Below are 57,671 nucleotides of genomic sequence, written 5' to 3'. Positions count from 1 at the left end.
CGTGTAGAACGTGGTGACGCCGCTGTTGGCCACCATCGAGGGCAGGATCTGCGGTTCGTTGAACATCTGGAACGTGCCGATGATCGAGAAGATGATCGTGACGACCAGGGATCCGCGAAGTGCCGGCAGCTTGATCGCGCGGACGATCTGGAGTTCGTTCGCCCCGTCGATCGCGGCAGCCTCGTACAGTTCGCGGGGGACGGCCTTGAGCGCGGCGTAGAAGATGAGCATGTTGAAGCCGGTGAACGCCCATGTCACCATCAGCCCGATGGAGATGAGCGTGGTGTCAGGGGCGAAGGGATCGAGGTCCGTGCCCAGGGCGTCGTTGAGGCTGCCAAACAGGCCGTACTTGACGCCCAGCAGGAATCCCCACATGAGGGTCGCCACGATCGCCGGCACCGCGTAGGGGAGGAAGATCGTCATCCGCATGAACCTGGTGCCGTGCACCCGCATGGAGTCCAGCGCCAGCGCCAGCGCCATGGCGAAGATCAGCATGATCGGCACCTGGACGAGCGTGAACCGGAAGACGCGCCCCACCCCGTCCCAGAACTGGGGATCGTGGAACAGCTTGCCGTAGTTGGCGAATCCGACGAACGTGTTGCCCCCGATGAGCTTGTCCTGGAAGAGGCTGAGGTAGACGGCGTACAGGATGGGCACGATGAACACCAGGGCGAACAGCGCCCCGAAAGGCGCTATGAACGCCAGCCCGATCTGTGACTTCCGGCGCTTGCGGCTCGGCGCCGAGGGGTGTGCGGCATCCGGCGACGCCATGGCCGAAGCGGTGACGTCGACCCGACGTGCCAGGCCCATGTCCGTGTTCCTTCCGATTCGTTGCGGTGGCCGAGGGCTCACTAGTCCACTTCGAAGCCCTGCTCGTTGCCGTACTGGATGCAGCGCTGCTTCCACTGCTCGAGGATCTCGGCGAGCGAGCCCTTGCCCGTGGTGTAGAACGGCGAGGCCAGGTCGCCGTAGATGGAGCGTGCCCACTCGAAGAACGGCGGGTACTGCCAGCCGCTCCCGACGATCTCCGAGGCCTGGGCCAGCACGGCGCCGACCTTCTGCCGGCCGAAGTACTGGTTGGCCTTGCTCCGGAACGCCTCGCTGTCCAGGACCGACGTGTTCGGCACGAAGGCGCCCGCCTCGACGCGGGACGACAGACCACCGCCGTGCGTGAAGTACTCGAGGAACTTGAAAGCCGCGTCCTGGTGCTCGGCCGCGGCGGGGATGCCGAAGGAGCTTCCGCCGTTCGCCGCCCCGACCTTGTCTCCCTGCTTCCACTGCGGCATCAAGGCGACTCTGAAGTCTCCGGCGGCCTTGGGCGCGCGCTCCGGCAGCGTAGAGGTCAGCCAGCCGCCCATGGTCTGGGTGGCGAGGGTTCCGTCGTTGAGCGTCCGGTTCCAGTCGTCGGACCACCCCGTGATCTTGGTGTTGATCAGACCCTCGTCGAGCATCTTCTGCCAGAAGGCGACGGCCCTGGTCGTGCCCTCGTCGGTGAAGTCGATGTGCACCTTGTTGCCGTTCACCTTGAACGGACGGCCACCGGCCTGCCAGATGAGGGAGAGCAGGAAGAAGATGTCTCCCGTGTCCTGGGCGATGTAGTGGTCGCCGCCGAGCGCCCGGACCTTCTTGGCGGCTTCGTAGTACTCGTCCCACGTGGCCGGGGCCTTGTCGATGCCGGCCTTCTTGAGGGTGGCCGTGTTGTAGAACAGCGCCGAAGGACCGTAGTCGGACGGTAGTGCGTAGACCTTGCCGTTGACCGTCACGTCGCTCCACGCGCCCGGGACGTAGTCCTTCCTGAAGTTCTCGGCGCCGTACTTGCCGAGATCGGCGAGCTTGCCGGGAATGGCGAAGTAGGGGACCGCGAAGTACTCGAACATCACGACGTCAGGCACGCCGGAGCCGGCCTGGATGGCGTTGTCGAGCGCCTTGTACTCGTCCTGGGACGAGCCCGCGTTGACGACCTCGACCTTGATGTTCGGGTTGGCGGCCTGGAAGCCGGGAACGGCCCCCGCGACGGTGCCGTCCCAGCTCCAGACCGTGAGCTTCACCTGTTGGTCACCGCCGCCGCCGGTCGCGCTTCCGCCGCCGGAGCCCCCGGAGCAAGCAGCCAGCGCGAACATCGGCGCGAGTACCGCGGAAAGGAGTCTTGCCTTCTGGGAGAGCCGCATCGAGCCTCTCCTCTCGTTCTGAAGATAGTTCCGAAAACTTTTCGCAACTTATTCGGTGCTGCCAGGACAGTAGGTGGTGTGTCAGTACCGTGTCAACGAGCAAAAGGCGAGAACGCCCAGGAGGGAAAGAGCCCGTGGTAGATTCGAAATAGTTTCGAAGCCCGAAAGGAGCCCTGATGCCACGGCGAGGTCGTTCCGAGCGAGCCACCCTGGCGGACGTCGCCCGACTGGCCGGCGTCTCGCCGGCGACCGCCTCGAAGGTCCTCAACGGGCGCAGCGATGTCGGGGCGAGCACGCGTGAGCATGTCCTCGGAGTCATGGCCGAGCTCGGCTACATGCCGACGGCGGTGCGACATGAGCGGACCCGGGACCGGACCATCGTCACTGTGCTCGACATCGTGGAGTCCCGTTATGCCGGGACGGTGCTCCAGGGGATCCTCGTGGCCGCGACCTCCGCGCAGGCAGAGCTTCTCCTTCGCCTGCCGCCCGACGAGTCGATCAGCACGAGCCGTACGGCGGCCCGGGCCTGGATGGAGGAGCAGAAGGCATCCGGTGTCGTCGGTGTCGTCGCGCTCGCCGTCGCCGTGCCCGGCTCGGTTCTCCTCGCCGCAGAGGAGTTCGAGGTGCCCATCGTGACGATCGATCCGATCGATACGACCGAATCACGTCTCGTCAGCATCGGGTCCACCAACTGGGCGGGGGGTCGCTCGGCGACTGAGCACGTCATCAAGCTCGGCCACCGCAGGATTGCCTGGATCGGCGGCCCGCTGGGCTCCGCGCCCTCGCTGGAACGCTTCCACGGCTACCAGGCCGCGCTCGACTCGGCCGGCGTCACGCCGGACCGGACGCTGATCCGCCACGAGGCGTTCTCCGTCGAGGCGGGACTCCGGCACGGCCACGACCTCCTCGCGCTCGACGAGCGGCCGACCGCGATCGTCGCGGGCAACGACGAGATCGCCGTCGGGGTGCTCGCCGCGGCCAAACAGCTCCACATCACCGTGCCGGGCGAGCTGTCGGTCACCGGGTTCGACGACACGCCGCAGACCCAGTGGACCACGCCCCGGCTCACGTCCGTCCGGCAGCCTCTCGTCGGCATGGGCCGGATGGCCGTCGAGACCGTCCTCGGCATGGCGGACGGCGTCCAGCCGGCCTCCCGGCACCTCCAGCTCGCGACCAGCCTCAGCGTCCGCGACTCGACGGGCCCCGCCCCTGGGTCCTGATCCGCCCAGGAATGAAACGGAAAATATGAAACTTTCATGGCCTACCCTCCCCGTGCGGCGGTAACGGCGAAAGTTTCGGTGCGCATCGTAGGTGGCTGAGTCCCTGTAGCGCCCAAGTTCGCAGCGAGATGGGTCTGAAACTTTCCAGACCTGTCTTGACATGTTTCGAAAGCATTTCCACACTGAGTCACCAAGCGACGCCTTTGATGGCGTGTCCCCACGTGTTCCCGTTTCCGTATCTCAGGCATGGAGGCTCAGGCATGGGCGCAAACGCCATTCCCTCGCCTGGAACCAGGCGGCCCTTGAGCGGCTTACGCTGGTCCCTGATCGTCGGCGCTGTCGGTGTGCTCGCCGTGATCGCGGCGCTGATGGCGCCGCTTCGCGCCGATGCGGCGGCGAGCACGCTCGGCGCGGCGGCCGCGCAGAGCGGGCGCTACTTCGGCGCCGCCATCGCCGCGGGCAGGCTCGGTGACTCGCAGTACACCACGATCGCGAACCGTGAGTTCAACATGGTGACGGCCGAGAACGAGATGAAGATCGACGCCACCGAGCCGAACCGGGGCCAGTTCACCTTCGCCAACGGCGACCGCGTCTACAACTGGGCCGTGCAGAACGGCAAGCGGGTGCGCGGCCACACGCTGGCCTGGCACTCCCAGCAGCCCGGCTGGATGCAGTCGCTGTCGGGCAGCAGTCTGCGTCAGGCGATGATCGACCACATCAACGGCGTGATGGCCCACTACAAGGGCAAGATCTACGCCTGGGACGTGGTCAACGAGGCGTTCGCCGACGGCAACTCCGGCGGCCGGCGTGACTCCAACCTGCAGCGGACCGGCAACGACTGGATCGAAGTGGCGTTCCGTACCGCGCGCGCCGCCGACCCGGCGGCCAAGCTGTGCTACAACGACTACAACATCGACAACTGGACGTGGGCCAAGACGCAGGGCGTCTACAACATGGTCCGCGACTTCAAGCAGCGCGGCGTGCCGATCGACTGTGTGGGCCTGCAGTCGCACTTCAACAGCGGCAGCCCGTACAACAGCAACTACCGCACCACCATCTCCAGCTTCGCCGCCCTGGGGGTGGATGTGCAGATCACCGAGCTGGACATCCAGGGCGCCTCCGCGCAAACGTACGCCGCCGTGACCAACGACTGCCTGGCCGTGGCCCGTTGCGCCGGCATCACGGTGTGGGGGGTGCGCGACCAGGACTCCTGGCTCGGCGCCAACGCCAGCCCGCTGCTGTTCAACGGCGGCAACAAGAAGCCCGCCTACGACGCGGTCCTCAACGCCCTCAACGCCGCGACACCGGGCCCCACGCCCACGGTGACCCCGACGGTGCCCGGCGACAATGGTCAGATCAAGGGTGTGGCCTCCGGCCGTTGCCTGGACGTGCCCAACTCCGGCACCACCGATGGCACTCAGGTGCAGTTGTGGGACTGCAACGGCCAGTCCAACCAGCAGTGGAGCTCGACCTCCGCGGGTGAGATCAAGGTATACGGCAACAAGTGCCTGGACGCCGCCGGCACCGGGAACGGCGCGAAGGTGCAGATCTACAGCTGCTGGGGTGGCGACAACCAGAAGTGGCGCGTCAACTCCGACGGGAGCATCGCCGGCGTGCAATCGGGACGGTGCCTGGACGCCGCCGGTGCGGGCTCCGGTAACGGCACCCAGATCCAGCTGTACGACTGCTGGGGCGGCAACAACCAGAAATGGACGTGGAACGGACGTTCCTGAGCCGCGTCGGTAGGCCCATGGCTTCGCCGCAACCGGTGGCCGGTTGCGGCGAAGCGCATGCGAAGGTCCGCGAGCGTCGTCGGGTTCACACACCCGTGATGGTCCATTGGTTGTTGGTGCTGTTGTTCGGCGTCCACATGGCCACGGTGGAGCCGGCCGTGCTGTTGCCCATGCCGTCGAGGGCGGTGCCGGTGCCGCGGTTGATGATCTGCTGGCGGCCGTTGCCCGTGCTGTTGAGGCGCCACTGCTGGTTGTTGCCGCCGTCCCACGCCGCCTGCCTGGCGTTGGCTCCGTTGGCGTTGTTGCCCCAGCTGTCGACGACCATGCCGTTGGTGCGGTTGACGATGCGGTACCACCCGCCGCCCAGGTCCACGAGCTGCCACTGCAGGTTGGTGCTGCCGTCCCAGTTCCACTGCTTGAGGTTCGCCCCGGAGGCGACATTGCCGCCACTGTCCAGCGCCAGGCCGGTGGTCGCGTTCGTGATCCGCACGTAGGTCGCCGGCGGGGGGCCGCCGGACCCGGTCATGCGGTACGTACGGCCGGCTTGGCCGGTCAGTCTGACGACGTCGGACTCGGGTTTGGTGACACTGACGGTGTCGCCGTTCGTGGTGTCGACCACCTGGTAGGTTCCGGCGAAGATGCGGCTGCGCACGTTGACCGTCCCGTCACGGTCGAACCTGATGAGGATCTCGGTGGCCCCGCCGGAGCTCCACGTCGCGTCCACCGTGTAGCCGCCGCGCCCTCGAAGACCCTGCACCTTTCCGCTGGGCCAGGCCGCCGGGAGCGCCGGCAGCACGTGCAGTTCGCCGTTGTGGCTGTGCAGCAGCATCTCGGCGATGCCGGACGTGGCGCCGAAGTTGCCGTCGATCTGGAACGGCGGGTGCAGGTCGAACATGTTGGGCGCGAGCCGGGCCGTCGTCACGAGGGCACGGATCAGGTCGTGCGCCCGCGTGCCTTCCTCCATCCGCGCCCAGTAGTTGATCTTCCATGCCAGCGACCAGCCCGTACCGTCGTCACCGCGCAGTTCGAGGGTCCGCCGCGCGGCGGTGTACAGCGCGGGTGTGCCGCGCTTGGTGATCTGGTTGCTGGGATGCAGGCCGTAGAGGTGGGAGATGTGCCGGTGGCGCTGCTCGGTCTCGACCCAGTCGTAGAGCCACTCCTGGATGTTGCCGCGTGAGCCGGTCCGCATCGGCGGGAGCCGGTCCCGGGCGGCCAGGACCTGCGCCCGGAAGCTCGCGTCCGTGCCCAGGAGCTCGCTCGCCTTGGCGCAGCCGTTGAACAGGTCCCGCAGGATCTGGTTGTCCATCGTGGGTCCGGCGCAGACGCTGACGCCCGCGTGGTGGGTCAGTTCCGGAGAGTTCGACGGGTTGGTGACCAGATATTTGAGGTTCGGTTCTTCCACGAGGGTCTCCAGGAAGAACTGTGCGGCCCCCTTCATGGCCGGGTAGTACTGCCGGAGGAAGTCGAGGTCGCCGGTGAAGAGGTAGTGGTCCCAGATCATGGTGGCCAGCCATGCGCCGCCGGTCTGCCACATGCCCCAGGTCGCGCCGTCGACGACCGAGCTGCCCCGCCACCCGTCGGTGTTGTGGTGGGTCACCCAGCCCCCGGCGTTGTACTGCACCCGGGCCGTGCGGGCGCCGCTGACGGTGAGGTCGTTGATCATCTTGAACACCGGCTCGTAGCACTCCGACAGGTTGGTCGTGTCGGTCGGCCAGTAGTTCATGGGCAGGTTGGCGTTGAGGGTGTACTTCGAGTCCCAGGACGGGGTCAGCGAGTCGTTCCAGATGCCCTGCAGGTTGGCGGGCTGGGTGCCCGGACGCGAGGAGGAGATCAGCAGGTAACGGCCGTACTGGAACAGCAACGCCGAGAACTGCGGATCGTTGCTGTTGGCGTGCTGCGCGATCCGTACGTCCGTCGGCTGGTCGGCCGCCGCGGTACGGCCGAGGTCGAGCGTAGTGCGCCCGAACAGCCGCTGGTAGTCGGCGACGTGCCGGCCACGCAGGTCGTCGTACGTTCTGCCGGCGGCGGCGTCGAGATGGCGCCGCGCGATGCCCTGGTAGTCGCCGCTGACGTCGCGGAAGTTGAGGTAGCTGGAGCCGATGGAGATCAGCACCGTCACGCTGTCGGCGGACCTCACCTGCAGCGTGCCTCCGGAACTGCTGACACTGCCGCCCTCGGCGACGGCCCGGGCCAGTGCCAGGAACCTGACTTTGCCGGCCAGGCCCCTCTGGTCGCCGGAGATGCCGTCGAGCGCCACCGTCGTGCCGTCCGGGCTGGAGCGCGTCGTACGCTGCGGACTGGCGAACGTCGCGGAGAACGTGATCGAGCCGGGCTTGTCGGCGGACAGGCGGAGGACGATCACCTGGTCCGGCGCGCTCGCGAGCACCTCGCGCCGGTACCGTACGCCGTTCTGCAGGTACGTCACCGTCGTGGTGGCCGTGGTCAGGTCCAGATAGCGGTTGTACTCCGAAACCCCGGCGGCGCTGCCGAAGGTCAGTCGCAGATCGCCCACGGGCTGGTAGGCCAGCTGAGCCGAAGGGTTGCCCAGCATGTTCTGGTCGACCAGGGTCTGGGCCTGGCTCCACTGGTTCTGGAAGACCAGCTGCCGGATCTGCCCCAGCGCCGCCGCGCCCTTCGGGTTGCACTGGTCGTACGGCCCGCCGGCCCAGATGGTGTCCTCGTTGAGCTGCAGCCGCTCGGTGTCGACGTTGCCGAACACCATGGCGCCCAGGCGGCCGTTGCCGATCGGCAGCGCCCGCAGCCACTCCGTGCCGGCGCTTTCGTCGTACCACAGGGCCAGATCGTTCGCGGCGCGCACCTCCGCGGGCGCCACCGACGCGGCCCGGGCCGCGGCCGTCCATTGCAAGGGCAACAGCGCGGCTCCAGCCGCGCCGAATCTCAGCACTTGTCTTCGCGATAAATCAGCCATCTCGGTTCTCCAAGCCCAGGGGGTGGGCCTCCGTCGGGTACGAGCACGAGCCGTGCACCGTGGACGTGCCTGCGTGCTCGTGGCCATCGCCGGGGCGATGACTCGTCCCGGCGATGGCGCGTGGTCAGCTGTCACGGGCTGTCAGGCGCGGGCCCACTTCTGGTTGGTGGCGCCGGTGCAGCTCCAAATCTGCACCTTGGTGCCGTTGGCGGTGCCGTACCCGGACACGTCCAGGCACTTGTTCGCGCCGATCGCGGTGACGGTGCCGTCGGCGTTGAGGCGCCATTTCTGGTTGTTCTGGCCGTTGCAGTCCCAGATGATCACGGCGGTGCCGTCGGCGGTCCCGGCGCCACTCACGTCCAGGCACTTGCCGCCGTAGACCCGCAGCTCACCCGCGGCGGTGGAGGCCCACTGCTGGTTGGCCTGGCCGTTGCAGTCCCAGATCTGCGCCTGCGCGCCGTTGGCCTGCGAGGCGCCGCTGACGTCCAGGCACCGGCCCGACCCCGCACCCTTGAGCGCGCCTGTCGCCGGCGGATCAACCGTGGGGGTCGGTGTCGGATTCGGGTCGCTGCCTCCGAACTGCGCGAAGAAGTTCCACACCACTGGCCTGGTCCAGGACTTCTCGCCGGGCTCGAAGTCACCGGGCTTCCCGTCCACGGGACCGGGGGTGTGGCCGGCGTCGAACGCCGCCCATGCGACCGGATACCCCGCCCGGCATCCCGAGTAGGTGGTGACGATGTGGGTCAGGCTGCCCTGCGCCGGCTCCGGCGGGTTCTGGGGGGTGCAGCCGTTGTTCCTGACGAACCTGTCGCGCAGCGACCGGCCCGCGGAGATGTTGAGCACCGGATCCCTGAGGCCGTGCAGCCCGATGTACGCGATGGGCGCGTTGCCGCCGCTGCACCCGCTGAGCTGGCCGCCGGAGTAGACCGCCACGGCTCGGAAGACCGTCGCCCGGGCGCACGCGAGCGCGTAGCTCATGCCGCCGCCGTAGCTGAAGCCCATGGCGAAGCGCTGGGAGGTGTCCACACAGAGGTCCGCCTCGATCCGCCGGATCATGTCGTCGACGAAGGTGACGTCCTCACCGCCCGAGTTGGCCCAGCCGTTGTTGAAGCCCTGAGGCGCGACGAAGATGGCGGTGTTGTTCGACAATGCCCTGAGCCCGTAGTAGGACCAGGGGTATCCGCTGGTTCCGCCGCCGTCGACATCGTTGGCGGTGCCGCCATTCCAGTGGAATCCGAAAATCAACCTGTAGGGGGTGTTGTTGTTGTAGTTGTCCGGAATTCTCAGGATAAAGTTACGGTTTTTCCCGCTGGTCGATATCGACTGCGGACCGCTTCTCAGCGTCGGGGTTCTGCCGCATCCCGCGGTGCCCGCGAGGGCGCTCTGTTGCGCGAGGCGCGGGGGCGCGCTCTCGCCCAGGGCCGTGTGCACCGTGGCCAGGACGACGAGCAGTACAGCGGACGCGATAGCGGTGAAGAGGTATCTAAGCCTCGACATCACGCGATTTCCTTTGCCGTTCTCGGGGGGTGAAACACGCAAAAGGGAAGCCACTTTCCACCGCCTTTTCCGGGGTTGCAGGCATGGGTGGCCGGCCGGTCGAGTTCTTGAAGTGTTAGCGCTCACTCAACGCCGCCGTAATGGGATCTCCCTTCTTCCTGGTGGCTGGAGGCGATGGTGCAGCGGAGCAAATATGACCGTGACAAGACCTGTCAAGGCTCGGTCTTCTCGACGTCGAGAGCCTGCGCCTGAGACGACCCCATCGCTCCGGCGTCTGACCAGGAGAAGCGGCCGTGGCCACCGCTGGCGGGTCGCGATGAAACTTTCACAGCCCTCGATCGAATCGGTTCCGAGGACGCGAACGGGCGCTAACGCCGCAGCCGTACGGGGTCGGCCGTTCCGCTGCGGCGGACGATCCAGGCCTCGGTGATGTGATTGAACATCGCCTCGGCGGCGCCCCCGGGATCGTGGGCGGCGATGTGTTCGTAGATGCGGCGGTGGCCGAGGTTCGACGCCACGCACAGCGCCCGCTCGGTCCGGCCCAGGTATCGGGCGGTGCTGACGACCTGGCTTTCCAGCGCCCGTACGACGCCACGGGCGATGCGGTTGCCCGACGCCTGCATGATCGTGTCGTGGAAGGCGCGGTCGCTGTCGGCGTACGTGACCGGGTCGTCCACGAGCTCGTCCATCCGATCCACCAGTGCCCGCAGCTGCTCCACGGTGTCCGGCCCGGCCAGGCGGGCGGCGACGTTGGCCATGTCGGACTCCAGCACGCGCCGGGTGACGACGAGGTCGTCGAGAATCGCCAGGCCCTCTTCTGCGGCGATGGTCGCGGCGAGAACGAGCTCGTCGAGCATGTCCCACATCGACGGCGGGGTCACCATGGTGCCGGCGCCCTGGCGGACCTGTACCAGCCCCTTTTCCTGCAGGATCTTCACCGCTTCCCGCACGACCGTGCGGCTCACGGAGAAGGCTTCGCAGAGCGCGGGTTCGGGGGGCAGCGATGTCCCCGGCGGGTGCACGCCGCGAACGATGCGCTCCACCAGCTCGGCTGTCACCGCTCTGGCGAGACTGGCAGGACGTCGTACCCAGGCCGGTGGCGCCGGGACGCTGCCAGGCGTTTCCTGCGATGCCGTCATACACCCCTCCGGTGGCCTGGCACGTGGCGGCGCCACCGCGTCAGTATACGTGAGCCCTATTGACGTTATACGTCATACGAATTATGTTTGCGCCTGGTCCAGCGGTCCTCTCGGAAAGCGGGCAGCAATGAAGCAGCGAGTGTTGTGGTCGGCCTTGATGGTCGCGGCACTGGTCCTGGCCGGTTGCGGGAGCGCGGCCCGGACCCCGTCACCCTCCGGAGACTCGACGCAGAAGCAGCAGAAGCTCGTGGTCTGGGACTGGAAGTCCGGTGAACCGGCCGCCGCCGCCTACATCGACAAGGCCAGGGCCGACTTCGCCAAGCGGCATCCGGGGGTCACCGTCGAGTTCGTCGCCCAGCCGTTCGACCAGTACTACACCCTGCTCGGCACGGCGATCCAGTCCAGCAAGGGGCCCGACGTCATGCTCTTCAACGGGGGAGGGCAGATCCGCGACCGGGTCGACGCGCTCCTTCCGCTGGACCAGTACGTGACCGAGGACAAGAGCCGGCTGGCGGGCTGGGACGCCTTCAGTAAGGACGGCAAGATCTACGCCGCGCCGGTGACCCTGCAGGGGCACCCGATCTACTACAACAAGACGCTCTACGAGAAGGCCGGCCTCGACCCGGCCAACCCGCCCAAGACATGGAACGAGTTCGTCAGCGGCTGCGCCGCCGTCAAGAAGGCGACCGGGGCCACCTGCTTCGCGCTCGGCAACAAGGAGGGCGCCGGAATCCAGTTCTTCCTGTCGGGCCTCGGGTCCGGCGTCCTGACGCCTCAGGAGTACGACGGCTGGATCGCCGGGAAGCGCGACTGGACCTCTCCTCACGTGAGGCGGATCTTCGAGCTGTGGAAGGAGGCCGGCGACAAAGGGCTGAACAACGACGGCGCCAACTCCACCGCGATGTTCACCGACATCTTCAGGGTCTTCGAGACCGGGAAGGCCGCGCACATCATCGGGCTGATGTCGGACATCGGGCACTGGAAGGATTTCGGCGAGTTCCTGCCGCCCGACAAGATCGGCGTCATGCGGGCCCCCGTCGTCACCGGTGGAGCCACCCCCAGCCTCCCGTACGACGGCGGCATCGGCTACGCGGTCGCCAAGTGGACGAAGGCCCCCGCGCTGGCCGCCGATCTGGTGCGATCCCTGACCTCGACCGAGGCCTTGACGGCGTTCTACTCGAAGGCCGGCGCGATCGCGTCCGACACGACGATTGACTTCTCGCAGGCCGGCCCGGCCGTCGCCACGATCGCGTCCGAGATCAAGACCGGCAGGCCCGCCCTGCACGTGGCGCTGTCCTCCAAGACCCTGGACCTGATGGGAAGACTGTCCCAGCAGCTCCTGAGCGGTTCGACCACCGTGGACAAGGCTGTGGAGCAGCTGGCTGCCTCCGACCGGGCGGGCTGACCGCGTGCCTCTCGGAAGTCCGTCGCCGTTGGTCCGCCCGGCCGGCTCCGGGCGGGCCGGCGCAGCGGCCGTCACGCACCGGGGACGCCGCCGGGACGCCCGTAGGGGGCGCGCGGAGCGCCTCGCGCCCTATGTCCTGGTGGCCCCGGCCGTACTGATCATCGTGGTCCTGCGGCTGTGGCCGCTGGTCCTGGGGGTCAACTTCTCCTTCACGGGTGATGGCGAGCTCAACGGAAGCCCTGTCGGCCTGAGCAACTACCTGGAGCTGGCCGGCGACCCGCTGTTCCACACCTCGCTGCGCAACGTCGGGCTGCTGGTGCTGCTGCTTCCCGTGGCGGTGGCGATTCCGGGCCTGCTCGCGACCTTCATCTATCTGCGCGTGCCGGGTCACCGGGTCTACCGCAGCGTCTATTTCTTCCCGGCCGTGCTCTCGCCGGTCATCGTCGGTGCGATCTTCAACCTGATGCTCGGGTACGACGGCCCGTTGAACGCCGTCCTCGGGACGGTCGGCGTCGGCCCGGTTGACTGGCTCGGCGATCCGGGCATCGCCATGTTCACGGTCGTCGGCGTGCACATCTGGGCGACGTTCGGGATGGCCCTGGTGGTGTTCCTCGCCGGATTCAGCACCCTGGACGCCTCGCTGCTGGACGCCGCCCGGGTGGACGGCGCGTCGCTCCGCCAGATCATCTGGCACGTGATCATCCCGAGCCTGACCCGCACCATTCAGTTCGTCTTCGTGACCACGATGATCGGGATGCTGACGTCCATGTTCGGCCTGCTCTTCGTCATGACCGGCGGAGGCCCGGAGGGGGCGACCTATCTGCCGGAGTTCTACATCTGGCACCAGCAGGGACAGATGAACCAGCCGGCGCTCGCCTCGGCCGCCTCGACGGTCCTCTTCGTCGTCATGCTCGTGGTGGGGCTCCTGCAGATCACACTGCTGCGCCGCGCGGGGAGGCAGGACTGATGCCCGGCAGGCGTCTGGCCAGGTGGGTGGCCGCTATCCCCATGGCCGTCCTCGCGCTGGCGACGATCTATCCTCTCGTGTTCACCGCCAACGTCGCGATGAAGACCCGCCGCGACTACGTCCTCGACCGGTTCTCCCCGGCGGGCTCCCTGCGCTGGGACAACCTCGCCGAGGCGTGGGCCGGCGCCGGAATGGCGCGATACTTCGTCAACTCGTTCATCGTCGTGGCATTCGCCGTGGCCCTGCTGCTGCTGTTGGGGTCGATGGCGGGCTTCGCGCTGAGTCAGCTGCGGTTTCGCGGATCTTCGGTGATCTTCCTGGGCTGTCTCGCGGGGCTCTTCATCCCGTTCCAGGTGATCATGGTCCCGCTCACCAGGGTCATGGCCGACAGCGGGCTCATCGACACCTACCCGGGACTGATCCTGGCCTACGTCGCGCAGTTCCTCCCGTTCACCGTCTTCCTGATGACGAGCCATTACAGGACCATTCCGGCGGAGATCGTCGACGCGGCCAGGATCGACGGGAACACGGTGTACGGGGTGTACCGGCGGATCATGCTCCCGCTGGGCGTTCCCGCGCTGCTGTCGGTCGGTATTCTCGACGCCCTGTTCTGCTGGAACGACGTGCTCATCCCCCTGCTCATGATGCCGTCGCCCGAGCATCGCACCCTCATGATCGGCGTCAACGCGCTGCGCGGACAGTATTCCGACGACATCCCCACCTTCGCCTCGGGAGTCCTGATCGCCGCCGTACCCGTACTGATGATCTATCTGTTCCTCCAGCGCCAGATCGCCGACGGCGTCACGGCCGGTTCCACGAAGGGCTGACATGCGGATCACGGGATATCGGACCACGACCACGGTCCAGCAATGGGGCCGTCCCGTCGGTGACGCCAACGGCGTCTTCGCCGACGGAGTCGTCCCGGTGCCGCTCGTCATGGTGGACACCGACGAGGGGATCACCGGCATCGGCCTCGGGCCGCACGTGGAGATCGAGTCCGTCTTCGCCGCGATCGAGGGCGAGGATCCGCGCGGCGTGACGGCGCTCTACGACCGCATGCTGCGGCAGACCTTCAAGGCGGGCCACGCCGGCGCCGTGTTCGGCACGATCGGCGCACTCGACACCGCCCTGTGGGACATCAAGGCACAGTTGGCCGGTGAGCCGCTCTGGCGGCTGCTGGGCGGGCGCGACCGGCGGGTGCCCGCCTATGCCTCAGGCCTCGACATCGGTCTGACCGACGACGAACTCGTCTCGGTCTACCAGGTCTACGCCCAGCACGGTCTGCGCGCGGCCAAGATCAAGGGCGGCCTCGACATCGAACGCGACCGGCACCGCCTGACCCTGGTACGGGACGTCCTGACCGAGGCCGGGCACGGATCGCGGCCGGGCCTGATGCTCGACGTGAACGAGGCCTGGACCCGCAAGCAGGCGGTCCGTCACGTCGGCGAGCTCGAACGCAGCCTCGATCTCACGTGGATCGAAGAGCCGGTCCGGCGGTGGGACGCCGAAGGCCTGGCCGTGGTCGGTCGCGGGATCCGCGCCTCCGTCGCCACGGGCGAGAACCTCACCGGGCTCGAGCAGTTCCGTCCGCTGCTGGCCGCGGGGGCCGTCGACATCGTCCAGACGGCCGTGGTCTGGGGGGTGTCCCACTTCCTCCGGGTCTCCGCGCTGGCGCACGCCCATGACCTGCCGGTCAGCCCGATCGGCGCCACGCCGGTCGCGCTGCTGCACGCCGCGACGTCGGTGCCCAACCACCTGGCCAGCGAGTTGCAGGACCTGCGCCCGCCGCTCGGACTGTCGCTCGACCTGTACGTCGAGGACGGCGCGTTCATCCTCGGCGACTCGCCGGGCCTCGGCATCACGATCGACGAGTACGCGATCAACGCGTTCACCCGCCGGCCGGACGCCAGGGCCGCGCAGGGCCCCAACATCCGGCCGGAACACGCCGGGCGACGGCTGCTGGCGGTCACCGGCGGCTTCCATCAGGCCTAGCGTCATGAGCCCCTCGCCGGCGTCCGGGTTCGCCAGAGGTCCGTGAGACCGGGTCAGCGGTAGCCGGCGGCGATGATGTCGGCCTGGACGGCGTTCTCGGTGGCGTCGGTGGGATAACCGGCGACCATGGCTCCTTCGTAGAAGGTTCCGGCGCTGAGGTTGGCGCCGCCGTCGGGCTTGCAGCAGTCGCCGCCGCTGCCCAGGATGATGGCCCCTTGCTTCTTCATCGGGCTGTAGCCGTTGGGGAGCGGCCCGTCGTACAGGGTGTACAGGCTGCCGGACTGCGCGTTGCTCCCCTTGATGGCGAACCGGCTGGTGCCGTTGTTCTTCAGCGTGGCGGTGACGAACTTGTGGGGGAAGGCCCGCTGGTTGGGGTTCCAGGACTGGCTGCCGCCGGGGTAGAGCCCCCATTCGAGGTCGGCCTGGACCCAGGGGCCGCTTCCCTGGCAGCCGCCGAACCAGCACTGGGTGCTGAAGTTGATGGCGTCCATGGCGCCGGCGGCGTCGGCCTTCCTGGTCGTCTCGCTGTTGCCGTAGTCGAAGCAGCAGCCGCCGTTGACGTGGGTGCCGCTGGTGACCATGTACATGCCCTCGGGTGCGCTGCCGGTGGGCACGCCGGTCAGGTGGCCGTCCCGCCAGTAGCTGTTGCCGGGATTGATGTAGAGCGAGTACGCCTTGCCGCCGCGGACGGTGAGCGACTCGGTGGTGGCGATCGCGGGCCTGCTCTGAGGGGAGCCGGGGACCACGCTGGATCCCTGGTACCACAGGTCGTTGCCCCGCCCGGACTGGTCGTACACGACGGTCATGACGCACGTGGTGCCGGCGCAGAACGAGTCCTGGGCCGCGGCGTCGGCGACACCGCCCGCGGTCAGCACGCCGATGTTCCTGGTCGTGCTGTCGGAGGAGCGCCTGACCTGGTACAGGTTGCCGTTGTACGAGCCGTAGAGCGCCCGGGTCGTGCTGTGCGCGGCCACGCACGGCGTGCCGCCGGAGGCGTAGATGTCGCACGGGCGCGCGCCGGGTGGCGGCGGGGTCGGCGTCGGGGTGGGCTCGGCTCCGGTGGTCCATTTCTGGTTGGTGCCGCCGTGGCACGCCCAGATCTGCACTTTGGTGCCGTTGGCGGTGCCGTACGCGGACACGTCCAGGCACTTGTTCGCGCCGACCGCGGTGATGGTGCCGTCGGCGTTGAGGCGCCACTTCTGGTTGTTCTGCCCGTTGCAGTCCCAGATGATCACGCTGGTGCCGTCGGCGGTGCCGGCGCCGTAAACGTCCAGGCACTTGGTGCCGTGCACCCGCAGCTCACCGGCGCTGGTGGCGGTCCACTGCTGGCTGGCCTGGCCGTTGCAGTCCCAGATCTGCGTCTGCGCGCCGTTCGTCTGCGAGGCGCCGCTGACGTCCAGGCACCGCCCCGACCCCACGCCCACCAGCGGCGTGGTCGCCGCCGAGGCCGGTGCCGACCAGGTCAGGGCGGTGGCCAGGAGCATCGCCAGCGCCGCCACCACAGCCGCGACGACGGCCGCCCGGGAGCCCGGTAAGGGAACGGATGAAGGCTGCATGTCGTACTCCTTGGAGGTAGGGCGAGACGGAGACAGCCGCGCTCGGAGGCCGGATGCGAATCGATTCGCCAACGTGCTGAGCTCAGTGAGGAGGGGGAGGCAGCGGTGTACAGCGAAGCACATACGACGGGCGGACCGCCTGTCAAGGCTCTGTCCTGCCCGGCTGCCTGCCGGAGGCCCTGCCCGGGGGCACTCATCGGCGACGCTCGTGGCCGGGCTCGATGAAACGTTCATCCGCCGCCGGCTCGGCTGGGCGAACCGGTTCGGAGGGCCGGATCAGTGGGAGGAGAAGAGGCGCTGCTGGATCTCTCTCCGGTAGTCGTCGAGGGTGTTGTCGATGTGCGTGGCCGCGGCCTGGGCGGCCGCTTCCGGGTCGCCGGCGCGGATGGCCCGGTAGATGGCGTCGTGCTCCTCGACGGCCTTGGCGGCGTGCCCGCCCACCGAGCCGCTCAGCCCGATGAGGTTGGACTGCGCCTGCAGCCTGCGGGCCTCCCGCACCGCCACCTGGAGGAACATGTTGTGCGAGGCCGTGGCGATGGCGGCGTGAAAGGTGTCGTCGCCCTCGTTGAACAGCTCTTCCTGTCCGGTCTCGAAGCCGTGGCGGCACAGGCCGGCCGCCTCCTCGATGGCCCTCAGCTCCGCGGGGGTGGCGCGGCGGGCGGCCAGCCTGCTGGTCTCCATCTCCTGCGCCCGGCGGAACTCGAACAGCATGTAGACGTGGTCGAGGTCGGTCGGGAGGAAGAAGGAGGCCCAGCGCCCGGTGCCGAACATCCCCTCGTCGTCGGCCACGTACAGGCCGCGACCCTTCTGGGCGCGTACCCGGCCGAGCGCGGAGAGTATCTTCACCGCCTCGCGTACCACCGTGCGGCTGGTGCCCAGCTGCCGGGCCAGCTCGTTCTCGGTCGGCATGCGGTCACCCGGACGCAGGCCGAGCCGGACGATCAATTCCAGTACCTGCTCGGCCGCCACCTCGTAGCCCGGCCGGTATCCGCTCTCGCGCGGGGTGTCGGTCACCGTGCTTCCTCCTCGCCGTCCCTGCAAAGTATGACTGATGAGGGCTCCCTCCCAGGTTTCAGACGCTGGCCTATGAGTACGACACATCTGAACGGTTCATACGAAGACGATCGGCGCGAGCGTACGAAGTTCAGGAATTTCCGCTGGTAAATGGCGCAAAACGGCTAACTATGGCCGGATCTGCCGTGTGCAAATGGTGAAATAAGCGGGCTTAAGGTCTTGACGGGTATCAATACTCACAACGTAATTAGAAGCGAAGACCCTCAGAAGGGCGTCACCTGCCTGAGCAGCAGGGCGTGACCTGGCCACACCCGTACCCCCCAAAGGAACCACTGTGCAGTCATCTTCGCCCGTCACGGCGCTGAGACCGTTCCTGATCGGCATCGTCGCGGCGCTGGCCGCGACGTTCGCCCTCGTCGCCCCCGCCACCCCGGCCGTCGCGGCCACCACGACCCTGTACGCGTCACCCACCGGCACCGGCACCACGTGCACGTCCACCCAGCCGTGCTCGCTGTCCGCGGCGCAGGCGGCGGTACGTTCGCTGAACGGCGCGATGTCCGGTGACATCGCCGTGGAACTGGCCGACGGGGTGTACCGGCTCTCCGCGCCGCTCCGGCTGACCGCCGCCGATTCCGGGAACAACGGCTACACCGTCAAATGGCAGGCCGCGACGGGCGCCCATCCCGTCATCAGCGGAGCGAAGGCGGTCACCGGATGGGCCGTGGCCGATTCCGGGAAGAACATCTGGCGCGCCGACGTCGGCACCGGGATCGACACCCGGCAGCTGTACGTCAACGGCGCCGTCGCCACGCGGGCGCGTACCACCGTGAACCGGTCAGACTTCACCGCCACCACCACCGGTCTGAGGTTCGGCAACAGCGCCCTGAGCTATCTGAACAACCTGGCCAACCAGAACCGGGTCGAGATGGAGAGCGTGGGCTCGTTCACGGACCGCTACGTGACGGTGCAGAGCATCAGCGGGAACGTCATTACGATGCAGCAGCCCGGCTGGAACAACAACACCTTCGGCTACGACACCTTCACGCAGCCACACCGGGCGGGTCCGCTGTACCTGGAGAACGCCTACGAGTTCCTGGACGCGCCGGGGGAGTGGTACGTCAACCCCGGGACCGGCGTCCTGTACTACATCCCGGCTGCCGGGCAGAACATGAGCAATATCAGCGTCGAGCTGCCGATTCTCCAGTCCCTGGTGAACGTCGGAGGCACCTACGAGGCGCCCGCGCACCACATCACCTTCAGCGGGATCACGTTCACCGGCACGACCTGGCTCGGACCCAGCAGCAACCAGGGCTACGCGGACCAGCAGACCGGCGCCTACATCGCCGGTAACTGGAACTGGCCCGCCGACAGGCTGACCTCCTGCCAGGAGGGGTGCCAGCAGTTCGAGGCCGCGCGGCCGAACTGGCAGCAGATGCCGGCAGCCGTGCAGGTGTCCGCGGCCAACAACGTCACCTTCACCGACTCCCGGTTCGTCAACCTCGGCCAGACGGCCGTGGGCATCGGCAACGACGCCAACGCGCACGCCAGCGGGGTCGGCCTGGGCGCCGGCGACATCACGGTCACCCGGTCCGAGATCGCCCAGAGCTCGGCGGGCGGCATCGTGGTCGGCGGCGTGCGCGCCGACGCGCACCACCCCAGTGACCAGCGGATGGTCAACCGGAACATCACCGTCAGCAACAACCGCATCCACGATCTCGGCCTGGACTACCGGGGCATCGTCTCGGTCCTGACCACCTACGTCACCAACACCGACGTGTCCCACAACGAGGTCTACAACCTGCCGTACACCGGCATGTCGATCGGGTACGGCTGGGGCGCCAACGAGCCCGGTGGCAGCAACAACTACGCCAACCGCGGCCTGTACAACTACCAGCCGCGCTACACCACTCCCACCACCGCCTCCGGCAACAAGCTCGTCGGCAACTACGTGCACGACGTCATGCAGCAGATGACCGACGGCGGCTGTATCTACACGCTGTCGTGGAACCCGAACGCGGTGATCAGCGGCAACCACTGCCTGCGGACCAACGGCTGGTTCGGGATCTACTTCGACGAGGGCTCCAAGTACTACACCGTCACCGGCAACGTGCTCTCGAACACCGGCACCTGGGCCACCGCCAACTACTGGGGCGGCGAGAACATGGGCAACTTCACCGTCACCGGCAACTGGTCGACCAACGGCAGCACCAACGTGACCAACGGCGACCGTGGCAACGTGGTGAACAACAATGTCACCGTCTCCAACGGCGCCTGGCCGGCGGGCGCCCAGGCCGTGATGGCGTCCGCCGGCCCCCAGGGCCAGCCTTCGGGAAGCACGAGTGCGCTCAAAGGCGCCGGCTCGAACCGGTGCCTGGACGTCAGCGGCGGCTCGCAGGCCAACGGCGCGCAGACGCAGATCTGGGACTGCAACGGCCGGTCCAACCAGCAGTGGACGTCGACCGCCGCGGGTGAGCTGCGGGTCTACGGCGGCAAGTGCCTGGACGTGAACGGGGCCGGGACCGCCGACGGCACCGCCGTGATCATCTGGGACTGCAACGGCCAGAACAACCAGAAGTGGCGCCTCAACGCCGACGGCACCGTCACCGCGGTCGGCGCGAACAAGTGCCTGGACGTGTCCGGATACGGCACCGCCAACGGCACCAAGGTGCAGATCTGGACCTGCACCGGCGCCACCAACCAGAAGTGGGCCCGCGCCTGACACCGTCCGGCGACGCGCCCTCGGCGTCCCGCTCTCGGGGACGGGAAGCGGGGCCTCCCCTTCGCTCGAATCGGTTCGATAGTAGAGGAACGCTCATGTCCCGACGTCCGTGGCTCACCTTGCTGACCACGATGGCGCTGATCACTCCCGGAGCACTCGCGCTCGACGCCTCCCCGGCGAACGCCCTCGCCATCCCGGCGTCCGACTACCAGCAGGTGTCTCTCGCGTCGGGAGGCGCCGAGCTGGGTGAGGCGATGTCGCTGGCCGTGATGCCGAACCGGTCGGTGGTGCACACGGCACGCGACGGCACGGTGCGCATCACCGATGTCAACGGCAACACGAAGGTGGCCGGCAGGCTCAACGTCTACAGTCACGACGAGGAGGGCCTGCAGGGTGTGGCGGTGGACCCCGACTTCGCGTCCAACCGGTACTTATGGCTCTACTACTCGCCGCGGCTGAGCACGCCGAACGGTGATGCGCCGAGCAACGGCACGCAGGCGCAGTTCGACCAGTGGAAGGGCGAGCTGCACCTGTCCCGGTTCACCCTCAAGCCGGACGACACGCTCGACCTGGCCGGCGAGAAGGTGGTCCTGCGGGTCCAGAACGACCGCGGCCAGTGCTGTCACGTCGGCGGGGACATCGACTTCGACGCCGCCGGAAACCTCTATCTGACCACCGGCGACGACAGCAACCCCTTCGAGTCGAGCGGCTACTCCCCGCTGGACGAGCGGACCGACCGCAACCCGCAGTTCGACGCCCAGCGCTCGGCCGGCAACACCAACGACCTGCGTGGCAAGCTCCTGCGCATCAAACCGCAGCCCGACGGCACCTACACCATTCCCAGCGGCAACCTGTTCCCTCCCGGGACGGCGAGGACCCGGCCGGAGATCTACGCGATGGGCTTCCGCAACCCGTTCCGGATGAGCGTGGACAAGGCGACCGGCGTCGTCTACCTCGGCGACTACGGGCCGGACGCGGGGGTGACCAACTCCAGCAGAGGGCCGAGCGGGCAGGTGGAGTTCGACCGCATCACCGGCCCGGGCAACTACGGATGGCCGTACTGCACGGGCACGAACACCACCAGCGAGACCTACAACGAATGGAACTTCGCCACCAACAGCACCGGCCCGAAGTACAACTGCGCGGGCGGCCCGACCAACAACTCCTTCCGTAACACCGGCCTGACCACGCTGCCCGCGGCGAAGCCGGCGTGGATCAGGTACGCGGGGGACGCCGGAAGCCCGCCGGAGTTCGGCTCCGGGTCGGAGTCGCCGATGGGCGGCCCGGTCTACCGTTACGACCCTGACCTGAACTCGGCCGTCAAGTTCCCCCAGGCGCTCGACGGGCGGTATTTCGCCGGTGAGTACGGCCGGCGCTGGATCAAGGCGATCGAGGTCAAGGCGGACGGCGCCTACGGGGAGATCTCGGCGTTCCCCTGGTCGGGGACGCAGGTGATGGACATGGCCTTCGGTCCTGACGGGGCCCTGTACGTCCTCGACTACGGCGACGGGAACAACAACCAGGCGCTGTACCGCATCGAGTACATCGGCAGCGCCAACCGCAATCCGATCGCCAAGGCGTCCGCCGACAAGACGTCGGGACCGGCTCCGCTGACGGTGAACTTCTCCTCGGCGGGCAGCTCCGACCCGGAGGGCGGCGCGCTGACGTACTCGTGGAACTTCGGCGACGGCACCACCTCCACGGCGGCGAATCCGAGCAAGACCTACAGCACGAACGGCGCCTACACGGCGACGCTCACGGTCCGGGACCCGCAGGGGCTCGCCGGCACGGCGAACGTGATCGTGAACGTCGGCAACACCGCGCCGACGGTCGTCCTCACCACCCCTGCCGACGGGCAGCTGTTCTCCTTCGGTGACACCGTGCCCTTCCAGGTCACCGTCAGCGACCCGGAGGACGGCACGATCGACTGCGCCGGGGTCACCGTCGCCTACTTCCTCGGCCACGACAGCCACCGCCACAAGATCACCTCCAAGACCGGCTGCTCTGGCTCCATCGCGCTGCCGGCCGACGGTGAGCATGACACCGCGGCCAACATCTACGGCGTCTTCGAGGCCTCCTACACCGACAAGGGCGGTCTGACCTCCACCAGCGACCGTACGCTCCAGCCGCGGCACCGGCAGGCCGAGCACTTCGGCGCCCAGCAGGGCATCCAGACGGCCGACCACGCCACGGCGGAAGGCGGCAAAACGGTCGGCTTCACCGACGACGGCGACTGGATCTCCTTCCAGCCGTACAACCTGGGCAACGCGACGAGGATCACCGCCCGGGTGTCCTCGGCGGGCGCGGGCGGCCGGATCGAGGTGCGCGCGGGCTCCGCGACGGGCACACTGCTGGGAACGGTGAACGTGGCGAGCACCGGAAGCTGGGACACCTTCACCGACGTCTCGGCCAACCTCAGCGGCGCCCCAGCCGGCACGACGACGCTCTATCTGGTCTTCCGCGGCCCGACCGGACAGGGTTACCTGTTCGACGTGGACGCCTTCACTTTCGACACCGGCACCCCGCCCTCGGGGAGCATGAGCGCGTTCAAGGGTGTGGGGTCGGGGCGGTGCCTGGACGTCAGCGGCGGCTCGCAGGCCAACGGCGCGCAGGCGCAGATCTGGGACTGCAACGGGCAGTCCAACCAGCAGTGGACGTCGACCGCCGCGGGAGAGCTGCGGGCCTACGGCGGCAAGTGCCTGGATGTGAGCGGGGCCGGGACGGCGGACGGCACCGCCGTGATCATCTGGGACTGCAACGGGCAGAACAACCAGAAGTGGCGCCTCAACGCCGACGGCACCATCACCGCGGTCGGCGCGAACAAGTGCCTGGACGTCACCGGCTCCGGCACCGCCAACGGCACCAAGATGCGCATCTGGACCTGCACCGGAGGAACCAACCAGCGCTGGACCCGCGTCTGAAAGGACACCCATGCTGCGACATCTCACCCCCGCCGCGCTCGGGCGCATCGCGGGGAGCGACCGAAAGACATCCGTGCTGCGGCGCCTCTCAGTGACGGTGGCGGCGATCACCGTCGCCGCGACGGTGATCCCCGCCATCCCCGCCCAGGCCGCCGCCTTCAAGGTGCTGGTGTTCTCCAAGACGGCCGGGTTCCGGCACGACTCGATCCCCAACGGGATCCAGGCCATCCGCGACCTGGGGGCCGCCAACGACTTCGCCGTCGACGCCACCGAGGACTCGAACGCCTTCAGCACGGCCAACCTGGCCCAGTACAAGGCGGTGGTGTTCCTCAGCACCACCGGTGACGTGCTGAACGACAACCAGCAGGCCGCCTTCCAGACGTACGTGGACGGCGGGGGCGGCTACGTCGGGGTGCATTCGGCCGCGGACACCGAGTACAGCTGGCCGTACTACGGGCAGCTGATGGGGGCCTGGTTCAACAACCACCCGGCGATCCAGCAGGCCACCGTACGGAACGAGGACCGGGCGCACGCCGCGACCGGTCACCTGGGGACGACCTGGTCACGCACCGACGAGTGGTACAACTACCGCACCAACCCCCGGCCGAACGTCCGGGTGCTGCAGAGCCTGGACGAGGGCAGCTACAGCGGCGGCGGCATGGGCGATCACCCGATCACCTGGTGCCACCCCCAGTCCTCCGGCCGCGCCTTCTACACCGGCCTGGGGCACACCAAGGAGTCGTACGCCGATCCGAACTTCCGCACGCTGCTGCTCGGCGGAATCCGGTACACGGCCAAGGCCACCAACGCCGACTGCCGCCCGGAGACCGGGTACACGACGTTGTACAACGGCTCGACGACGGGCTGGTCGCAGGCCGGGCCGGGATCGTTCGCCAACAGCGACGCCACGCTGACCTCCCAAGGCGGCATGGGCATGCTGTGGTACAACGCCAAGGAGCTGCGCTCCTACTCCGTCAAGATCGACTGGAAGATGACCGGCGACTCCAACTCCGGCGTCATCGTCGGTTTCCCGGCCACCGGCGACCCGGACGCGGCGCTCAACACCGGATATGAGGTGCAGATCGACGCGACCGACACCCCGGACAAGACCACCGGGGCGATCTACGGGTTCAAGACCGCCGACATCGCCGCCCGCGACGCGGCGCTGAACCCGCCAGGTCAGTGGAACACCTATGAGCTGCTGGTGGAGGGTGAGCGGCTGCAGGTGTTCCTGAACGGCGCCAAAATCAATGATTTCACCAACACCGATCCGGTCCGCTCGCTCCAGCAGGGCTACCTCGGCATCCAGAACCACGGGCCCGGCGACGTGGTGTCATTCCGCAACATCCGCATCAAGGAGACGACCAGCACACCGGGCGGCACGAGCGCGCTGCGGGGTGCGGGGTCCGGGCGGTGCCTGGACGTCAGCGGAGCCTCGCAGGCCAACGGCGCGCAGGCGCAGATCTGGGACTGCAACGGGCAGCCCAACCAGAAGTGGACCTCCACCGATTCCGGTGAGCTGCGGGTCTACGGCGGCAAGTGCCTGGACGTGAGCGGGGCCGGGACGGCGGACGGCACCAGCGTGATCATCTGGGACTGCAACGGACAGGGCAACCAGAAGTGGCGCCTCAACGCCGACGGCACGATCACGGCGGTGGGGGCGAACAAGTGCCTGGACGTCGGCGGCACCGCCAACGGCACCAAGGCGCGCATCTGGACCTGCACCGGAGGAACCAACCAGCGCTGGACCCGCGTCTGAGGCCTACCCGTCCACATCCCGGCGAGGGCGCGCGCTCAGCGGCTTCGCCGGGCCAGGCCGGCCAGGAGCGCCTTGACCTCGGTTGCCTCGTAGGAGTCACGGTCGAAGGGGCCGATGATCAGCGGGCCCTCGTCGGGGAGATCGGGCAGCCGGCCGTGACTGCCCCGCACCGGCGCCGGGTCGAGCGGCACCACCCGCATCGTGTAGCGGAAGCCCAGCTTCTTCCTGGCCAGCGCCGCCGCCGCACGGAGCTTGACGAACGGATCACTCGGGTCCATGAACAGCTCGGCGGGGTCGTAGCCGGGTTTGCGGTGGATGTCCACGAGCCTGGCGAAATCCGGGGCCCGGTCGTCGGAGAGCCAGTAGTAGTAGGTGAACCAGGCGTCCGGCTCCGCAACGGCGACGAGCTCGCCGGCGCGTTCGTGGTCGAGCCCGTACTTCGCCTTCCCCGCCTGGTCGAGCACCTCGTCCACGCCAGGCAACTCGGCGATGACGGCTCGGGCGCGGTCGAGGTCGGCGGGGTCGCGCACGTAAACGTGGGCCACCTGGTGGTCGGCGACGGCGAAGGCCCGGGACGTCCACGGGTCGAGGTACTCCATCCCGGCCTGGGTGTGGACCTCCAGGAGACCCGCGGTGCGCAGCGCCCGGTTGACGTCCACCGGACGGGACACCGGGGTGATGCCGTATTCCGAGAGCACGACCACCTGGGCGTCCTCGGCGAGGAGCGGAGCCAGAGCGGCGTCGACGGCGCGGGCCGCTGCGATGGCCTCGGGGCCGGCCGGGCCGTACCGCTGGAGGTCGTAGTCGAGGTGGGGTACGTAGACCAGCAGCAGATCCGGCCTTTCGCGGGCCAGGATGCGGCGGGCCGCGGCGATGATCCATGCGGAGGAGGCGATCCCCGCGTTGGGGCCCCAGTAGGTGAACAGGGGGAACGGGCCCAGGGCGGCTTCGAGGTCGTCGTGGAGTGAGGGCGGGCGGGTGTAGCAGTCGGGCGACTTGCGGCCGTCGGCGTGGTAGACGGGGCGCGGGGTGACGAGCAGGTCGGTCGGCGCACCCATCGCGTACCACCAGCAGACGTTGGCGGTGCGCAGGCCGGATGCGGCGGTCCACAGCTGGTCGCCCTGGATGAGCGCGTTGTGCTGGCGCCACAGCAGCACCTCGCCGAGGTCCCGGAAGTACCATCCGTTGCCGACGATGCCGTGGTCGCGGGGCATCGAACCGGTCAGCAGGGTGGCCTGCATCGAGCAGGTGACGGCCGGGAGCACGGGCCGCAGCGCGGCCGCCGCGCCCGTCTTCGCGACGTTCGGCATGTGCGCGAGCAGGCGCGGGGTGAGCCCGACGACATTGATCACGATCAGCGGTGCCATCACGTCTCCTTCAGCCCGAGGGCGGTGAGCTGCCCCCGCATCCAGTCGAGCTCGGCGGCGATGCCTTCCGCGACGTCGGCCGGCGCGCGGGGAAGCACGTTCCACGTGTAGGTCTCCACCTCGACGTGCCTGGTCAGCGGCCGTTCTCCGCCGAGGAGCACGTTCAGCAGGTCACGCAGGTAGGGGGCGCTGGTGGCGAGCGGAGGGGGCGGCGCATCGTGCAGCGGGACGTGGAAGTGCACGCGCCAGCTCTCGTCCGCGGGCAGGCCGCCGGCCAGGGCCTCGCCCAGGTCGTCGGTGTATCCGGTGGCGGAGCGCGTCTGGTGAAGGAAGCGGGCCTCGTCGAACGCGGCCAGCGCCCGTTGTGCCCCCGGCGGGGCCACCAGGGCGCACGACGCCTGGAGCTTCACGATGGGCAGCCCGGTGCGGGCGCCCGCCTCGGGCTCCTCGAAACCCACGGCCATGTGGCAGGCGTCCAGGCAGAGGCCGAGGTGGTCGTGATCCAGGTCGCTCAGCAGGGCGGTCGCCTGAGACGTCGTCTCGACGATGCAACCGGGCTCCGGCTCGAAGCCCAGCCGGATCACCCTGCCGGTACGGCCGGTCAGCGCGCGCAGGCCCTGTGCGACCGCGTCGAGATTGGCCATGACAGCCGCCGCTTTCTCTTTCGTCCACCCGGTCCGCCAGGCGAGGGGGAGGGTCGAGATCGTGCCCTCGGTGACGCCGTCCGGAAGCAGTGCGGCGAGGATCTCGGCGAGCCCGAGCGTGTAGCTCAGCCGCTCCGCGTCGGCCCAGTCAGGGGTGTAGACGCGGTACTTCACGATCTCGTCGTGGAAACCGCGGTAGGGGAACCCGTTGAGGGTCACGACCTCCAGCCCGAGCGCGGTCAGCCGCTCGCGCAGCCCGGCGAGCTCCCCGGGCCGGGCGAGGAGGTCCGCTGCGGCGTGATGGGACAGCCACAGCCCGAGCCCGAGCCGTTCGACGCCGAGCAGGCGCCTGACCCGCGCGGCGACGCCGGACAGCTGACCGTGGATGCCGGGGAGATCCTCGGCGGCGTGGACGTTGGTGCAGTAGGACAGGTGCACCGTCGAGCCGTCCGGATGGCGCAGCCGCATGGTCACCCCCGCCTGATCGTGTTGCCGGCGTGGTCGGGGCCGGCTTGCGAGCCGGTCTCGAGATCGAGGCGCCCGCTCTGCCCGTAGAAGGCGACCGGATTACGCCACAGCACCTGGTCCACGTCGTCCTCGCCGAAGCCGGCCGCGAGCATGACATCGGCTACCTCGCGCGTCTTGAGCGGGTCGCTCCGCCCCCAGTCGGCGGCCGAGTTCACCAGCATCCTGTCCGTGCCGTACTCCTCGAGCAGGGCCACCATCCGGTCCGGGTCCATCTTGGTGTCGGGGTAGATCGAGAACCCCATCCAGCAGCCCGAGTCCGCGACCATGCCGATGGTCATCTCGTTGAGGTGGTCGATGAGCACCCGCTCGGGGGGTATCCCGGCGTCCCGTACCACGTGGAGGGTCCGGCGGGTGCCCGCGGCCTTGTCCCGATGCGGAGTGTGCACGAGTACCGGAAGATCATTCTCCTGCGCGAGGGCGAGCTGGGCCTCGAAGGCCCGTTCTTCCTCCACCGTCATCGAGTCGTAGCCGACCTCGCCGACCGCGACGACGGAGTCCTTCAGCAGGTATCGCGGCAACTCGGCCAGCACCCCCGCGCACCGCGGATCGTTCGCCTCCTTCGGGTTGAGCGCGAGCGCGCAGTGGTGGTGGATGCCGTACTGCGCGGCGCGGTACGGCTCCCAGCCGAGCAGCGCGTCGAAGTAGTCCAGGAAGCTGCCCACGTTGGTACGGGGCTGCCCCAGCCAGAAGGCGGGTTCGACGACGGCCCGGACCCCCGCGGCGTGCATGCGCTGGTAGTCGTCGGTGGTCCGGGAGGTCATGTGGATGTGGGGGTCGAAGATGCGCATTCAGATCCTCTCCAGGACGTCGCTCGGGACGGGCCGGCCGGCCGCCCGCAGCTCCGCCGCGTAGTCCGACAGCATCCGGGCCAGTTCGGCGTCGAAGCGGCGGTCCAGCTCGGCGACCGCCGCCAGCGGGATCGACATGAAGACGCACTTGAGCACCCCTTGACGGAAGGAGTGGTCGTCCAGCCACGCCGAGCCGTACGGGCCGAGGGCCGCGGCGACCAGCCGCGCGTCATTGGTGCGCAGCGCGTCCTCCACCAGCCCGACCGCCGTGCCTTCCGAATCGAGCTCATGCAGGACGGTCAGGATCGCCAGCCGCTCGCCGCTGTCGCCGGCCTCGTACAGGCCGCAGATCATCGCGTGGTCGCCGTGCAGCGCGCCGAGCAGCGCGGGCCGGGCGCCGGCGCCGCCCCGCCGTTCGGCCTGCGGGAAGAGCCGGTGGATCGCGTACGGGTCAGCCTCGACCTGCCGGACGGCCTGTGCCAGCCACTCCTGCGCCGGCTCCTTCATGTGCCCTCCTCAAGAAGTCGATCGAGCGGCGGGCGACCTGCGGGGCCGCGTGGCTGTGCCGGGCCAGCTCCACGGCCACCAGACCCGAGTAGCCGTGCAGGGCGGCGAGCACCGGCACGAAGTCGATCTCACCCTCGCCGAATTCCAGGTGCTCGTGGACTCCCCGGCGCATGTCCTCGATCTGCACGTGCACGGTGTACGGCAGCGCCCGGCGGACGCAGGTGCCCAGGTCTTCCGGCTCCACGCAGTGGCAGTGCCCGATGTCGAGGGTGAGACCGAACCGGGCATGGGCGCCGAGCATCGCGCGCAGCCGCTCGAAGCCGTCCAGGCCGGCGACGAGCATCCCGGGTTCGGGTTCGAAGCCCAGCGTGACGCCAACCTCGTCGGCCTCGTCGAGCAGCCGTGCGCACTGGCGGGCCAGCCGCGTGTACGCCTCCGCCTCCGGCATGCCGTCGGGCCGGACGCCGCTCCACAGGTGCACCACGGGAGCGCCCAGATCGGCGGCGACCCGCATCGCGGTGGTCAGGAACTCCACTCTGCGCTCGGCGTCGTCACTGATGAGGGTCGGATGGTGTTTGCGCAGGGGATCGAGGGTGTAACGCCCGCCCGTCTCGACCACGGCCTGGAGGCCGTGGCGTTCGAGGAGCCCGGCGATCCGCGACACCTCCGCGGCCAGGCCGGGGGAGTAGGGGTCGAGATGACCGTGGTCGAGTGTGATCGCCGCACCGGCGTACCCGAGGTCGGCCAGGATCGCAAGCGCCTCGGGAAGCCGGTGGTCGGCGAAGCCGTTGGTGCAGTAGGCCCACTTCACGATGTCGCCAGCCGGGACGAGAGCCACCTTCCCAGGGGCAGCGAACACAGCAGCGCGCCCGCCGTCGCGAACCGCCCGCCACCGGCGACCGCCGCCGCCTGGAGCGGTATCAGGCCGAGGATGCTGAGGCGGACGGCCTGCCGTACGTTCTCGGGGTCGGGACGGGCCCGCAACCCGGCCTGGACCGGGAGGGTGAAGGCGAGATAGCCGGCGATGAGGACGCCCGCTCCGGCCCGGGCGGCGGCTCGGTCGCGCACGCAGGAGGCGGCCGCGAGCCCGGCCGCCGCGATGCTCGCCACGAGCGCGCGCTCGGCGGTCCCGCGTGCCGCCCCCGCGACCTCGGCCCGGCCCAGGACGCTGATCCCGTAGGTGTGCGCGCCTATCGCCAGCGCCGCCGGCACGGCGGCCCTGGCCTGCTCACCCGCGCCGAGAAGCACGTCGAGGACGCGACAGGCCGCCATCGACGCCGGTCCCGCCGCCGTCCGTTTGAGGCCCAGGTCGTAGGCCCACACCGCGCCGGCCAGCAGGCCGGCTACGGCGAGACCGCGACGGCCCCCGGCGAGGGCGGCGGTGGCCAGACCCGCGCCGGTCAGGGCGGCCGCGAGCCCGAGCGCGGTGCCGGGGCGGACCCGGCCTGACGGGATCGGACGCTCAGAACGTTCGACGGCGTCCGCCTCACGGTCGGCCCAGTCGTTGAGTGCCATCCCCGACCAGTACATGAGCACCGACGCCAGGGCCAGGCCGGGCGCCGGACGCCGTCCCGCGGCGGCGGCCCCCGCCATGGTGTCCCCCGGCACCGACAGTGCGGCCGGTGCGCGGACCAGTTCGAGCAGCGCCCTCATGACAGTTCCTCGGCGAAGGCGCGCAGCCGGGCGTACTGGACGGCCAGCGCGTGCTCGTCCGTCCCCAGGGGGCTCTTGAAGAAGTAGGCGAGCTCGGGCAGGACGCCGTACCGCCCCTTCTCGTGCGCACGGGCGACCAGCCGGGCCAGGTCCAGGACGAGCGGAGCGGCCAGCGCCGAATCGCAGCCCTGCCAGGTGAACTGCAGCGTCATCCGCACGCCGAGAAAGCCTTCGAAGCTCACGTGGTCCCAGGCGGTCTTCCACTCTCCGAGATCCGGGACGTAGTCGATGTGCGTCTCACCCTCGACGGGTCCTCCCAGGACCTTCGCGACGACCTGGTCCTTGGAGAGCTGCTTGCTGGACCTGGCGGCCGGATCGGCGAGTGCCGCCCCGTCGCCGCCGCCGAGCAGGTTGAGCCCGGACCAGGTGCGGACCCGCAGTGCCCGGTCGGCGAACATGGGCGCCAGAGCGCTTTTGACCAGGGTCTCGCCGGTCTTGCCGTCGCGTCCCGCGTACGGCACGCGCCGCCGGGCGGCCAGTTCCGCCAGGGCGGGCAGGGCCGGCCCGGTGGAGGGCGTGAACTCCACATAGCCGCACCCGGCGTGGAACGCCGCATAGGCGTACAGCGAACTCGGCGGCAGCACGTCGTCCTCCGCGGCGAGCCGCTCCTCGAGATCGGCCAGCCTCTCGAACTCCGGGCGCGAATCCACCGGGGGCTCGGTCGACGACACGTTGACGACGACCACCCGGGCCAACCCGTGCCGGGCCCGGAAGCCGGCGATGTCGTCGATCAGCCGGGTCTCGGCCCGGCCGCCGTCGCCGGGGACGTGGCCCGGCCGGATCTCGGCGTCGGCGGCGTCCAGATCGGACGCGAGCAGCTCCGGGAGGTCCGGGGATATGACCCCTGCTCTGGCCAGCTGCTCGGCGCGCTTGCGCAAGGAGGTCTCGGTGATGTCATGGCCGCCGAAGGCCAGGTCGGTCAGCGGAACCAGGTGCCCGGGAAAGCCGGGGGACTCGCTCACGCATCCTTGCGGGGTCGCGGCCCCCGCCCTGATGGCCGAGGCGCCCACGATGGCAGTGGTCGCCACGGATCCTCGTGCCCCGATAAGCCACACACCGAGCTTGCCCATGAAAGCTCCATCGTGTCGGGACTACCCCCGCATGCGGAAGGCATCCGGTATGTAAGTCTCCGTGATGGTAAGAGCTATTTTTGCCGATGGTCAACTATAAGTAGGCTAATAGTCGTCTTATCATCCGCCGCTTGTGGCCGTCACCGCCTGGTCCACCGCCTCGGGCTCCTCGAGCACCGTCCCCTCGCGCAGGAGCGTCCGGCGTCTACCGCGATCTCCGCGCAATTATGTCGCGCCGGTGACAACTTTTGCTTGACCATCGATATAAGCCCGCTTAGCATCCCGCAGCATGAGGGACATAAGCCCGAACCTTGCCGACGGCCCCAGGCTCACCCTCATGGCGTGGGAGACGGGGAGGTGGGCGGGATGCTGAGCATGCGCGGCATCGGCAAGAGCTTCCTGGGCGTGCGGGCGCTGTCCGCAGTGGACCTGGACGTGACGGCCGGCGAGGTCCACGCCGTCGTCGGCGAGAACGGCGCAGGCAAATCCACCCTGATGAAGATCATTTGCGGAGTGCATGCGCCGGACGAGGGCACGATCGAGATCGACGGCCGGCCCGTCCGCTTCGGCCACCCGATCGAGGCGCAGCGCTCCGGCATCGCGATCATCTACCAGGAGTTCAACCTGCTGCCCGAGCGCACCGTCGCCGAGAACGTCTTCCTCGGGCGCGAGCCCGTCAGGCGGGGCCTGGTCGACCGGGCCGCCATGGAGCAGGCGACAGCGCGGCTCCTCGACGAGCTCGGCGAGGACCTCTTCGGCCCCCGCGACGCCGTCAAGCGCCTGTCGGTGGCCCAGCAGCAGATCGTCGAGATCGTCAAGGCGTTGTCGGTGAACGCCCGGCTCGTCGTCATGGACGAGCCCAGCGCGGCGCTCGCCGAGCACGAGGTCGAGCTGCTCCACCGGCTGATCGGGCGGCTGCGGGAACGCGGCGTCGCCGTCGTGTACATCTCCCACCGCCTGCGCGAGGTGTTCGACCTCGCCGACCGGGTCACGGTACTCAAGGACGGCTCGCGCGTCACCACGCTCCCGATCGGCGAGGTGTCCTCGGATGAGCTGATCCGCCTGATGGTCGGCAGAGATCTTGGCACGTACTTCCCGCCCCGCTCGACCGGCGCTGGAGAGGTCCGGCTCAGCCTGCGCGGAGCGGGCAACCACAAGCTCCGCGACATCGATCTGGAACTGCGTGCCGGGGAGATCGTCGGCATCGCGGGCCTGCAGGGGTCCGGTCGGTCGGAACTGGCCAAAGCGATCTTCGGCGCGGAGCCGTTCACCGGCGGCGAGATGACCCCGTCCCGCCCGCGCTCGGTCCGGGAAGGCGTGGCCATGGGCATCGGGCTGGTGACCGAGGATCGCAAGGCCGAAGGGCTCGCGCTGCGCCAGTCCGTGCGCGACAACGCCCTGCTCGTCGCCCGCGCAGTGGGTGGTAAAGGCCGCAACGGCGTCCGCGACCTGCTCGAACGGGTCCGGCTCGTGCCTCCACGGCAGGAACAGGAGGTCCGCTACCTGTCCGGAGGCAACCAGCAGAAGGTCGTGCTCGCCAAATGGATGACCATGGCGCCACGGGTGCTGCTGTTCGACGAACCGACCCGGGGCGTCGACGTCGGCGCCAAGGCCGCCATCCACGACCTGATGCGCGAACTCGCGAACGACGGCATGGCCATCATGATGATCTCTTCCGAGCTGCCCGAGCTCATCGGCATGAGCGACCGCGTCGTCGTCCTGCGAGACGGCCGCATCGCGGGCACGCTGCCGGCCGGCCCCTCGGAGGAGGCCGTCATGCGCCTGGCCGCGGGAGAGGTGGCCTGAATGGACACTCTGTCACGCAGTCGCCGTCCCGCCCTCGGCAGCGAGGCACGAGGCGGCCTGGCGGCCCGGTTACGTGAGCCCACGCACGTGGTGTTCCTCGCACTGTTCGGCCTGATCGCAGTCGGCTGGGTCCTCGTCGCACTCGACGGCGGCCAGTTCCTGACCATGGAGAGCGTCGTCGGGATCCAGCAGCGTTCGGCGGCCCTCGGCATCGTGGCGATCGGGCAGACGCTGGCGATCCTGGCCGGCTCGCTCGACCTGTCCGTGGCGTACCTGATCAGCCTGACCTCGCTGATCGCGGCGGAGATCATGGCGGGCCAGGACGGCAACATCCTGCCGGCGGTCGCCGCGGTGCTGGCCGTCAGCGCGCTGGTGGGGCTGATCAATGGGCTGGTCATCACCAGACTCCAGGTCCACGCCTTCATCGCCACGCTCGGCGTCGCCCTCATCATCAAGGGCATCGTCGACCACCTGTACGACGGCCCGGCGGGCAAGGTGCCCGAGTCGTTCCAGCTCCTCGGATACTCCCGCCTCGGGCCGATCCCCATCTCCGCCCTGCTCTGGGCGGGCGTGGCCGTCGTGGCCTGGTTCCTGCTGAGCAGGACCCGGCTGGGCTACCGGATCTACGCGGTCGGCGGGAACGAGGAGGTCGCCCGCCTGTCCGGGATCCGCACCGGTAGGGTCGTCGTGCTCACGCACGTGCTCTGCTCCGCCTGCGCCGGCGTCGCGGGCCTGCTGCTGGCCGGCCGGCTCGGCGCCGGTGCGCCCACGGTCGGCACCGACGGCGGCTACGACCTGGAGTCCATCGCCGCGGTCGTCCTCGGTGGGACCGCGCTGGCCGGCGGCAAGGGCGGCGTCGCCGGAACCGTGGGCGGGGTCCTGCTGCTGGCCGTCCTGGACACCATCTTCAACCAGCTCGAGGTCAACTCCTTCGTCAAGGACGTGGTCCGCGGCGTGGTCATCGTCATCGCGGTGGCCGTCTACGCCCGGCGCATCAAGGGACGGTCGACGTGAAAAGGACACTTCCCATCCTCGCGGTGCTCCTGGTGCTGCTGGCCGCGATCGCGGTCGCCAACCCCTTCTTCCTGGAGCCCGCCGGGTTCCTGGCGTTCCTCAAGCGGGCCGCGCCGCTGGTGATCCTGGCCGCGGGACAGTATTTCGTCATCGTCTCCGGCGAGTTCGACCTGTCGGTCGGCTCGCTCGTGACGGCCGAAGTGGTGATCGCCGCGCGGCTCGTCGACGGCGAGGAAATGGCGACCTGGCCGGTCATCGCCCTGCTGATCGTCATCGGGTTGCTCGTCGGACTGGTCAACGGCGTGGTCACCACCACATTGCGGGTGCCGTCGTTCATCGTGACGCTCGGCATGCTGCTCATCCTGTCCGGAGCGGTCTTCCTGTGGACCGGCGGCGCGCCGCGCGGCGCGTTGTCGGAGGGGTTCCGGGCCTTCGGCCGCGCAAGCCTCGGACCGGTGCCGTGGTCGGTGCTGATCCTCATCGCCGTGGGCTCGGCGGCGATCTGGCTCATGCGCGCGGACTTCGGCAAGACCCTCATCGCCACCGGGGACAACGAACGCGCCGCGGCCCTGTCCGGGGTCCGGGTCCACCGGGCCAAGACCTTCGCCTTCATGCTCTCCGGCCTGGCCGCCGCGGTCGCGGCGATCCTGCTCGGCGGATTCGCCGGCGTCTCGGCCCAGGCGGGCCAGGGACTGGAGTTCTCGGCCATCACCGCGGTCGTCCTCGGCGGCGTGGCGCTCGGCGGCGGCCGCGGTTCCGTGCTCGCCGCCATGGCCGGGGCCTTCACGCTGGAGGCCCTGTTCACGCTGCTCAACCTGTACGGAATCTCGGGAGCGCTGGAGTTCACCGTGCAGGGCCTCATCATCATCGCCGCGGTCGCGGCGGGAGCCATCCGACTTCCCCGGAAGTTCACCCCCCGAAGAGGAGACGCACATGCCGCGTCATAAGGCCGCAGTCGCCGCGTTCGCCGCGCTCGCCCTCGCCGGCTGCACCACCGACAAGCCGGCGTCCACCACCCGGTCCGTGGCGCCCGCCACGAGCGCTCAGGGTTCGGGCACGGGCGCGCAGTCGAAGTTCTTCGTGCAGGCGGACTTCGACGCCCAGCTGGCCATGCGCACCCAGACCCCGGAGGGTCCCTCCGACAAGCCGTGGGAGCAGGCCATCGCCCCGAAGATGACGGACACGGCCAAGTACAAGAAGGACGGGCCGTACCACCTGTGCTTCTCCAACGCGGCGGTCAACAACCCCTGGCGGCAGGTCGGGTGGAAGACGATGCAGGCAGAGGCCGGCCTGCACAAGGAAATCTCCAAGTTCACCGCGCTGGATGCCGAGGGCAAGGACGACAAGCAGATCTCCGACATCGCCGAGCTGCAGGCCAAGGGGTGCGACGCGCTGATCGTCTCGCCGAACACGACGGCCACGCTCACCCCCGCCGTGACGGCCGCCTGCGGGAAGGTGCCCGTCATCGTGTTCGACCGGGGTGTGCAGACGGACTGCCCGGTGACGTTCATCAAGCCGATCGGCGGCTACGCCTTCGGCGCCGACGCCGCCGAGTTCCTGGTCGAGAAGGTGCCGGCGGGCGGGAAGGTGCTGGCGCTGCGCATCCTGCCCGGTGTGGACGTGCTGGAGACCCGCTGGTCGGCGGCCAAGGTGGTGTTCGACAAGAGCAAGGTCCAGGTCGTGGGGGTGGAGTTCACCGACGGCGACGCCGCCAAGACCAAGAGCATCGTCAGTGACTACCTCCAGCGGTACGGCAAGATCGATGGTGTCTGGATGGACGCGGGAGCCACGGCGGTGGCGGCGATCGAGGCGTTCGAGGACGCGGGCCTGCCGGTGCCGCCGATCAACGGTGAGGACCAGCAGGACTTCCTGCAGAAGTGGAAGGATGCGGGCCTCACCGCTGTCGCGCCCACGTACCCGACCTACCAGTGGCGCACGCCGGTCATCGCCGCGCTGAAGATCCTCAAGGGCGAGGAGGTGCCCAAGATGTGGAACCTGCCGCAGCCGAAGGTCACCTCGGAGAACCTGTCGACCTACCTGAAGCCGAACATGCCGCCGCTGCACTACGCGCTGTGCGGTTGTGAGGACCTGCCCGGGTTCCCGGAGGCCTGGGGCGGGAAGAAGAGCTGACCATTTCCCTCCGCCCATTCGACGACGAAGAGGGACGCCATGTTCTCCATCGGAGTGAACACCTGGGTCTGGGTCTCCCCGCTGACCGACGACGACCTGGCGCGGCTCGCGCCCCGCATCGCGGGGTGGGGCTTCGACGTCATCGAGCTGCCGGTCGAGCAGCCCGGTGACTGGAACCCGGGCAAGGCCGCGGCGGTGCTGGCCGAGCACGGGCTGGCCGCCTCCGTGGTGCTCGTCATGCCGCCAGGCCGGGAACTCGTGGCCGCCTCCTCGGAGACCGTCCGCGATACCCAGGACTATCTGCGGCACTGCGTCGACGTGGCGGTGGCCGTCGGCTCCCCGGTGATCGGGGGGCCGGCGTACGCCTCCGTCGGCCGCACCTGGCGGTTGTCACCCGAAGAGCGCCGCGCCGCCTGCGCCGAGTTGCGTGAGAACCTGCGGCCCGTCCTGGACTATGCGGGCGAGCGCGGGGTGAAGCTCGCGGTCGAGCCGCTCAACCGGTACGAGACCAGCCTCGTCAACACCGTCGAGCAGGCCCTCGACGCGCTGCCCGAGGACTGCCACCTCGCGCTCGACACCTACCACATGAACATCGAGGAGAAAGACCCCGCCCAGGCGGTGCGGGTCGCGGCGGACCGGATCGCGCACGTGCAGGTGTGCGGCACCGATCGCGGCACGCCGGGGGCCGACCGCTTCGACTGGCCCGGCTTCGCCGGGGCCCTGCGCGACGTCGGCTATGACGGGCCGCTCGTCATCGAGTCGTTCACCGCGCACAACCAGACCATCGCCACCGCGGCCTCCATCTGGCGGCCCCTCGCGCGAAGCCAGGACGCGCTCGCCGTGGACGGCCTCGCCTACCTGTGCACCCTGTGATCAAGGTGAAAGTTTCATACTTATTTAGCGCCGATGAGACAGCGTGGTACCGGCCACACTGTCTGCATCTGGGGATATCCGCAAAGGGCAGCGAGCCCTGGCCCAGTAGAAGCAGAAAGATGGTCTTGGACTAGCCGGATAAGCATGCTTGACACCCGTGTTTGACCGACCTATTTTCGTTGCGAATCGATTCGACACCAGTCGCATGGTCAGGCCCCGACCGCCCGGATCGATGGGTGGGCCACTGCTGAAGACGACCGGCATCGGCCGGGACGACGCATGGCTTCCCACCCTTCAACTCCGACCGTAGCCGGTAACCCCCCAGGAGATCCTTCATGCGAACATCACGCCTGCTTCACGCCCTCGCCGCAGCCTTATTAGGGCTGTGGCTGTCCGCGGTGCCGCTGGTGGCGCACGCGGCCGCTCCGCAGTTCAAGGTGCTGCTGTTCACCAAGACCGCGAGCGGCGCCTACCGGCACGACTCCATCCCCGCCGGTGTCGCGATGTTCCAGCAGATGGCGACCGACAACAACTTCCAGCTCGACCAGAGCGAGGACTCCGCCGTCTTCACGACCGCGACCCTGAACACCTACGACGCGGTGATCATGTTCCAGACCAGCGGCATGGTCTGGGACAACGACGCCCAGCGTCAGGCCTTCCAGGCGTACGTGCGCGGCGGCCACGGCGTCGTCGCGATCCACAACGCCACCGACATGAACATCGAGGCGCAGTTCCCCTGGTGGGACCAGGTTGCCCTGGCCGGCGCGCACATGACCGCGCATTCATCGATCCTGCAGGGCACCGCCAAGGTGGCCGACAAGGTTCACCCCTCCACCAAGGGGCTGCCGGATCGCTGGGTGCGCACAGAGGAGTGGTACAACTTCGACAAGAACCTGCGCGGCTCGGTGCACGTGCTGGTGACCGCGGACGAGACCACCTATGACGCGGGGCCGAACAAGATGGGCGCCGACCACCCGATCTCCTGGTGTCACAACCCGGAGGGCGGCCGGGTGTGGGCCACCGCGATGGGCCACCAGGCGTCCTCCTATTCGGAGTCGTCGTTCAAACAGCACCTGCTGGGTGGGGTGAAGTGGGCGGCGGGCGCGGCGCCGGGCGACTGCGGCGGCACCGTCGCGGCCCGGTTCCAGAAGGTGACCCTCGACGGCGCACCGGACCAGCCGATGGAACTGGACGTGGCCGGCGACGGCAGGGTCTTCTACATTTCGCGCTCGGGCAAGGTGAACCTGATCCCCGCCAACGGCGGAGGCACGCGCGTCATCGCCACCCTGTCGGTGTACGACGGCGGCGAGGACGGCGGCATCGGGCTGGCGCTGGATCCGAACTTCGCCACCAACGGCTGGATCTACGTCAACTACTCGCCGTCCAACGCCGGTGAGGTGAACCGGGTGTCGAGGTTCACCTTCAACGGCACCAGCCTCGACCTGGCGAGCGAGAAGAAGATCATCGAGGTTCCGGCGTACCGCAACGTCGACGAGCCCGGCCACACCGGCGGCTACCTCGCGTTCGGGCCGGGCGGGAACCTGTACATCGGCCCGGGTGACGACACCAATCCCAACGGGTCCAGCGGCTACGCCCCGATCGACGAGCGGCCGGGCCGGGAGCATTACGACGCCCAGCGGTCCGCGGCCAACACCAACGACCTGCGCGGCAAGATCCTGCGCATCCACCCCGAGGCCGACGGCACCTACACGGTTCCGTCCGGCAACCTGTTCGCGCCCGGCACCGCCAAGACGCGGCCGGAGATCTACGCGATGGGCTTCCGCAACGCGTTCCGCTTCTCGGTCGACAAGGTGACGGGCTGGATCTCGGTGGGTGACTACGGCCCCGACGCCGGCGCCGCGAACCCCAGCCGCGGTCCCGAGGGGACCGTCGAGTGGAACCTGATCAAGCAGCCGGGCTTCTACGGCTGGCCGTACTGCGTCGGCAACAACATCCCGTTCAACGACTACAACTTCGCCACCAACACCTCCGGCGCGAAGTTCAACTGCTCGGCACCGGTCAACGACTCGCCCAACAACACCGGGCTGACCAATCTGCCCGCGGCCAAGCCCGCGACCGTCTGGTACAACTACCACGCCTCGGCCGAGTTCCCGGAGATTGACTGCTGCGGTGGTGCGGCCCCCATGGGCGGCCCGTTCTACCGTTACGACCCGGCCTCCACCTCTGACCGCAAGTTCCCCGAGTATTTCGACGGCACGCCGTTCCTCTACGAATGGAGCCGCAACTTCGTCAAGGAGCTCCGGCTGGACTCCTCGGGCAACCTCCTGAAGATCAACCCCTTTGTGGCACAGCTCGCCCCGCATGCGCCGATCGACATGAAGTTCGGTCCGGACGGCGCCCTGTACATGGCCGACTGGGGCAACGGGTTCGGTCACGCGAACACGGATGACAGCGTCTACCGGGTCGACTACGTGGCCGGAAACCGCGCGCCCCTGGCCAAGGCGAGCGCCAGCCCCGACTCGGGTGCGGCGCCGCTGACGGTGGCGTTCTCCTCGGCCGGCTCGTCCGACCCCGACGGCGACGCGATCACCTACGTGTGGGACTTCGGCGACGGCGGGACCTCCACCGGCGCCAACCCGTCCCACACCTACAACGCCAACGGGACGTACACGGCCAAGCTGACCGTACGGGACTCCGGCGGGAAGACGGCCAGCGTCACGCTGTCCATCGCCGTCGGCAACACCCGTCCCAAGGTCGTATTCTCGGCTCCGCCCGACGGCGGGTTCATCGACTTCGGCGACCAGGTGGCCTACACGGTGAACGTCACCGACCCCGAGGACGGCGCCGTCGACTGCACCAAGGTCAACGTGATCACCGCGCTCGGCCATGACCAGCACGCCCACGACACCGGCCAGTACACCGGTTGCTCCGGAACGGTCACGACCACCGCGTCCGGCCATGACGAGGCCGCCAACGTCTACTACGCCCTGTCCGCCGACTACACCGACAAGGGCGGCCTGAAGGGCAGCGCCGGCATCACCCTGCAGCCCAAGCACAAGCAGGCCGAGCACTTCACCGGCTCGTCCGGAATCCGGATCGTCGACGAGCCCGGAGCCGAAGGCGGCAGGCGCATCGGCGACATCTCCAACAACGACTGGATCTCCTTCGGCCCGATCAACCTGTCCGGGATCGACACGGTGTCCTTCCGCGTCTCGGCGCCGTCCAACACCGGGGCGTCCATCGAGTTGCACGCCGACTCGGCGACGGGAGCCCTCATCGCCTCCAGCCCCGTGCCGGCGACCGGGGGATGGAACACCTACGTGTCCCTGCCCGCGGTGCAGGTCACCGACCCCGGTGGCACCCGCAATGTCTACGTCGTCTTCAAGTCGCCGTCCGCGAACTCGTTCGACGTGGACTCGTTCACCGTCAACGGCAAGGGCGTCGGGCAGGGCGACGGCTCGCCCCCGGGCAGCACCAGCGCGCTGCGGGGTGTGGGATCGAACCGGTGCCTCAACGGCGCCTCGCAGACGAACGGCACACAGGTGCAGATCTGGGACTGCAATGGGCAGCCCGGCCAGCAGTGGACGTCGACCGCCGCAGGCGAGCTGCGGGTGTACGGCAACAAGTGCCTGGACGTCAACGGGGGCGGGACGGCGGACGGCACCGCCTTGATCGTCTGGGACTGCAACGGGCGGAACAACCAGAAATGGCGGTTCAACGCCGATGGCAGCATCACCGCCGTCGGAGCGAACAAGTGCCTGGACGTCAGCGGCGCCGGCACCGCCAACGGCACCAAGGTGCAGATCTGGGCCTGCAACGGCCAGAACAACCAGAAGTGGACCCGCGTCTGAACGCCCTGTGACGTCCGGACCCTGGAGCCGGCCCTTCTGCGGCGGCTCCAGCGGTCTGGACGGCGCGGGCGTCATTGCCGGACAGAAGCGTCGGCCAGGTCGGCACCACGAAGGGTCCCGTGCGGTGGTACCGCTGGAGGAGAGCATCGCGATGCCGACGTCCGGGATCATGAACGCGGCCCGTCGACCCGTGTATGCCGCGCTTCGGCTCAGGCGGGCGGGATACTGGGAGGCCCGGTGCTCTCGCGTACGACGAGTTCGGTGGCCAGCTCGACGCGGCTCTGCGGCAGTTGCTCGCCATGGGCCAGGGTCAGCAGCATCGAGGTTGCCGCGGCGGCCATCTCGGTGAGGGGCTGGCGGATGGTGGTCAGCGGTGGAATGGTCCACCGCACCGACGGCATGTCGTCGAAGCCGATCACGCTGAGATCGTCCGGGATGCGCAGGCCGAGCTGATGGGCCGCGTGGTAGACGCCGATGGCCTGGCCGTCGTTCGTGGCGAAGATCGCCGTTGGCCGGTCGGGTAGGCGCAGCAGACGGTGCGCTTCGGCCAGGCCGCCCTCGATGAAGAAGTCCCCCCGGCCGATCAGCTCCGGGTCGACAGGCACGCCGGCCATGTCGAGGGCGGTGCGGTAGCCGTCGATACGGGCCCGGCTGGACAGCGCGGAGTCGGGCCCCGCGATGATGGCGATGCGGCGATGTCCGAGCTCCAGAAGGTGGCGGGTGGCCGTGAGCCCGCCGGTCCAGTTGCCGGCGCCGACCGATGGGATGTTCCGCGCGGGAGTGTCGGCCGGATCCAGCAGGACCAGCGGGATCTCGCGGCGGGCGAGTTGTTCGTGCTGGGTCTCGGTCAGGCCGGAGAACACCGCGATCACACCGCTCGGGCGGCGCCGCAGCACACCCTCCAGCCAGGCGTCTCCGGACGTGTGGTCACGGCGCAGGTCCGATATCCCCACCATGAGGTCGTGCTCACGCGCGACCTCCGCCACGCCTTTGGTGATCTCGACGGGATAGTCGCCCTCGAGAGCATGGAAGACGAGCTCCACCTGGGCCGTCGGCATGGAGCGGCGGCGCTGGCGGCGGTAGCCGTGCCGGCGGATGAGCTCCTCCACGGCGGCGCGGGTTTCGGACGACACCGCGGAACGGCCGTTCACGACCTTGGAGACCGTCGCGGTGGAAACTCCGGCCAGCTCGGCGAGCTGAGCGATGGTGAGAGCAGACGACTCCGTGGGCATGGCGGCAGTTTAGCCACCGAGTTCGGGGAGGCCGGCAGCGCCGAGGCGACAGTGAGTGTCCGCACCCATGCACGGCAGGCCGGTGTCGTGGTCGTGCCGTGGGCCGCCCGCTCCTGCCGTTGACGGAGGGGCGGCCCGGATCGCCGGGCCGCCCGGAAACGGTGTTCCCAGCCGTCTCACCGAAGGGCGCGAGCAGGCGGCCCTGCCCCGCCGGCTCCGAGCCGGAGCCGTGTCACGCCATCAGCGCTGCAGTGTCAGCACACCGGGCCGGTAGGGCAGGAGGCCGTAGTCGCCGCTGGAGTTGGGGTTGCGTCCCTGGTAGAGCAACTGCAGGTTGCAGGGATCAACGGTCATGGTCTGATCGGCGCCGGCGCGGACCAGTTCGCCGTGGCTGATGTCGTTGGTCCAGGTGGCGCCGCTGTTGGCCTTGCCGGCGAAGGGGTTGCTCTCGGTCGCTGCCTGGGGTGTCCACGAACCGCTCAGACTGGTGGCGGTGAACGAGCGGAAGTAGCGTCCTTGCGCGCCGATCGCCTCGACGAGCATGAGGTACCGGTTCTGGCCTTGGAGCTTGTAGACCTGGACGGCTTCGAACAGGTTGTTCCTCGTGTCGCTCATGACCACGGTCGATGTGCTGCCGAAACTGCCCGGGAAGTTTCCGATGGGCATGCTGGCCCGGTAGATCTTGCCGTTGTCGCCGGCGAAGAACAGGTACATGTTCGTGCTGTCGCCGATGAGTGTCTGGTCGATGGGGCCTGTTCCGGAGTCGGAGATGCTTCCGGAGAAGAGTGTCTGCTGTGATGACCAGCCGTTCGGGTTGGTGGGGTCGCTGGAGGTCCTGTAGGAGAAGGCGGTGCCGCCCCACTGGTAGGCGAGCACCCAGATGTTCTTGGGGGCGAAGTAGAAGAGCGTGGGCGCGACTGTGGAGGACGACATCGTGTTCTGGCTGGCCGAGGCCATGTCGGACCAGTTGGTGAAGAGGCTGAAGTTCATCGAACCCCACCTGGTCCCTGTGTCGTGCGTCGTGGCGTAGACGAGGTGCCTGCCGTTGTACGGGGCGACGGTGAAGTCCTTGAGGGAGACCCAGCCCGACTTCGGGGTTGCCAGCGGGCCTGTTGAGGTCCAGCGGTATGTCGACGGTAGATCGCACTGGCCGGGGTTGCCGCCGCCATCGACCCGGACGAGTTGCCACTGCTGGTTGGTGCCGCCCCAGTCGTCGTACTGGACGATGTTGGCGCCGTCGGTGGTGGAGGCGCCCTGGACTTCCAGTGCCTTGTTGCTGTGGCGGGAGATGAGCCTCACGTAGCCGTCCGGGCTGTCGGCCAGCCGCCATTGCTGGTTGGTGCCGTTGCCGTCGGCCCATTGCACGATGGCGCCGCCGTTGGCGGTGGAGAAGTTGTAGACGTCGAGGACCTTGCCGGAGTGGCGGGATTTGACGCGGTAGTAGCCGCCGCCGGAGTCGACGAACTGCCATTGCTGCTGGTTGCCGTTGTTGCGGGTCCATTGGGTGATGCGGCCGCCGTCGGCGGTGGAGAGGTTGTAGACGTCCAGGGCCTTGCCGCTGTTGCGGTTGACCAGGACGTACCAGGCGTTGGTGTCGACGGTGGCCGCGTTGGCGGACTGATTGGCGACGAACAGGCTCGCCAGTAAGGTGACCACCGTCGCGAGGACGGACAGGGCTCTGTGCTTCACGATTTGCTCCGATTTATCCGACTTGGATGAGTTGCCATTCCTGGTGGTTGCCTTCCTGTGCCGACGTGTCGTCTCAGGGGGTGGTGAGGTCGAAGCGGCGCACGGTCACCGCTCCGCCGAGGGACTGGGTGGCGTAGTTGAAGATCCCGAAGCGGTAGCCCATGAAGAACTGCCAGGCGTTGTTCAACGTGAAGGCCGGGCCGAGGCTCACGAAGTTGCTGCCGTCGGCGCTGTAGGAGAAGCGGGCCTGCCTGCCGGACCCCGGCCGGATGTCCGCGTTGACCCGCAACCAGATCCGGCCACCCGAGATGTTCGCGCTCGCCGCCTCGGTGCCGGTGCCGGTGGTCTGCCACGAACTGTTCATGGTCAGCCCGTTGGTCATCACGACCCGGTTGACGCCGTTGTCGCGTTTGACGCCGATCCAGGCGGACTGGTCGCGCAGCATGGCCAGCCCCGCGCGGTCGCCGTTGGCCATCTGCGAGTAGTCGAGCTCGATCGTCGCCGTCGACGACGGGCCCTGGATGCGGTGGGTCAGGGTGTTGCGGGCGTTGTAGAGGTCGCCTGTGACGGTCGCGGTCTGCAGGCGCAGGCCGTTGCCGGTGGAGAAGCGGCTGGTGTCGGGGTTGTGGTTCCACTCCCAGCGGTGGCCGAGGCTGCCTGAGGTGAAGGTGTCGGGGCCGATCATGGGCGCCACGGTCCGGCTGGTCTGGATGTTCGGCTTCGGGTAGTTGACGCCCCAGCCGCCGTTGACGGTCTGCACGGTCGGCCAGTCATTGGTCCAGGTGATCGGCGCGAGCGCCGGGACCCGGCCGCCGGGATAGGCATCGACGAACGACATGTAGTACCAGGCGCCGTTCTGGGTCTGGACGAGCCCGCCTTGGTGGGGGACGCCGCCGCCGGAGATGGGGCCGGGCATGTTGAGCAGGACCTGCCGCATCTCGTACGGACCCCACGGCGAGGTGGAGCGGAGCACGTACTGGCCGTTGGCGGGGCGGGTCAGCCAGATGTAGTAGTAGCCGTTGCGCTTGTAGAAGCGGGAGCCTTCCAGGGTGCCGACGTTGCTCGGGGTCTGGAACACCTGCTGGGCGCGCACCTGGCTGAGTCCGTCGGGGGAGAGCTGGGCCACGCTGATGGTGCCGTTGCCATAGGCGACGTACATGGTGTCGTTGGTGTCGATCAGCAGCCCGGCGTCGTAGTAGCAGTTGTTGATCTGCGAGCGCTTGGTCCACGTGCCGTCGACGGCTGAGGCGGTGTAGACGTAGGTCCGGTTGAACTCGACGCAGCCGATCCAGTAGTAGGTGCTGTTTCCGGGCCGGTAGTTCAGGGTCGAGGCCCAGATGCCCTTCACGTACGCCCGGCCGCCGTTGAGGTCGTAGGCGGCCGAGTTGAAGTCGAGCCTCGGGACCGAATGTCCGGCGTACTCCCAGTCGACGAGGTTGTAGGAGCGCAGGATCGGCGCGCCCGGCGAGTAGTGCATCGTCGAGGCCGAGTAGTAGTAGGCGTCGCCGACCCGGATGATGTCGCCGTCGGCGAAGTCCTGCCAGACGACCGGGTTGGTGTAGTCGCCGCCCGGAGCCGGGTCGTTGCCGACCGGGACGAGTTGCCATTGCTGGTTGTTGCCGCCCCAGTCGTCGTACTGGACGATGTTGGCGCCGTCGGTGGTGGAGGCGCCCTGGACTTCCAGTGCCTTGTTGCTGTGGCGGGAGATGAGCCTCACGTAGCCGTCCGGGCTGTCGGCCAGCCGCCATTGCTGGTTGGTGCCGTTGCCGTCGGCCCATTGCACGATGGCGCCGCCGTTGGCGGTGGAGAAGTTGTAGACGTCGAGGACCTTGCCGGAGTGGCGGGATTTGACGCGGTAGTAGCCGCCGCCGGAGTCGACGAACTGCCATTGCTGCTGGTTGCCGTTGTTGCGGGTCCATTGGGTGATGCGGCCGCCGTCGGCGGTGGAGAGGTTGTAGACGTCCAGGGCCTTGCCGCTGTTGCGGTTGACCAGGACGTACCAGGCGTTGGTGTCGACTGTCGCTGCTGACGCCTGGGGCGTGAGTGACACGCCCACGAGAAGCAGGCACGAGAGCACCGCGAGCACGCGCCTCACAGGAACCTCCAGAGGTTGTTGTTCGAGCCGTTGTCGTCGGCGAGCACGACCTGCGCGCCCTGGGACGTCCCGACGGGGCCGAGGACCCGGCCGCCGTTGGCGCACTGGATGCGGAAGGCGGCGCCCGACCCGTGGCGCAGCCGCCAGCGGTGGTCGGCGGTGCCGTTGTCGGCCCACTGCACGACGCGTGACCCGGAAGCGGTGCCGCTGTTCTCCACGCCCAGCACCTTCTGGCTGGCCGAGTTGCGCAGCCGCAGGTAGCCGCCGGTGTCGGCGATCGCCGTCCACAGGTGGTCGGCGGTGCCGGTGTCGCCCCACTGGACGACGAGCGCGCCGTCGGCCGTGGACATGTCGGTGACGCCGAGCACCATCCCGGTGCCCACGTTCTGGATACGCCGCGCGCCGTTCGGCATGAATCGCCACTGGTTGTCCGCGCTGCCGTTGTCGGAGTCCTGGACCACCTGGGCGCCGTTGGTGCTGGAGCCGTTCTGGATGCCGAGCAGTTTGGAGCTGTGGACGTTGCGGAGTTTGACGGAGCCGTCGCCGACGTCGGTGATGGTCCAGCGGTGGTCGGCGGTGCCGGTGTCACCCCACTGGAGCACCCGGGCGTTGTCGGCGGTCGACATGTTCTCGACGCCGAGCACCTTGCCGCTGTGCACGTTGCGGAAGCGCAGGGCACTGCCGTCGACGACCGGTATCCAGTCGTGGTCGGCGGTGCCGTTGTCGGTCCACTGGAGGGCGAGGCCGCCGTCGGCGGTGGACATGTTCTGGATGCCGAGGGCCAGCCCGCTGGCCGCGTTGATCAGCCGGAAGCTCGCCGCGCCGGCTCCGCTCTGGCCGCCGGTGTTCCAGTAGACGACGTAGTTGTGGTCGTGAGCGTCGTAGAACGGCCTCAGCCGCACCGACGCCCCGTTGGCCGTGGCCGTGAAGGTCAGGGAGGAGGTGCTGCTGCGGGTGATCGATGAGGGGCTCAGTGCCGGGGCCGACGACAGGCTGGTGTTACCGTAATCGCCCGACAACACGATCGGGCCGTAGGTGACGGCTTGCGCGTCGGGGTTGTCGTTGGCGGCCTTCATGACCACGCGCATGGGCAGCCGCACGGTCACGGTGTCGCCCGCCGCCCACGACCGGCTGAGGTCGGCGTAGGCGCCCGGCGTGGTGGCGATGTCCTGCTGGACTCCGTTGACGCTGATCGTCGCGCCCTGGGCCCAGGCCGGGATGCGGACGCGCATCGCCCACGATCCGCTCACGTTGCCGGTGACCTGCAGCGACGTGGTGTCGCCGACGGGGTAGGCGGTTGTCTGGGTGACCGTGATGCCGCGCTGGCTCCAGTTGAGGGTGGAGGGCGCGAACAGGTTCACGAACAGGGTGGTGCCGTTGTGGAAGTAGATCGAGTCCATCAGCTTGGTGTTGGTCTCGATGCCGGTGCCCTGGCAGCACCAGAAGGAGTTGTAGTCCGTGCTCCAGGTGCCGCCGCCCCAGGCCGGGCCGACACCCCGCCGTCCCCCGGGGTTGAGCGGGGTGAAGTAGGTGACGTGCCCGTGTGCGTCTGCCGGGTTCTGCTGCCCGATCAGATGGTTGAGCAAGGCGTTCTCGTAGTAGTCGAAGTAGTCGGCCCGGGCCGGCGACAGCAGCCACAGCTCACGGGTCAGCTTGAGCATGTTGTAGGTGTTGCACGCCTCGCCGGTGTCCCTCGTCAGGTGAGCGGCGATCGCGTTGGGGGCGCGGAAGTGCTCGGCCTGGCTGTTGGAGCCGTTCGCATACGTGTGCGCGCCGACGGTGATGGACCAGGCGTTGGCGGCGATGTCGCGATAGCGGGTGGTGCCCGTCGCCTTGTACTCGCGGGCCGCCCCGATCCACTTGGGCACCTGCGTGTTGGCGTGCAACCCGTTGAGCCGGTCCTGGCCTGAGGCCAGCGGGTCGAAGACGGCCGCGTGGTCGAACCGCTGGGCCGTGGTCAGCCAGCGGGAGTCACCGGTCATCTGGTACAGGTCCGTGAGCACGGCGTTCATACCGCCGAACTCGGTGCCGAGCATGGCCTGCAGCCGGCTTGAGGTGAGCCGCGACGTGCGGGTGTCCACCCACCCGGCCAGGGCCAGCAGCACGGTCCTGGCCTGGGTGTTGCCGATCAGCCGCCAGACGTCCAGCAGTCCGGCCAGGGTCTTGTGGATGCAGTAGTAGGGCACGTTGCCATTGGTCAGGGTGCGGTTCTCCACGGCTGTGATGTCGGACTCGGGGAAACCGGACAGGTAGCCGCTGGTGAATCCGGCGGCGCCGTTGTTGGCCTGGCATTTGGCCAGTTCGGCGACCAGGTAGGCGGCCTTGTCCCGGCAGGTCGTGTCGCCGAGCACGGCGTAGGCCTGCGCCCACGCTGTCAAGAAGTGGCCCTGCATGTGGGACCGGAACGGGAAGCTGGGCGCGTCCCAGCCGCCGTTGGCCGCCGCGCCGTTGGTGGACAGCCGGTGGTTGGCCCGGAAGACGTACAGCAGCCGGTCGACATCGACGAAGCGCAGGTAGCTCAGGGTGCGGTTCTGGTTGTCCAGCCAACGGCCGGAGGTCAGCCGGACCTGGCCGAGGTCGAACTCGTAGGCCGAGACGCCGATGTCGGATCTGGCCCAGGGGACCGCGGCCAGAGCGGGGGATGGGCCCGCTATCTGGCCGGCGACCGTGAGCGCGGCGGTCGCGCCTGTGGCTTGGAAGAGCTGACGACGGCTCAAGGACATGCGGAGCTCCTTGGAGGTGGGGGGCGGTGACCGGCGTCCGCCGGTCACGTGTGCACCGGGTCAGGCCCTCGAACAGGTCGCTCTCAGACGAGGTGTTAGCGCTAACAACTCGCTCGTGGGCGGAACCGTGGCGGTCATGGTTCCCGTGCCGTCGCGGGTAATAAGAGGGGACATCCAGGGCTCCGTTACTGAATCGCAGAGGGGCAACCTGTTGGCGCTGACACCCGATTCCTGCAGAGAGCTGTGTGGCCTACTCCGTTTGAGCGCGTTGTCGCGGAGTACATCCGACGGTCAGGCCCGGCGTCAACGAGGGGCGCCCTCACCGACCTGGGCGTCGCCCTCCGGACGCCTTTCCGCCTGGAGTTTTGCCTCCAGCGAGATCGCACGGTACTGCTCGTGCATGTGAAAGTTTCATAGAAGTTACGCGTCGGCAATAGGGTAATTTGCGACAGATCGCGAGTTAAGTTGCTGACCTGGAGTCGAGGCGCGGGTGATCACCTTGCGCCCGGTGCTGCCGGGTCGCCGCTCGCAGGCAACACGCTGCCGCCTACGGCTGTGCTGTCGGCGTAGGTGGGATCCTAATTGATCTTAATTAAGTTTCGTCGCCGAGTGGTTGAGGTGCCCACGTTTGTAGTCCCACTTCTGATTGCTCCCGCCCCAGCGGCTGTAGAGCTGGATCTTGGCGCCGTTCCCGGTGCCCGCGGCGTCCAGGCACTGCCGTAGACCTTCGGCTCTCCTGCTGAGGTCTGCGTCCACTGCTGGTTGGTCTGGCCGTTGCAGTCCCACAGTTGGACGGCGGTGCCGTCGGTGGTGCTGGAGTTGGGGATGTCCAGGCAGCGAGATGAGCCCGCGAGCCTGGCGGCAGGAGTCGCGCCAGTGTGGCGAGGACGCTCGATCGGCCCGGTCCTGCTTCGGCCGGACGACCTGACGCCGCAGCACCGCCTAGGAACTCGCGTGCGCCACGCGAAGCCCTCACAGGTTGGCAGGCACGGCGCGGACGGGCAGAGCGCTGGTCGATACTCGAATGACCGGCAAGTGGCTCGTGCGCGAGAATGCAGCCCATGTCTCAGGCGAAACTGCGCACCGACCGCATCGAGCTTGTTCCGCTGTCCGACGAACACCTTGAACACGAGATCGAGCTCGACGCTGACCCCGAGGTCATGCGGTACCTCGGCAACGGCCGTGCTCGTAGCCGTGAGGAGGTCGAGGTTCTCCATGGGCAGCGGCTCGCGGTCGCGGGTCGCGTTGCGGGACTGGGTTTCTGGGCCGGGTTCGTCGACGGGCAGTTCGTCGGCTGGTGGATCCTGGAGCCGCCGGAGCGCATCGATCAAGGGCCGGTCGAAGGGCAGGCCGAGCTTGGCTACCGGCTCCTGCGTCGCTACTGGCGCCAGGGATTGGCCAGCGAGGGAGCCCGCGAGCTCATTCGGCACGGGTTCGAAGATCTCCGACTGCGCCGCGTCTTCGCCGAGACCATGGCGGTCAACACCGCCTCCCGCGCGACCATGACCGCACTCGGCATGGAGCATGTCCGTACGTTCCACATGGAGTGGGACGAGCCGCTCCCCGGCAGCGATCTGGGTGAGGTCGAGTACGCGATCACCCGAGAGCGGTGGCTCGCTTGCCAGGCGGCCAAAGCTTGAGTGCTCGCCGAAGACCCCACCACGAGGATCGCGGCCGTTCGTTGTGACCTGCTCGCTTACCGTGTCGCGCGGCAGTGCGAGAGCTGGTCCCTGCGCTCGGCCGCTGTCATGCGCCGTGAGGCTGGTTCTCGGTGGCCTTCCGGGCGGCTTGTTCGAGGCGTTCGCGGTAGTCCGTCCACCATGAGTCATCATCGGCGTTCGGCAGGCGGTCGTGGCTGTGGCGGCCGGCGGCGCCGTCGATCAGCTCGCGGACGATGTCGGCGTGCCCGGCGTGGCGGTTGGTTTCGGCGATCACGTGGACGAGGATGCGGTGCAGGGAGACCGTGTTGCTGTCGGCCGGCCACCAGGCGACGTGGCCGGTCGCGTCCAGGGGCAGCTCCTCGATCGTGGCGTCCGCGTGGGCCCAGGCACGGTGGTAGAGGGCGATCATCTGCTCGCGGGACTCGTCCGGGGTCGCCCACATGTCGGCGTTCGGCTCGGCGCCATCCTCGAACCAGGGCATCGGCTCGCCGGACGAGCGGCCGAAAGTGTCGCCGAAGTAGCCGAACTCGACGCTGGCCAGGTGTTTGACCAGGCCGAGGAGGTTGGTGCCGGTCGGGGTATGGGGGCGGCGGATGTCGTACTCGGACAGGCCGTCGAGTTTCCACAGGAGGGACTCGCGGGCGGTCCTGAGGTAACGGTGGAGGTCCGCTTTCGGGTCCCATCCGATCATGTCGGCCATTGTGTCAGCGTAGGCCATGAAGAGGGGATGTCACGGTGCGGCGAGCTGCGCGCGGGATCGCCGTGTGGAGGCCGTGCGGCGACAGGTCAGCTCGACCCGCTGGGACCACGGTCCCTTCACGCACGTGCCGTCGTCGGGATCCAGGCCCAGCAGCGTGAACGCGTGTCCGATCTCGGCTGAGCTCGGGTCTTCCCTACTCTGGGCCCAGGAGTAGAGGAAACGGTCCAGCGTCCGCGCTGGGCCCTCGCCAGGGTGCGCGTCACTGTCGACTGCGGCGTTGTCGCCGCGGTCGAGCTACGAGGGCTCTGGTGGTGCGGGCGGAGGGGCGGGATGCCGCACCCAAGAGTGGTGAACGCCGCGGGGGCTTTCGTCCCATAACCCATGGTGTCGCGCGAGTGTTCGTGATCGAGCGATCGAGCCGGCTCGCGCGGGATTTCGGTCGCCCGGCCCTGCGACAGCACGATGGCGGTACGCAGCCGGTTCTCCCGCCGGCGCGGATCCCTTGACCACGGCCCGGTCCCACCGGTCAATGACGGGGCCGTGATCAGGGAAGCGCGCTGATGGTCAGGCGCAGGTGTAGCCGGACGGCAGGGCGGTGTTGCCGTTGGGCCTGCTCGCTTGGAAGCCGAAGCTGGTGGTGCTGGCTCCCGGCGCGAGCGTGCCGTTGTGGCCGGCACTTCTGGCCGTGACGGTCTGGCCGCTGCTGGTGACGGTGGCGTTCCACGAGCCGGTCAGGGTGTGCCCGACCGGCAGGGTGAAGGTGACGGTCCAGCTGGTGATCGTCGAGGTGCTGGCGTTGGTGATGGTCAGCGGCTGGATCACATACCCGTTCCCCCACTGGGACTGCACGGTCGGGGTGGCCGAGCAGGCACCGGTCGTGCCTCCCTGAGTGGTGATCTGGACGGTGTTGGAGACCGGTGAGACATTGCCAGCGGCATCGCGCGCCCGGACCTGGTAGCGGTAGGTGGTGTTCGCAGTCAGGCCCGTGTCGGTGAACGAGGTCGTGGCCGAGGTGCCGACCTGGGTGAACGTGCCGCCCGTCGCGCCGGGAGCGCGCAGGATCTCATAGCCGGTCACACCCGTGTCGTCAGTGGAGGCCGTCCAGGTCAGGCTGGTGCCGGTTGTGGTGGTGCCCGAGGCGGCGAGCCCGGCCGGGGCGGTCGGCGGCGTGGTGTCGCCGCCGGTGGCGGCCGTGGTGAAGGTGGCCGGCGCGGAGTAGCCCGACAGGTTGCCCGCGCCGTCACGCGCCCGTACGTACACCTGGTATTGGGTGTTGGCGCTCAGCCCGGTCAGGGTGATCGAGGTGGTGGTGGACTGGCCGAGCTGCGGGTCGGTGGCGCCCTGCTCCCGGTAGACGTTGTAGCCGGCCAAGCCGGAGCCGCCCTGGTCGGTGGACGCGGTCCAGCTCAGCGTGGCACTGGCGGCGGTCACGTTGGACGCGACCGGGGTGCCTGGCGTGGTCGGCGGCGTGGTGTCGGTCGGACTGGTGGTCAAGCCGAAGAACTCGATGGCGTAGAGGGCCATACCGCTCTGCGGAAGAGCATGCCCGGCGCCCTGGATGCTGTACGCCTCCACCTGCACGGTGCCGGACAGATTGGCGTACCGGCTGCGGGTCCAGTTTGCCTGCGGGGTGTCGGTGCTGGTCGGGGTCTGGCTCAGCCCGAACACATTGGTCCACTGCTCGATCGACTCTCGCAGCAGCGAGTAGGGCACGAGGGTGTCGCTGGTGCCGTGCCACAGCTGCATGCGCGGGCGGGGGCCGGAATATCCCGGGTACGCCTGGCGGACCGCATCGCCCCACTGCTGGGGTGTTCGGTCCATGCTCCCGCCGGTGCACCTGCTGCTTCCGGGCGGGTAGTCGGAGGCGCCGGCGAAGCAGTTGAAGGGCACACCCATGAAGGAGGCCCCTGCCTTGAACACGTCCGGGTAGACGGCGAGCATGTGCTGGGTCATCATGCCGCCGGACGAGCTTCCAGTGGCGTAGACCCGGTTCGGGTCTCCCTGATAGTTCCGCTCGACATAGTCGATCATTGAGGTGATCGAGACCGGATCGCTGCCGCCGCCGCGCTGCTTGGCCGCGTCCGACCAGGTGTCGAAGCAGTTGCCGAACCCTGCCGACTGGGTGGCGGTCGGGTAGATGACGATGAAGCCGTACCGATCCGCCAGCGAGGCGAACTCACTGCCCTGGTAGAAGCCGGGACCGGAGCCGCCGCAGCCATGCATCGCCACCACGATCGCCGGCGAGGGCGGGTGTGAGTCCGGCACATAGACGTGCATCCGCATGTTGCCCGGGTTGTTGCCGAAGGTGGTCACCTCCACCAGGGTGGCGGCGACGGCCGGCGATCCGAGTACCACGGTCATGACGGCAAAGAGCGCCGCGGCGCAGGCACTAGCCAGCACCGTGGTCAATCGTTTCATTCGCGCTCCTCCTCTCCATATCCGCGGCGCGCCGCGGATCGGTCCGCCGCGTATTGACGTCGGTCGCTGGAAAATAGAAGGGCCACGATCCACCGTCAATGCACGTTTGGTGCGCATGCCCGCCAGTTCACCTGGCAGAGAGCCGTTTTCCCTGGTTATCAAGTAACTTGCTATCAAGGTCCTTGATATGGGTGTGGGAAACTTACATTGGACCCCCGTTCTGACGGGGCGCGATATCGTCTCCTGGTGACCGATCCGGGTGTCCCCGCGGCCGCTGTGCCGGACGCACCGCCGCCCCGTGTGAGCTACCTGGTGTTCCGGCTGGAACGCCGCATCCGCGCCTGCCTGGATGAAGCGCTCGCCCGGCACGGCATGACAACCACCGAATACATGGCGCTCAGCGAGCTGCGCCTGCGCGACGCCCCGTCCTCGGCCGACCTGGCCCGCATCGCTTTCGTCACCCCGCAGGCGATGAACCTGGTCATCCGCGATCTCGAACAACGCGGCCTGATCCGCCGCGACCCGCATCCCCGTGGCGGCCGCGCTCTGCGCACCCGCCTTACCCCGAAAGGTTTGAGCACCCTCCGGCGATGCGACCGTTCCCTCGACAGCATCGAAGCCGTCATGCTCGCCGAGATCGACGACCCGGACCGCACGATACTCGCGGAAGCGCTCACGCTGTGCGCCCGAGCCCTCCGTCCGGACACGCGGCCGCGTTCCCGGCGTATGCACACGGCGTGACGAACCCGGCCCTCGAACCGCGCCGAGTTTGATGGAGGCCGTGGTGTGCCCTGAGGTGAAAGTAGCTGGGTTGATCTCTGGGTGGTATGTAACATTTGCGCGGCTTCGTGCGATCCCTTAAATGTACAGTCGCAGTCCTTGACGGCGATGAACAATGGATCAAGCATGAGAACGCTTCAGTACGATCTGGACAGTACTGTCACCGTCGATGCGGAATGGGGGGAATGGCGCCCTCTTCGCGGCCCTGACCCTGCGGCTCCGCCATGCTGAGATGGGGAATCCTCGGCTTGGTGACACTCGTGGCGATCATGGCGTTCGTGGCGCTGGAACGCCATTCGAGGGTGAACGGAGTAATTGACTGGGGGAAAGTCGCCGCGAGAGCCGCGCTCGTCCTGGCCCTGTACGCGACGTTGGTGCCGATCATATTTAGTGTGTTCTCGTCCGCGCCGAATCAGCCTGACACCCCTACGAACACCCCTCAACCGTCGAAGACGGACAACTCCGCATCGGCCATCGCGGCAGCTCGGCAAGAAGCTGCCGATCGGATCAGCGCGTGCGAGTCGGTGCACGGCATGCCCAAGGCGAATCACATCGAGTACGACTCGGACGCGCCTTCCCGATTCATGCACTGCGAATGGCCCCCATCGCCGCTCGCGGACGCGGATGGATACTGGGAGATCCGGGTGTCCAGGACTGAAGGGCCAGGCAGGGACGAAGCCTCAGGAACGAGCCTTGCGAACCGGGTAAACGGCCCTTGCGAACGGTTTCTGATGACGTACGACTATGGGCACATGGGAGATTCTCGCCACCTCAAGCCATTTAAGATAAGGCGAGGCGAGATTTATGTGACCGATTATGATGCCGGTGGAGTCCAGTGGACCGGCGACCGGACCACCCTGCCGTTCTACCCGACCAGAGCCGAGGCGGTAATTCTCACCAGCGGTCATTACCTGATCGCGGATGCCACCTGCGCTTAATAGGTGTTCCCCCGCATCAGGAGTCGCCCCGGAAGGCGCAGCGGTGTTCGGTGGCCAGGTCGGTCCGGGAGCTCTGCGCGGGAAGCCGAGTTCAGCGTCCGGGTGGCCGGGAAGCGCGGCGAGGAGGGCTGGGGGTCGCCGGTGGCGGCGAAGGCGCTCCAGTGGCGGATCATCCTCGCCGACAGCCCCGCAGCGCCGAGGTGAGGGTGATGGAGGTGCGCGCGATGTCGAAGAGCAGCGGGAGTTCCGAGCCGTGGTAGGCGCCGGGCGGGTATCCCTTGGGAAGATGCCGAGGTAGTCGGGCACGCCGGGGTCGGCAGACTCGAAGCTGTGCACCGGCGCGTGCCGGGTCAGGAACCGGTCGGCGGCGAGGGGTGGGACACACCCAGCCGGCGTCCGTGCCGACGGCGGCCCAGGCGAGCGCGGCGGGCGGTCCCGACCGGGCCGGCGTAGGCCCCTTCCAGATGAATGACCCGGTTGACGTACCCTTCGTTCCGAAGCCGTGATCCACATTGCCATGATCGACCTCATGGCCCGCCGCCTCACCAGTGAGAACACCCCCACATGGCGCGACAACTAAACCCGGGATCAGACAGGACTAAACGCCCACCAAGTGGGCGTTTCTCTATATTTTGTGGCGATGCGCCGACTTTGTGGCTAGAGGCTTCAGTCCGATTTGTCCTCTAGTGGAGCATTCATAGCTGCCGGCGCGATCACGGGAGCGCCTGTGTGGCGAGCATATACACCTTGGATTCTGTCTGGTCTAGAGATGAAACAGAAACTCCCTAATCGTGAAGAACCGCCGCTGACCACACAGTACGGGTCAAAAGTCTGCCATGAATGAGCAGAAGTCGTACCCGAGCGACATCTCCGATGCCCGCTGGGCGTTAATCGAGCCCACCTTGACCGCCTGGTGGCAGGCCAAGGCTCGACCGCCGGCCAACCAGCCTCGGTCGAGCTACGGGACGTCTTCAACGCGATCCTGTACGTCAACAGGACAGGAATCGCCTGGAAATACCTGCCGCACGACTTCCCGTCCTACAACACCGTCTACACCTACTACGCAGCCTGGCGCGACGAAGGAATCTTCGCCCAGCTCAACTACGAGCTGACCGGTCTGGCCCGCGTCAAGGAAGGCCGGAAGGCTGAACCGACCGCCTGCGTGATCGACACCCAGAGCGTGAAGACCTCCACCAACGTGCCCCTCACCAGCCAAGGCACCGACCCCGTAAGGAAGATCGTCGGCCGCAAGCGAGGCATCGTCACCGACACCCTAGGCATCATCCTCGCCGTGACCGTCGCCGCCGCAGGCCTGTCCGACAACGTCATCGGAATACGACTGATCGACCAAACCAAAACCGCCTACCCTACGATAACGAAAACCTGGGTCGACTCCGGCTTCAGAAACGCCGTAATCGAGCACGGCGCCACATTAGGCATCGACGTCGAAGTCGTAGCCAGAAAGCCCGAGACCCGCGGATTCCACGTCGTCAAACGCCGTTGGGTCGTCGAACGCAGCCTGGGCTGGCTCATGCTCTATCGCCGCTTAACCCGCGATTATGAAACCCTCCCCTCCAGCTCCCCGGCCATGATCCACTTCGCATCGATCAACAACCTCACCAAGCGCATAACGGACGAGACCACCCCAACCTGGCGAGGCACCTACTAGGACATAAGCCGCAATCTACTCAAATCAAAAGTTCTCTGAGCACGGCTGCGGACGCTGCCGGTCGGGATCGGTTTCCTCGTCGACGCAGTCGATGATCAGCTTGATGGGGGTCCGCCGGTCGTCGCCGGAGAGCACGACGATCACTGGAGTCAGCACCTCCATTGCGGCCTCGGTACCCCTGCGGTAGTCGCCCTGACTGCGGCTCGTCAAGGTGACGGGTACAGCGCAGCGACCACTCTCCGCACCCCGCTATCGCCATCCATCGCGCAGCCAGGACGAAGACGACGGCTGCTCCCACAGGCGTGATCAAGGACAGAAGTCATCAGATCACGAACCAGCCGACATCGCGCGAGTTAACCAGCAGGGTCGTACAGGACGACCTTGCCTAACCTCCAGGGGGCGGCTAGGAGCTGTTTAGAGTTCGGATCATGTGGTTGAGGTGAGGAGTCTTAACCACATGATCGAGCCTCGGAGGTAGAGTCCGGCCTCGTAGCT

Annotated in this window: 40 protein-coding genes and 1 pseudogene (1 of these 41 running past the window's edge); 19 read left to right on the top strand and 22 right to left on the bottom strand. The window is 68.2% G+C overall.

Annotated features, from left to right (window positions below; translation table 11 throughout):
• Window positions 1–810 carry the 5' portion of a carbohydrate ABC transporter permease gene (locus ACIBI9_RS62295; RefSeq protein WP_397237648.1) on the bottom strand. Its footprint begins 144 nt before the window's first position, so 810 of the gene's 954 nt are visible here — the first part of the coding sequence; the start codon lies at window positions 808–810; its stop codon lies off the left edge, out of view.
• A gap of 41 nt (window positions 811–851) precedes the next feature.
• Window positions 852–2,168, bottom strand: coding sequence for an ABC transporter substrate-binding protein (locus ACIBI9_RS62290; protein WP_397237646.1), 1,317 nt, complete (start codon window positions 2,166–2,168; stop codon window positions 852–854).
• Window positions 2,169–2,344: 176 nt separating this feature from the next.
• On the opposite strand from ACIBI9_RS62290, the gene ACIBI9_RS62285 reads away from it, so the two are divergent.
• A complete protein-coding gene (locus tag ACIBI9_RS62285) occupies window positions 2,345–3,388 on the top strand; it encodes a LacI family DNA-binding transcriptional regulator (RefSeq protein WP_397237644.1) in 1,044 nt (347 codons plus the stop codon).
• Window positions 3,389–3,690: 302 nt separating this feature from the next.
• Window positions 3,691–5,121, top strand: coding sequence for an endo-1,4-beta-xylanase (locus ACIBI9_RS62280; RefSeq protein WP_397237642.1), 1,431 nt, complete (start codon window positions 3,691–3,693; stop codon window positions 5,119–5,121).
• Window positions 5,122–5,206: 85 nt separating this feature from the next.
• On the opposite strand, the gene ACIBI9_RS62275 is transcribed toward ACIBI9_RS62280, so the two are convergent.
• The 3 genes from ACIBI9_RS62275 to ACIBI9_RS62265 all read right to left on the bottom strand — a co-directional run bounded on the left by ACIBI9_RS62275 (window position 5,207) and on the right by ACIBI9_RS62265 (window position 10,605).
• Window positions 5,207–7,993, bottom strand: a complete 2,787-nt coding sequence (locus ACIBI9_RS62275; RefSeq protein WP_397237640.1) for a glycosyl hydrolase family 95 catalytic domain-containing protein — start codon at window positions 7,991–7,993, stop codon at window positions 5,207–5,209.
• Window positions 7,994–8,191: 198 nt separating this feature from the next.
• Entirely contained in the window at window positions 8,192–9,547 is a 1,356-nt protein-coding gene (locus ACIBI9_RS62270; RefSeq protein WP_397237638.1) for a lectin, read from the bottom strand.
• A 368-nt stretch (window positions 9,548–9,915) separates the two neighbouring features.
• The gene (locus tag ACIBI9_RS62265) at window positions 9,916–10,605 is read right to left on the bottom strand and encodes a FadR/GntR family transcriptional regulator (RefSeq protein WP_397237636.1); all 690 of its coding nucleotides are present in this window, start codon (window positions 10,603–10,605) and stop codon (window positions 9,916–9,918) included.
• Window positions 10,606–10,813: 208 nt separating this feature from the next.
• Between ACIBI9_RS62265 and ACIBI9_RS62260 the strand changes: the two genes are divergently transcribed.
• From ACIBI9_RS62260 to ACIBI9_RS62245, 4 genes are read left to right on the top strand one after another with little or no spacing between them, the layout of a single operon-like run.
• Window positions 10,814–12,091, top strand: a complete 1,278-nt coding sequence (locus ACIBI9_RS62260) for an ABC transporter substrate-binding protein (RefSeq protein WP_397237634.1) — start codon at window positions 10,814–10,816, stop codon at window positions 12,089–12,091.
• Between the two features lie 4 nt (window positions 12,092–12,095).
• On the top strand, window positions 12,096–13,058 hold the full coding sequence (locus ACIBI9_RS62255) for a carbohydrate ABC transporter permease (protein WP_397237632.1): 963 nt from the start codon (window positions 12,096–12,098) through the stop codon (window positions 13,056–13,058).
• Complete coding sequence (locus ACIBI9_RS62250; protein ID WP_397237630.1) at window positions 13,058–13,885, top strand: carbohydrate ABC transporter permease; 828 nt, start codon at window positions 13,058–13,060, stop codon at window positions 13,883–13,885. The genes ACIBI9_RS62255 and ACIBI9_RS62250 overlap by 1 nt, the downstream gene beginning before the upstream one ends.
• Before the next feature lies 1 nt (window position 13,886).
• Window positions 13,887–15,050 (top strand): mandelate racemase/muconate lactonizing enzyme family protein, encoded by a 1,164-nt coding sequence (locus tag ACIBI9_RS62245; RefSeq protein ID WP_397237628.1) that lies wholly within the window; start codon window positions 13,887–13,889, stop codon window positions 15,048–15,050.
• Window positions 15,051–15,103: 53 nt separating this feature from the next.
• On the opposite strand, the gene ACIBI9_RS62240 is transcribed toward ACIBI9_RS62245, so the two are convergent.
• Both ACIBI9_RS62240 and ACIBI9_RS62235 read right to left on the bottom strand, forming a co-directional pair.
• Entirely contained in the window at window positions 15,104–16,606 is a 1,503-nt protein-coding gene (locus tag ACIBI9_RS62240) for an arabinofuranosidase catalytic domain-containing protein (protein ID WP_397237626.1), read from the bottom strand.
• A gap of 276 nt (window positions 16,607–16,882) precedes the next feature.
• The gene (locus ACIBI9_RS62235) at window positions 16,883–17,620 is read right to left on the bottom strand and encodes a FadR/GntR family transcriptional regulator (protein WP_397237624.1); all 738 of its coding nucleotides are present in this window, start codon (window positions 17,618–17,620) and stop codon (window positions 16,883–16,885) included.
• Window positions 17,621–17,954: 334 nt separating this feature from the next.
• Here ACIBI9_RS62235 and ACIBI9_RS62230 point away from each other — a divergent pair, with 334 nt between their 5' ends.
• The 3 genes from ACIBI9_RS62230 (at window position 17,955) to ACIBI9_RS62220 (ending at window position 25,019) form a co-directional block, all read left to right on the top strand.
• Window positions 17,955–20,339 carry an RICIN domain-containing protein gene (locus ACIBI9_RS62230; protein ID WP_397237622.1) on the top strand — a complete coding sequence of 795 codons (2,385 nt, stop codon included), beginning with the start codon at window positions 17,955–17,957 and terminating at the stop codon, window positions 20,337–20,339.
• A gap of 95 nt (window positions 20,340–20,434) precedes the next feature.
• On the top strand, window positions 20,435–23,260 hold the full coding sequence (locus ACIBI9_RS62225) for an RICIN domain-containing protein (RefSeq protein ID WP_397237620.1): 2,826 nt from the start codon (window positions 20,435–20,437) through the stop codon (window positions 23,258–23,260).
• A gap of 10 nt (window positions 23,261–23,270) precedes the next feature.
• On the top strand, window positions 23,271–25,019 hold the full coding sequence (locus ACIBI9_RS62220) for a ThuA domain-containing protein (RefSeq protein WP_397237618.1): 1,749 nt from the start codon (window positions 23,271–23,273) through the stop codon (window positions 25,017–25,019).
• Between the two features lie 35 nt (window positions 25,020–25,054).
• Here ACIBI9_RS62220 and ACIBI9_RS62215 read toward each other — a convergent pair whose 3' ends face one another.
• The 7 genes from ACIBI9_RS62215 to ACIBI9_RS62185 are packed head-to-tail and all read right to left on the bottom strand — an operon-like array spanning window position 25,055 to window position 31,636.
• Entirely contained in the window at window positions 25,055–26,386 is a 1,332-nt protein-coding gene (locus tag ACIBI9_RS62215) for an alkaline phosphatase family protein (protein ID WP_397237616.1), read from the bottom strand.
• Window positions 26,386–27,498, bottom strand: a complete 1,113-nt coding sequence (gene eboE, locus ACIBI9_RS62210; protein ID WP_397237668.1) for a metabolite traffic protein EboE — start codon at window positions 27,496–27,498, stop codon at window positions 26,386–26,388. The genes ACIBI9_RS62215 and eboE overlap by 1 nt, the downstream gene beginning before the upstream one ends.
• 2 nt (window positions 27,499–27,500) lie before the next feature.
• Window positions 27,501–28,346: a TatD family hydrolase gene (locus tag ACIBI9_RS62205; RefSeq protein WP_397237614.1), complete on the bottom strand. Its 846-nt coding sequence runs from the start codon at window positions 28,344–28,346 to the stop codon at window positions 27,501–27,503.
• Window positions 28,347–28,853, bottom strand: a complete 507-nt coding sequence (locus tag ACIBI9_RS62200) for an EboA domain-containing protein (protein WP_397237612.1) — start codon at window positions 28,851–28,853, stop codon at window positions 28,347–28,349.
• Window positions 28,798–29,691 (bottom strand): sugar phosphate isomerase/epimerase family protein, encoded by an 894-nt coding sequence (locus ACIBI9_RS62195; protein ID WP_397237610.1) that lies wholly within the window; start codon window positions 29,689–29,691, stop codon window positions 28,798–28,800. Before ACIBI9_RS62195 ends, ACIBI9_RS62200 begins: the two co-directional genes overlap by 56 nt.
• Complete coding sequence (locus ACIBI9_RS62190; protein ID WP_397237608.1) at window positions 29,661–30,506, bottom strand: SCO3242 family prenyltransferase; 846 nt, start codon at window positions 30,504–30,506, stop codon at window positions 29,661–29,663. Before ACIBI9_RS62190 ends, ACIBI9_RS62195 begins: the two co-directional genes overlap by 31 nt.
• Window positions 30,503–31,636 (bottom strand): inositol-3-phosphate synthase, encoded by a 1,134-nt coding sequence (locus ACIBI9_RS62185; protein ID WP_397237606.1) that lies wholly within the window; start codon window positions 31,634–31,636, stop codon window positions 30,503–30,505. Before ACIBI9_RS62185 ends, ACIBI9_RS62190 begins: the two co-directional genes overlap by 4 nt.
• Window positions 31,637–32,002: 366 nt before the next feature.
• Between ACIBI9_RS62185 and ACIBI9_RS62180 the strand changes: the two genes are divergently transcribed.
• The 6 genes from ACIBI9_RS62180 (at window position 32,003) to ACIBI9_RS62155 (ending at window position 41,271) form a co-directional block, all read left to right on the top strand.
• A complete protein-coding gene (locus tag ACIBI9_RS62180; protein WP_397237666.1) occupies window positions 32,003–33,442 on the top strand; it encodes a sugar ABC transporter ATP-binding protein in 1,440 nt (479 codons plus the stop codon).
• Window positions 33,443–34,456, top strand: a complete 1,014-nt coding sequence (locus ACIBI9_RS62175) for an ABC transporter permease (protein WP_397237604.1) — start codon at window positions 33,443–33,445, stop codon at window positions 34,454–34,456. It abuts the gene before it with no gap.
• Complete coding sequence (locus tag ACIBI9_RS62170) at window positions 34,453–35,403, top strand: ABC transporter permease (RefSeq protein ID WP_397237602.1); 951 nt, start codon at window positions 34,453–34,455, stop codon at window positions 35,401–35,403. Before ACIBI9_RS62175 ends, ACIBI9_RS62170 begins: the two co-directional genes overlap by 4 nt.
• The gene (locus tag ACIBI9_RS62165; RefSeq protein WP_397237600.1) at window positions 35,390–36,586 is read left to right on the top strand and encodes an ABC transporter substrate-binding protein; all 1,197 of its coding nucleotides are present in this window, start codon (window positions 35,390–35,392) and stop codon (window positions 36,584–36,586) included. Before ACIBI9_RS62170 ends, ACIBI9_RS62165 begins: the two co-directional genes overlap by 14 nt.
• A gap of 39 nt (window positions 36,587–36,625) precedes the next feature.
• Complete coding sequence (locus tag ACIBI9_RS62160) at window positions 36,626–37,459, top strand: sugar phosphate isomerase/epimerase family protein (protein ID WP_397237598.1); 834 nt, start codon at window positions 36,626–36,628, stop codon at window positions 37,457–37,459.
• Between the two features lie 335 nt (window positions 37,460–37,794).
• Entirely contained in the window at window positions 37,795–41,271 is a 3,477-nt protein-coding gene (locus ACIBI9_RS62155; protein WP_397237596.1) for a ThuA domain-containing protein, read from the top strand.
• 209 nt (window positions 41,272–41,480) lie between these two features.
• On the opposite strand, the gene ACIBI9_RS62150 is transcribed toward ACIBI9_RS62155, so the two are convergent.
• The 5 genes from ACIBI9_RS62150 to ACIBI9_RS62130 form a co-directional block, all read right to left on the bottom strand.
• Entirely contained in the window at window positions 41,481–42,503 is a 1,023-nt protein-coding gene (locus ACIBI9_RS62150; protein ID WP_397237594.1) for a LacI family DNA-binding transcriptional regulator, read from the bottom strand.
• 240 nt (window positions 42,504–42,743) lie between these two features.
• Complete coding sequence (locus ACIBI9_RS62145) at window positions 42,744–44,159, bottom strand: non-reducing end alpha-L-arabinofuranosidase family hydrolase (RefSeq protein ID WP_397237664.1); 1,416 nt, start codon at window positions 44,157–44,159, stop codon at window positions 42,744–42,746.
• A gap of 106 nt (window positions 44,160–44,265) precedes the next feature.
• Complete coding sequence (locus ACIBI9_RS62140) at window positions 44,266–46,287, bottom strand: RICIN domain-containing protein (RefSeq protein ID WP_397237592.1); 2,022 nt, start codon at window positions 46,285–46,287, stop codon at window positions 44,266–44,268.
• Window positions 46,284–49,010 (bottom strand): beta-L-arabinofuranosidase domain-containing protein, encoded by a 2,727-nt coding sequence (locus tag ACIBI9_RS62135; RefSeq protein WP_397237590.1) that lies wholly within the window; start codon window positions 49,008–49,010, stop codon window positions 46,284–46,286. The genes ACIBI9_RS62140 and ACIBI9_RS62135 overlap by 4 nt, the downstream gene beginning before the upstream one ends.
• A 578-nt stretch (window positions 49,011–49,588) precedes the next feature.
• Window positions 49,589–50,131, bottom strand: coding sequence for an RICIN domain-containing protein (locus ACIBI9_RS62130; protein WP_397237588.1), 543 nt, complete (start codon window positions 50,129–50,131; stop codon window positions 49,589–49,591).
• Between ACIBI9_RS62130 and ACIBI9_RS62125 the strand changes: the two genes are divergently transcribed.
• Window positions 50,072–50,650: a GNAT family N-acetyltransferase gene (locus tag ACIBI9_RS62125; protein ID WP_397237586.1), complete on the top strand. Its 579-nt coding sequence runs from the start codon at window positions 50,072–50,074 to the stop codon at window positions 50,648–50,650. The genes ACIBI9_RS62130 and ACIBI9_RS62125 overlap by 60 nt on opposite strands.
• A 106-nt stretch (window positions 50,651–50,756) precedes the next feature.
• On the opposite strand, the gene ACIBI9_RS62120 is transcribed toward ACIBI9_RS62125, so the two are convergent.
• Both ACIBI9_RS62120 and ACIBI9_RS62115 read right to left on the bottom strand, forming a co-directional pair.
• On the bottom strand, window positions 50,757–51,371 hold the full coding sequence (locus ACIBI9_RS62120) for a DinB family protein (RefSeq protein WP_397237584.1): 615 nt from the start codon (window positions 51,369–51,371) through the stop codon (window positions 50,757–50,759).
• Between the two features lie 564 nt (window positions 51,372–51,935).
• Window positions 51,936–53,789 carry a PHB depolymerase family esterase gene (locus ACIBI9_RS62115; RefSeq protein WP_397237582.1) on the bottom strand — a complete coding sequence of 618 codons (1,854 nt, stop codon included), beginning with the start codon at window positions 53,787–53,789 and terminating at the stop codon, window positions 51,936–51,938.
• A 246-nt stretch (window positions 53,790–54,035) separates the two neighbouring features.
• Between ACIBI9_RS62115 and ACIBI9_RS62110 the strand changes: the two genes are divergently transcribed.
• The 3 genes and pseudogenes from ACIBI9_RS62110 (at window position 54,036) to ACIBI9_RS62100 (ending at window position 57,176) form a co-directional block, all read left to right on the top strand.
• The gene (locus ACIBI9_RS62110; protein ID WP_397237580.1) at window positions 54,036–54,530 is read left to right on the top strand and encodes a MarR family winged helix-turn-helix transcriptional regulator; all 495 of its coding nucleotides are present in this window, start codon (window positions 54,036–54,038) and stop codon (window positions 54,528–54,530) included.
• 290 nt (window positions 54,531–54,820) lie between these two features.
• Entirely contained in the window at window positions 54,821–55,507 is a 687-nt protein-coding gene (locus ACIBI9_RS62105; protein ID WP_397237578.1) for a hypothetical protein, read from the top strand.
• An 836-nt stretch (window positions 55,508–56,343) separates the two neighbouring features.
• Window positions 56,344–57,176 (top strand): annotated as a pseudogene (locus ACIBI9_RS62100) (IS5 family transposase).
• 24 nt (window positions 57,177–57,200) lie between these two features.
• On the opposite strand, the gene ACIBI9_RS62095 reads toward ACIBI9_RS62100, so the two are convergent.
• Entirely contained in the window at window positions 57,201–57,338 is a 138-nt protein-coding gene (locus tag ACIBI9_RS62095; protein WP_397237576.1) for a hypothetical protein, read from the bottom strand.
• Window positions 57,339–57,671 lie beyond the last annotated feature (333 nt).

Source organism: Nonomuraea sp. NPDC050451, assembly GCF_044458585.1.
This window is presented reverse-complemented; position numbering and strand designations above follow the sequence as displayed.

What these genes read in the sequence shown, in the direction of transcription:
- ACIBI9_RS62245 (WP_397237628.1), top strand. Translation starts at nt 13,887, where the DNA reads ATGCGGATCACGGGATATCGGACCACGACCACGGTCCAGCAATGGGGC.
- ACIBI9_RS62205 (WP_397237614.1), bottom strand. Translation starts at nt 28,346, where the DNA reads ATGCGCATCTTCGACCCCCACATCCACATGACCTCCCGGACCACCGAC.
- ACIBI9_RS62190 (WP_397237608.1), bottom strand. Translation starts at nt 30,506, where the DNA reads ATGAGGGCGCTGCTCGAACTGGTCCGCGCACCGGCCGCACTGTCGGTG.
- ACIBI9_RS62135 (WP_397237590.1), bottom strand. Translation starts at nt 49,010, where the DNA reads ATGTCCTTGAGCCGTCGTCAGCTCTTCCAAGCCACAGGCGCGACCGCC.
- ACIBI9_RS62095 (WP_397237576.1), bottom strand. Translation starts at nt 57,338, where the DNA reads ATGGAGGTGCTGACTCCAGTGATCGTCGTGCTCTCCGGCGACGACCGG.
- ACIBI9_RS62175 (WP_397237604.1), top strand. Translation starts at nt 33,443, where the DNA reads ATGGACACTCTGTCACGCAGTCGCCGTCCCGCCCTCGGCAGCGAGGCA.
- ACIBI9_RS62185 (WP_397237606.1), bottom strand. Translation starts at nt 31,636, where the DNA reads ATGGGCAAGCTCGGTGTGTGGCTTATCGGGGCACGAGGATCCGTGGCG.
- ACIBI9_RS62220 (WP_397237618.1), top strand. Translation starts at nt 23,271, where the DNA reads ATGCTGCGACATCTCACCCCCGCCGCGCTCGGGCGCATCGCGGGGAGC.
- ACIBI9_RS62160 (WP_397237598.1), top strand. Translation starts at nt 36,626, where the DNA reads ATGTTCTCCATCGGAGTGAACACCTGGGTCTGGGTCTCCCCGCTGACC.
- ACIBI9_RS62150 (WP_397237594.1), bottom strand. Translation starts at nt 42,503, where the DNA reads ATGCCCACGGAGTCGTCTGCTCTCACCATCGCTCAGCTCGCCGAGCTG.
- ACIBI9_RS62200 (WP_397237612.1), bottom strand. Translation starts at nt 28,853, where the DNA reads ATGAAGGAGCCGGCGCAGGAGTGGCTGGCACAGGCCGTCCGGCAGGTC.
- ACIBI9_RS62225 (WP_397237620.1), top strand. Translation starts at nt 20,435, where the DNA reads ATGTCCCGACGTCCGTGGCTCACCTTGCTGACCACGATGGCGCTGATC.
- ACIBI9_RS62240 (WP_397237626.1), bottom strand. Translation starts at nt 16,606, where the DNA reads ATGCAGCCTTCATCCGTTCCCTTACCGGGCTCCCGGGCGGCCGTCGTC.
- ACIBI9_RS62125 (WP_397237586.1), top strand. Translation starts at nt 50,072, where the DNA reads ATGTCTCAGGCGAAACTGCGCACCGACCGCATCGAGCTTGTTCCGCTG.
- eboE (WP_397237668.1), bottom strand. Translation starts at nt 27,498, where the DNA reads ATGCGGCTGCGCCATCCGGACGGCTCGACGGTGCACCTGTCCTACTGC.
- ACIBI9_RS62180 (WP_397237666.1), top strand. Translation starts at nt 32,003, where the DNA reads ATGCTGAGCATGCGCGGCATCGGCAAGAGCTTCCTGGGCGTGCGGGCG.
- ACIBI9_RS62120 (WP_397237584.1), bottom strand. Translation starts at nt 51,371, where the DNA reads ATGGCCGACATGATCGGATGGGACCCGAAAGCGGACCTCCACCGTTAC.
- ACIBI9_RS62260 (WP_397237634.1), top strand. Translation starts at nt 10,814, where the DNA reads ATGAAGCAGCGAGTGTTGTGGTCGGCCTTGATGGTCGCGGCACTGGTC.
- ACIBI9_RS62115 (WP_397237582.1), bottom strand. Translation starts at nt 53,789, where the DNA reads ATGAAACGATTGACCACGGTGCTGGCTAGTGCCTGCGCCGCGGCGCTC.
- ACIBI9_RS62155 (WP_397237596.1), top strand. Translation starts at nt 37,795, where the DNA reads ATGCGAACATCACGCCTGCTTCACGCCCTCGCCGCAGCCTTATTAGGG.
- ACIBI9_RS62165 (WP_397237600.1), top strand. Translation starts at nt 35,390, where the DNA reads ATGCCGCGTCATAAGGCCGCAGTCGCCGCGTTCGCCGCGCTCGCCCTC.
- ACIBI9_RS62250 (WP_397237630.1), top strand. Translation starts at nt 13,058, where the DNA reads ATGCCCGGCAGGCGTCTGGCCAGGTGGGTGGCCGCTATCCCCATGGCC.
- ACIBI9_RS62285 (WP_397237644.1), top strand. Translation starts at nt 2,345, where the DNA reads ATGCCACGGCGAGGTCGTTCCGAGCGAGCCACCCTGGCGGACGTCGCC.
- ACIBI9_RS62290 (WP_397237646.1), bottom strand. Translation starts at nt 2,168, where the DNA reads ATGCGGCTCTCCCAGAAGGCAAGACTCCTTTCCGCGGTACTCGCGCCG.
- ACIBI9_RS62215 (WP_397237616.1), bottom strand. Translation starts at nt 26,386, where the DNA reads ATGGCACCGCTGATCGTGATCAATGTCGTCGGGCTCACCCCGCGCCTG.
- ACIBI9_RS62270 (WP_397237638.1), bottom strand. Translation starts at nt 9,547, where the DNA reads ATGTCGAGGCTTAGATACCTCTTCACCGCTATCGCGTCCGCTGTACTG.